At 69.1% G+C, this 55,801-nt stretch carries 58 protein-coding genes and 3 pseudogenes (1 of these 61 cut by a window edge); 33 read left to right on the plus strand and 28 right to left on the minus strand.

The features are described 5' to 3' along the window. A pseudogene (locus FHR84_RS18955) lies at positions 1-85 on the plus strand (IS5/IS1182 family transposase); the annotation flags it as partial. Between the two features lie 49 nt (positions 86-134). Here FHR84_RS18955 and FHR84_RS18960 read toward each other — a convergent pair. The 4 genes from FHR84_RS18960 to FHR84_RS18975 all read right to left on the minus strand — a co-directional run bounded on the left by FHR84_RS18960 (position 135) and on the right by FHR84_RS18975 (position 3,359). Beyond that, positions 135-917: an ESX secretion-associated protein EspG gene (locus FHR84_RS18960; protein WP_179536898.1), complete on the minus strand. Its 783-nt coding sequence runs from the start codon at positions 915-917 to the stop codon at positions 135-137. 86 nt (positions 918-1,003) lie between these two features. After that, positions 1,004-2,227, minus strand: a complete 1,224-nt coding sequence (locus FHR84_RS18965; RefSeq protein ID WP_179536899.1) for a hypothetical protein — start codon at positions 2,225-2,227, stop codon at positions 1,004-1,006. Positions 2,228-2,239: 12 nt separating this feature from the next. Continuing rightward, positions 2,240-2,827 (minus strand): DUF3558 family protein, encoded by a 588-nt coding sequence (locus FHR84_RS18970; protein WP_179536900.1) that lies wholly within the window; start codon positions 2,825-2,827, stop codon positions 2,240-2,242. Beyond that, positions 2,820-3,359 carry a hypothetical protein gene (locus FHR84_RS18975; protein ID WP_179536901.1) on the minus strand — a complete coding sequence of 180 codons (540 nt, stop codon included), beginning with the start codon at positions 3,357-3,359 and terminating at the stop codon, positions 2,820-2,822. Before FHR84_RS18975 ends, FHR84_RS18970 begins: the two co-directional genes overlap by 8 nt. A gap of 251 nt (positions 3,360-3,610) precedes the next feature. On the opposite strand from FHR84_RS18975, the gene fdh reads away from it, so the two are divergent. The 9 genes from fdh to FHR84_RS19025 all read left to right on the plus strand — a co-directional run bounded on the left by fdh (position 3,611) and on the right by FHR84_RS19025 (position 14,999). Then, the gene (gene fdh / locus FHR84_RS18985) at positions 3,611-6,955 is read left to right on the plus strand and encodes a formate dehydrogenase (RefSeq protein ID WP_281361421.1); all 3,345 of its coding nucleotides are present in this window, start codon (positions 3,611-3,613) and stop codon (positions 6,953-6,955) included. Then, positions 6,952-7,872 carry a 4Fe-4S dicluster domain-containing protein gene (locus tag FHR84_RS18990; RefSeq protein ID WP_179536903.1) on the plus strand — a complete coding sequence of 307 codons (921 nt, stop codon included), beginning with the start codon at positions 6,952-6,954 and terminating at the stop codon, positions 7,870-7,872. Before fdh ends, FHR84_RS18990 begins: the two co-directional genes overlap by 4 nt. Further along, positions 7,869-8,828 carry an NrfD/PsrC family molybdoenzyme membrane anchor subunit gene (gene nrfD, locus FHR84_RS18995; protein WP_179536904.1) on the plus strand — a complete coding sequence of 320 codons (960 nt, stop codon included), beginning with the start codon at positions 7,869-7,871 and terminating at the stop codon, positions 8,826-8,828. Before FHR84_RS18990 ends, nrfD begins: the two co-directional genes overlap by 4 nt. Positions 8,829-8,954: 126 nt before the next feature. Continuing rightward, entirely contained in the window at positions 8,955-9,566 is a 612-nt protein-coding gene (locus tag FHR84_RS19000; protein WP_179536905.1) for a GNAT family N-acetyltransferase, read from the plus strand. A 133-nt stretch (positions 9,567-9,699) separates the two neighbouring features. Further along, entirely contained in the window at positions 9,700-10,692 is a 993-nt protein-coding gene (locus tag FHR84_RS19005) for a ring-cleaving dioxygenase (RefSeq protein WP_179536906.1), read from the plus strand. A gap of 211 nt (positions 10,693-10,903) precedes the next feature. Further along, positions 10,904-11,842, plus strand: coding sequence for a DUF5996 family protein (locus FHR84_RS19010; RefSeq protein WP_179536907.1), 939 nt, complete (start codon positions 10,904-10,906; stop codon positions 11,840-11,842). A gap of 815 nt (positions 11,843-12,657) precedes the next feature. Then, a complete protein-coding gene (locus FHR84_RS19015) occupies positions 12,658-12,894 on the plus strand; it encodes a hypothetical protein (RefSeq protein WP_179536908.1) in 237 nt (78 codons plus the stop codon). Positions 12,895-12,909: 15 nt separating this feature from the next. After that, positions 12,910-14,271 carry a MurT ligase domain-containing protein gene (locus FHR84_RS19020; protein ID WP_179536909.1) on the plus strand — a complete coding sequence of 454 codons (1,362 nt, stop codon included), beginning with the start codon at positions 12,910-12,912 and terminating at the stop codon, positions 14,269-14,271. Next, positions 14,268-14,999 (plus strand): type 1 glutamine amidotransferase, encoded by a 732-nt coding sequence (locus tag FHR84_RS19025; RefSeq protein WP_179536910.1) that lies wholly within the window; start codon positions 14,268-14,270, stop codon positions 14,997-14,999. The genes FHR84_RS19020 and FHR84_RS19025 overlap by 4 nt, the downstream gene beginning before the upstream one ends. Before the next feature lie 60 nt (positions 15,000-15,059). Here the strand turns inward: FHR84_RS19025 and murJ are convergent, their stop codons facing one another. Next, positions 15,060-16,700 carry a lipid II flippase MurJ gene (gene murJ / locus FHR84_RS19030; protein WP_179536911.1) on the minus strand — a complete coding sequence of 547 codons (1,641 nt, stop codon included), beginning with the start codon at positions 16,698-16,700 and terminating at the stop codon, positions 15,060-15,062. Between the two features lie 196 nt (positions 16,701-16,896). Between murJ and FHR84_RS19035 the strand changes: the two genes are divergently transcribed. Further along, on the plus strand, positions 16,897-17,292 hold the full coding sequence (locus FHR84_RS19035; protein ID WP_179536912.1) for a hypothetical protein: 396 nt from the start codon (positions 16,897-16,899) through the stop codon (positions 17,290-17,292). Between the two features lie 99 nt (positions 17,293-17,391). Here FHR84_RS19035 and FHR84_RS19040 read toward each other — a convergent pair whose 3' ends face one another. After that, positions 17,392-18,546 carry an acyl-CoA dehydrogenase family protein gene (locus tag FHR84_RS19040; RefSeq protein WP_179536913.1) on the minus strand — a complete coding sequence of 385 codons (1,155 nt, stop codon included), beginning with the start codon at positions 18,544-18,546 and terminating at the stop codon, positions 17,392-17,394. A 159-nt stretch (positions 18,547-18,705) separates the two neighbouring features. Between FHR84_RS19040 and FHR84_RS19045 the strand changes: the two genes are divergently transcribed. After that, positions 18,706-19,458, plus strand: a complete 753-nt coding sequence (locus FHR84_RS19045; RefSeq protein ID WP_179536914.1) for a TetR family transcriptional regulator — start codon at positions 18,706-18,708, stop codon at positions 19,456-19,458. Positions 19,459-19,780: 322 nt separating this feature from the next. Here the strand turns inward: FHR84_RS19045 and FHR84_RS19050 are convergent, their stop codons facing one another. The 3 genes and pseudogenes from FHR84_RS19050 to FHR84_RS23540 form a co-directional block, all read right to left on the minus strand. Continuing rightward, a complete protein-coding gene (locus FHR84_RS19050) occupies positions 19,781-20,503 on the minus strand; it encodes a VOC family protein (RefSeq protein WP_179536915.1) in 723 nt (240 codons plus the stop codon). A 120-nt stretch (positions 20,504-20,623) separates the two neighbouring features. Then, a complete protein-coding gene (locus tag FHR84_RS19055) occupies positions 20,624-21,091 on the minus strand; it encodes a GNAT family N-acetyltransferase (RefSeq protein ID WP_218863400.1) in 468 nt (155 codons plus the stop codon). Positions 21,092-21,522: 431 nt separating this feature from the next. Next, positions 21,523-21,629 (minus strand): annotated as a pseudogene (locus FHR84_RS23540) (MerR family DNA-binding transcriptional regulator); the annotation flags it as partial. Between the two features lie 102 nt (positions 21,630-21,731). Here FHR84_RS23540 and FHR84_RS19065 point away from each other — a divergent pair. From FHR84_RS19065 to FHR84_RS19075, 3 genes are all read left to right on the plus strand, one after another. Then, the gene (locus tag FHR84_RS19065; protein WP_179536916.1) at positions 21,732-22,094 is read left to right on the plus strand and encodes a hypothetical protein; all 363 of its coding nucleotides are present in this window, start codon (positions 21,732-21,734) and stop codon (positions 22,092-22,094) included. Positions 22,095-22,253: 159 nt separating this feature from the next. After that, complete coding sequence (locus tag FHR84_RS19070; protein WP_343075347.1) at positions 22,254-22,820, plus strand: dihydrofolate reductase family protein; 567 nt, start codon at positions 22,254-22,256, stop codon at positions 22,818-22,820. A 163-nt stretch (positions 22,821-22,983) separates the two neighbouring features. Next, positions 22,984-23,877 (plus strand): LLM class F420-dependent oxidoreductase, encoded by an 894-nt coding sequence (locus FHR84_RS19075; RefSeq protein WP_179536918.1) that lies wholly within the window; start codon positions 22,984-22,986, stop codon positions 23,875-23,877. A gap of 221 nt (positions 23,878-24,098) precedes the next feature. On the opposite strand, the gene FHR84_RS19080 is transcribed toward FHR84_RS19075, so the two are convergent. Then, the gene (locus tag FHR84_RS19080) at positions 24,099-24,350 is read right to left on the minus strand and encodes a CPBP family glutamic-type intramembrane protease (protein ID WP_281361422.1); all 252 of its coding nucleotides are present in this window, start codon (positions 24,348-24,350) and stop codon (positions 24,099-24,101) included. Between the two features lie 160 nt (positions 24,351-24,510). Continuing rightward, complete coding sequence (locus FHR84_RS19085) at positions 24,511-25,455, minus strand: threonine ammonia-lyase (RefSeq protein ID WP_179536919.1); 945 nt, start codon at positions 25,453-25,455, stop codon at positions 24,511-24,513. Positions 25,456-25,552: 97 nt separating this feature from the next. Here FHR84_RS19085 and FHR84_RS19090 point away from each other — a divergent pair, with 97 nt between their 5' ends. Together FHR84_RS19090 and FHR84_RS19095 are read left to right on the plus strand one after the other, a co-directional pair. Beyond that, positions 25,553-26,026, plus strand: a complete 474-nt coding sequence (locus tag FHR84_RS19090; protein ID WP_218863404.1) for an AsnC family transcriptional regulator — start codon at positions 25,553-25,555, stop codon at positions 26,024-26,026. Positions 26,027-26,151: 125 nt separating this feature from the next. Further along, positions 26,152-26,574 (plus strand): SgcJ/EcaC family oxidoreductase, encoded by a 423-nt coding sequence (locus FHR84_RS19095; RefSeq protein WP_179536921.1) that lies wholly within the window; start codon positions 26,152-26,154, stop codon positions 26,572-26,574. Positions 26,575-26,635: 61 nt separating this feature from the next. On the opposite strand, the gene FHR84_RS19100 is transcribed toward FHR84_RS19095, so the two are convergent. Then, positions 26,636-27,535 carry a serine hydrolase gene (locus FHR84_RS19100; protein ID WP_179536922.1) on the minus strand — a complete coding sequence of 300 codons (900 nt, stop codon included), beginning with the start codon at positions 27,533-27,535 and terminating at the stop codon, positions 26,636-26,638. Between the two features lie 31 nt (positions 27,536-27,566). Continuing rightward, a complete protein-coding gene (locus tag FHR84_RS19105; RefSeq protein ID WP_179536923.1) occupies positions 27,567-28,445 on the minus strand; it encodes a LysR family transcriptional regulator in 879 nt (292 codons plus the stop codon). Between the two features lie 110 nt (positions 28,446-28,555). Between FHR84_RS19105 and bla the strand changes: the two genes are divergently transcribed. The 4 genes from bla (at position 28,556) to FHR84_RS19125 (ending at position 31,313) form a co-directional block, all read left to right on the plus strand. Continuing rightward, entirely contained in the window at positions 28,556-29,452 is an 897-nt protein-coding gene (bla, locus tag FHR84_RS19110; protein WP_179536924.1) for a class A beta-lactamase, read from the plus strand. A 96-nt stretch (positions 29,453-29,548) separates the two neighbouring features. Then, on the plus strand, positions 29,549-30,061 hold the full coding sequence (locus tag FHR84_RS19115) for a DinB family protein (RefSeq protein ID WP_179536925.1): 513 nt from the start codon (positions 29,549-29,551) through the stop codon (positions 30,059-30,061). A 116-nt stretch (positions 30,062-30,177) separates the two neighbouring features. Continuing rightward, positions 30,178-30,546 carry a Cd(II)/Pb(II)-sensing metalloregulatory transcriptional regulator CmtR gene (gene cmtR / locus FHR84_RS19120; protein WP_179536926.1) on the plus strand — a complete coding sequence of 123 codons (369 nt, stop codon included), beginning with the start codon at positions 30,178-30,180 and terminating at the stop codon, positions 30,544-30,546. Continuing rightward, entirely contained in the window at positions 30,543-31,313 is a 771-nt protein-coding gene (locus FHR84_RS19125; protein WP_179536927.1) for a cation efflux transmembrane domain-containing protein, read from the plus strand. The genes cmtR and FHR84_RS19125 overlap by 4 nt, the downstream gene beginning before the upstream one ends. A 241-nt stretch (positions 31,314-31,554) precedes the next feature. Here FHR84_RS19125 and FHR84_RS19130 read toward each other — a convergent pair whose 3' ends face one another. The 5 genes from FHR84_RS19130 to FHR84_RS23375 all read right to left on the minus strand — a co-directional run bounded on the left by FHR84_RS19130 (position 31,555) and on the right by FHR84_RS23375 (position 35,144). After that, the gene (locus tag FHR84_RS19130) at positions 31,555-31,809 is read right to left on the minus strand and encodes a hypothetical protein (protein WP_179536928.1); all 255 of its coding nucleotides are present in this window, start codon (positions 31,807-31,809) and stop codon (positions 31,555-31,557) included. A gap of 98 nt (positions 31,810-31,907) precedes the next feature. After that, on the minus strand, positions 31,908-32,651 hold the full coding sequence (locus FHR84_RS19135) for an ABC transporter ATP-binding protein (RefSeq protein WP_179536929.1): 744 nt from the start codon (positions 32,649-32,651) through the stop codon (positions 31,908-31,910). A 7-nt stretch (positions 32,652-32,658) separates the two neighbouring features. Beyond that, on the minus strand, positions 32,659-33,738 hold the full coding sequence (locus tag FHR84_RS19140) for a hypothetical protein (protein ID WP_179536930.1): 1,080 nt from the start codon (positions 33,736-33,738) through the stop codon (positions 32,659-32,661). Continuing rightward, positions 33,728-34,717, minus strand: a complete 990-nt coding sequence (locus tag FHR84_RS19145; protein WP_179536931.1) for a hypothetical protein — start codon at positions 34,715-34,717, stop codon at positions 33,728-33,730. The genes FHR84_RS19140 and FHR84_RS19145 overlap by 11 nt, the downstream gene beginning before the upstream one ends. Before the next feature lie 70 nt (positions 34,718-34,787). Then, positions 34,788-35,144, minus strand: a complete 357-nt coding sequence (locus FHR84_RS23375; RefSeq protein ID WP_343075335.1) for a class I SAM-dependent methyltransferase — start codon at positions 35,142-35,144, stop codon at positions 34,788-34,790. Positions 35,145-35,598: 454 nt separating this feature from the next. Between FHR84_RS23375 and FHR84_RS19150 the strand changes: the two genes are divergently transcribed. Continuing rightward, positions 35,599-37,038 (plus strand): sodium/glutamate symporter, encoded by a 1,440-nt coding sequence (locus FHR84_RS19150; RefSeq protein ID WP_179536932.1) that lies wholly within the window; start codon positions 35,599-35,601, stop codon positions 37,036-37,038. Positions 37,039-37,326: 288 nt separating this feature from the next. On the opposite strand, the gene FHR84_RS19155 is transcribed toward FHR84_RS19150, so the two are convergent. The 4 genes from FHR84_RS19155 to FHR84_RS19170 all read right to left on the minus strand — a co-directional run bounded on the left by FHR84_RS19155 (position 37,327) and on the right by FHR84_RS19170 (position 39,537). Next, positions 37,327-37,491, minus strand: coding sequence for a hypothetical protein (locus tag FHR84_RS19155; RefSeq protein WP_179536933.1), 165 nt, complete (start codon positions 37,489-37,491; stop codon positions 37,327-37,329). 158 nt (positions 37,492-37,649) lie between these two features. Further along, the gene (locus FHR84_RS19160) at positions 37,650-38,054 is read right to left on the minus strand and encodes an arsenate reductase/protein-tyrosine-phosphatase family protein (RefSeq protein WP_179536934.1); all 405 of its coding nucleotides are present in this window, start codon (positions 38,052-38,054) and stop codon (positions 37,650-37,652) included. A 23-nt stretch (positions 38,055-38,077) separates the two neighbouring features. Then, positions 38,078-39,124, minus strand: coding sequence for an ACR3 family arsenite efflux transporter (arsB, locus tag FHR84_RS19165; RefSeq protein ID WP_179537036.1), 1,047 nt, complete (start codon positions 39,122-39,124; stop codon positions 38,078-38,080). 47 nt (positions 39,125-39,171) lie between these two features. Beyond that, the gene (locus tag FHR84_RS19170; protein ID WP_179536935.1) at positions 39,172-39,537 is read right to left on the minus strand and encodes an ArsR/SmtB family transcription factor; all 366 of its coding nucleotides are present in this window, start codon (positions 39,535-39,537) and stop codon (positions 39,172-39,174) included. Between the two features lie 86 nt (positions 39,538-39,623). Between FHR84_RS19170 and FHR84_RS19175 the strand changes: the two genes are divergently transcribed. The 5 genes from FHR84_RS19175 (at position 39,624) to lplAB (ending at position 44,655) form a co-directional block, all read left to right on the plus strand. Beyond that, entirely contained in the window at positions 39,624-40,061 is a 438-nt protein-coding gene (locus FHR84_RS19175) for an ArsI/CadI family heavy metal resistance metalloenzyme (RefSeq protein WP_179536936.1), read from the plus strand. A gap of 181 nt (positions 40,062-40,242) precedes the next feature. Beyond that, positions 40,243-40,998 carry an SDR family oxidoreductase gene (locus FHR84_RS19180; RefSeq protein ID WP_179536937.1) on the plus strand — a complete coding sequence of 252 codons (756 nt, stop codon included), beginning with the start codon at positions 40,243-40,245 and terminating at the stop codon, positions 40,996-40,998. Positions 40,999-41,134: 136 nt separating this feature from the next. Then, positions 41,135-42,010: a LysR family transcriptional regulator gene (locus FHR84_RS19185; protein WP_179536938.1), complete on the plus strand. Its 876-nt coding sequence runs from the start codon at positions 41,135-41,137 to the stop codon at positions 42,008-42,010. A 423-nt stretch (positions 42,011-42,433) separates the two neighbouring features. Continuing rightward, positions 42,434-43,678 (plus strand): RNA-guided endonuclease TnpB family protein, encoded by a 1,245-nt coding sequence (locus FHR84_RS22590; protein WP_246300814.1) that lies wholly within the window; start codon positions 42,434-42,436, stop codon positions 43,676-43,678. Beyond that, positions 43,606-44,655 (plus strand): lipoate-protein ligase LplAB, encoded by a 1,050-nt coding sequence (gene lplAB / locus FHR84_RS19200; RefSeq protein WP_179537037.1) that lies wholly within the window; start codon positions 43,606-43,608, stop codon positions 44,653-44,655. The genes FHR84_RS22590 and lplAB overlap by 73 nt, the downstream gene beginning before the upstream one ends. 12 nt (positions 44,656-44,667) lie before the next feature. Here lplAB and FHR84_RS19205 read toward each other — a convergent pair whose 3' ends face one another. The 3 genes from FHR84_RS19205 to FHR84_RS19215 form a co-directional block, all read right to left on the minus strand. Next, positions 44,668-44,901, minus strand: coding sequence for a DUF5703 family protein (locus FHR84_RS19205; protein ID WP_179536939.1), 234 nt, complete (start codon positions 44,899-44,901; stop codon positions 44,668-44,670). Beyond that, complete coding sequence (locus FHR84_RS19210; RefSeq protein WP_179536940.1) at positions 44,898-45,899, minus strand: YncE family protein; 1,002 nt, start codon at positions 45,897-45,899, stop codon at positions 44,898-44,900. Before FHR84_RS19210 ends, FHR84_RS19205 begins: the two co-directional genes overlap by 4 nt. 108 nt (positions 45,900-46,007) lie before the next feature. After that, positions 46,008-46,928, minus strand: coding sequence for an aldo/keto reductase (locus FHR84_RS19215; protein ID WP_179536941.1), 921 nt, complete (start codon positions 46,926-46,928; stop codon positions 46,008-46,010). Positions 46,929-47,215: 287 nt separating this feature from the next. Between FHR84_RS19215 and FHR84_RS19220 the strand changes: the two genes are divergently transcribed. The 6 genes from FHR84_RS19220 to FHR84_RS19245 all read left to right on the plus strand — a co-directional run bounded on the left by FHR84_RS19220 (position 47,216) and on the right by FHR84_RS19245 (position 52,416). Next, the gene (locus FHR84_RS19220) at positions 47,216-48,064 is read left to right on the plus strand and encodes an undecaprenyl-diphosphate phosphatase (protein ID WP_343075336.1); all 849 of its coding nucleotides are present in this window, start codon (positions 47,216-47,218) and stop codon (positions 48,062-48,064) included. Positions 48,065-48,143: 79 nt separating this feature from the next. Next, positions 48,144-48,830, plus strand: coding sequence for an MSMEG_4193 family putative phosphomutase (locus FHR84_RS19225; protein ID WP_179536942.1), 687 nt, complete (start codon positions 48,144-48,146; stop codon positions 48,828-48,830). Continuing rightward, positions 48,827-49,297, plus strand: a complete 471-nt coding sequence (locus tag FHR84_RS19230) for a DUF6314 family protein (protein ID WP_218863406.1) — start codon at positions 48,827-48,829, stop codon at positions 49,295-49,297. The genes FHR84_RS19225 and FHR84_RS19230 overlap by 4 nt, the downstream gene beginning before the upstream one ends. Continuing rightward, positions 49,298-50,062 carry a M24 family metallopeptidase gene (locus FHR84_RS19235; protein ID WP_179536943.1) on the plus strand — a complete coding sequence of 255 codons (765 nt, stop codon included), beginning with the start codon at positions 49,298-49,300 and terminating at the stop codon, positions 50,060-50,062. 128 nt (positions 50,063-50,190) lie between these two features. Beyond that, positions 50,191-50,973, plus strand: coding sequence for an aminoglycoside adenylyltransferase family protein (locus FHR84_RS19240; RefSeq protein ID WP_179536944.1), 783 nt, complete (start codon positions 50,191-50,193; stop codon positions 50,971-50,973). Positions 50,974-51,231: 258 nt separating this feature from the next. Further along, positions 51,232-52,416, plus strand: a complete 1,185-nt coding sequence (locus FHR84_RS19245; RefSeq protein ID WP_179536945.1) for a macrolide family glycosyltransferase — start codon at positions 51,232-51,234, stop codon at positions 52,414-52,416. 16 nt (positions 52,417-52,432) lie between these two features. Here FHR84_RS19245 and feoB read toward each other — a convergent pair. The 3 genes and pseudogenes from feoB to FHR84_RS19265 all read right to left on the minus strand — a co-directional run. Next, positions 52,433-54,675: pseudogene (feoB, locus tag FHR84_RS23545) on the minus strand (ferrous iron transport protein B). Continuing rightward, positions 54,672-54,917: a FeoA family protein gene (locus tag FHR84_RS19260; RefSeq protein WP_179536948.1), complete on the minus strand. Its 246-nt coding sequence runs from the start codon at positions 54,915-54,917 to the stop codon at positions 54,672-54,674. Before FHR84_RS19260 ends, feoB begins: the two are co-directional and overlap by 4 nt. A gap of 356 nt (positions 54,918-55,273) precedes the next feature. Next, a protein-coding gene (locus FHR84_RS19265) for a glycosyltransferase family 39 protein (RefSeq protein ID WP_179536949.1) crosses the window boundary here: on the minus strand, positions 55,274-55,801 show its 3' portion. 1,032 nt of this gene lie beyond the right edge of the window; only the last 528 of its 1,560 coding nucleotides appear in the window; the start codon falls outside the window, past its right edge; it ends in the stop codon at positions 55,274-55,276.

The raw sequence follows: 55,801 nt of genomic DNA on the forward strand, positions 1-55,801 counted from the left end.
GTGGGAAACCCGCGACGACATGCACCAAGCCCTCCTCCAACTCGCCCACTGCATGATCCTCGCCCGCAAACACCCCGCATTCTGAAAGCACCCCTAAAACTGGGAGCACGCCCGGCAACGACTTCCCGGAAGGATCACTCGGGTACGATGGCCCTGGTCAGATCGCGCACGCGCTCGGTCATACGGCTGTGGTCGATCGGCGCGAAGGTGGTCCAGGCCTGGCCGCTGCGGCGGGTTTCCTCCATCAGGTACCAGCCCTCGGTGGTGGCGAAGCAGTTGCTGACCATGCCCGAGCGGAAGCGGTTTCCGCGCTGGTCCATCCGCGCCGCTCCGAACTGGGCGTAGCCCACGCGTTCGCCGCCGGCCATGCCGACCAGCGCGCTCGCGTCGTCCCGGCGCACCCCCCGGCGCAGCAGCGCCTCGCGCATCGCCCGGTCGGAGTCGCCCGCCTCGGCAGCGGCGCCGTCGAGCTGCTCGCTCGGCACCGACACCGCCTTGCCCGGTCCGGGGGTCAGCCCGGAGAGCACCCCCACGACGGCTCGGTGCGGTGCGTCGTCGGAACGCAGCTGGCGCATCCGCACCACACCGTCCTCCCGCACGGCCAGCGCGGCGCTGCCCGGGCCGACGGCGGCCAGCGCGGTCCGCCGGTGCTCGCCCTCCTCGGTCAGGTAGCGGTACACCAGGTCGAAGGAGTTCCGGTAGTGGTTCAGCGGGAAGAACACCCCGGAGATGTCGTCCTCGGCGTCCCGGTCGCCGAAGCCGAGCCGACGCAGCTCCTGTTCGGCCCGCTGCTCGGTGTCGCGCCGTTCTTGTTCGGTGATGCCCTCCGGGAGGACGTTCAGCAGGAGCGGCTTCGTGCCGAGCCGGAAGTGCTGCCAGGCGAGGTGGAAGGCCTGTTCGGAAAGTTCGATGTTCATGGTCTCCGCGGGATACGTGGCGCCGGGAGCGTTCCCGGCGCCGTGTTCGGCCGTGCGTGTGGAACGCGTTGGCTCGCCGGGGGCGATTACTCGCCGATCACCGGCGGGGCCACGCGCGGCAGATCACCGTCGAAGTAGCCGTAGTCGCCGACGAGGTAGCTCGGCGTCTCGTGCTCTTCGTCCTCCTCGCCCTGCTGACCACCGCCGCGTGGGGCGCCCGCCGCGCCACCGCGGCCGCCTCCGGATCCCGAAGCGGCAGCGCCGCCCGCGGAGGTGGTGGCTGTCGAGGGGCGACCGACACCGGACTGCCCACCGGGACCGAAGCCGCGACCGGCTCCCGAACCGGCACCGCGCCCGACACCGGAGCCCGCTCCACCGCCCGCGCCGGAGCCGAGGCCGCGCACCGGGATCCGGCTGCCGGGGGCGCGCCCGGTGCCACCCACGACACCGTTGCTGCCTGCGCCGCGCCCGGGCCCCTGGGAACCTCCGGGGGTGCCGCCCTGGCGGTAGCCGGGGGTCTCGTTCGCGGGCGGGCGCTGCCAGACGGAGTGACTGCCCGCCGGGGAAGTGGTGCCCGCGCCGGGCCTGCCCGCCGACTGTCCGGGTGAGCCGGAGCCCGAGCCGGTGCCGGTTCCGCTCGGATCGAGACTGCCGGACCAGGAACTGCGGGTGCCCGCGGCAGTGCCGGTTCCGCCCGAACCGGAGCCCGACCCCATGCCGCCGACCTCGGGGTTCGAGCCGGACCGCGTTCCGGTGTCGACACCACCGGCCGGGGGAGCGGTGAAAGTCGGGGTGGCGCTGATCGTGGTCTGCGAGGCGCCGTCATAGGACTTGAAGGCGGTGACCGCGTCCTGACGCAGCTTCTCGTTGTGCGTCAGCGCCTGCTCGTTGTCGGTTTTGCCGCCGGTGAGCCCGGCCCAGGCCTTGCCGAAGAAGTTCTCCTCCGGGACCGGCTTCTCCTCCGAGCCGGCGGGGACGGAGGACTGCACCCTGCTGAACGACTGGGCCTGCTCCTCCATCCGCTCCGCCTCGGCCAGGGCGTTGTCGGCCGCCACCTCGGTCCACAGCACCACCGGAGACATGGCGTTCTGCATGGCCTCGTCGCCCTTGGACTCGGTCACGGCCCCGGCCTTCTTCAGCCTGTCCTTGATCTGAGTGGCGAGGTCACGCATGTACTTCTCTGCAGAACGCCACAATTCCGCTTTTTCTTGGAGTGGACCGGACCCCGTTCCACCGTTGGTCCAGGAACGCATCTGATCCAGCTGTGCTCCATCGTAGTTGGACGGCGGCAGTGTGCGTCTGTCTCCCATCGTTCATTCCTCTCAGGCGTTGGGAAGGTTCTCGATTGCGCTTTTGGCGAACTTGCTAAAAAATTTACAGTGTGGATTATTTGCTTTATTTGTCAAGTCGCGCCCTGCTCCGTTTACAAACAGAGATCCTTTGTCCGACAAGTCGGCTGATATCACACAACCGTATGGCTTCTTTGTTTGAAATACTGGGTATCCGTCTATAGATTGGATATCTCCAGATCGTTTCGAGGCGAACTTTTTTGTCGTTGTGTCAGGATCTAGTCCGACAAAAACGGCCCACCCTGAACGGGTGCCTGGCTCGCCTTTTCTGTAGTGGCATCCTGTCCTGCCTTTGGATGAACTCTCTTCTGGGGGCTGATCAACTCCGAGTTTGCTTGCTTTTTGTTCGGTGATGATGGAGCAGTGATCCTCCATGGTGATGGATTTGGCGGGGGCGGTGCGTTTCGGAAAATCCGCCTCTGAGGTGCTATTTGTGTTGGTAGAGCTGATTGTTTCCGTGTTGGTGGTGTCCTGTGCCGATTGGTCGGTCTGGCCGCCGCAGCCTGCCAGCAGCAGGAGCCCCGCGAACAGGGAAATACCGGTGGTGACGGTCTTACGCATTCTGAGCTCCCCGGTTGAAACTGTCGGCGGCGTTCTCGTCATCGGTGCGGGTCTGCTTGGCGCTGGAGCGCAAGCTCTCAGCTGTGTCTTTGAATACCTGCGCGAGCTTCATATAGTTTGGAAAGAAAGACTGTTCCTCACCAGATGCGACCTGCCCATGAATCTTGGCAGCTCCGTTGCTGGTCGGATCAGTTCCTGGAGGGGGGACCAAGGCCAGATCTTGATAGCTAAGTGCTTTACTTTCTATTTCCTCTGCCTTCTCCTCGAAGAACTTCGCGAGGTCGTCGACCTCCTCGGGGTCGACGACCATGCGCGTGTTGCTGCTCAGCGACTGGGCCAGCTCGGCCTTGGTGTTCGCGCGGTCGCTGATGCGCGCGATGTCGGTCGCCACTTCGGCGAGTCCGCCCAGCACGGGCCCGTCCGGCATCTGCGTCGCGGCGTCCATTGCCGCCTGGTCCGCTGCGTCCAGCCCGCCCTGGCCGTCCGCGTTCGGTCCGTCCGAGCTGGACTGTCCGTTCTCCTCGTTCGCCACACTTCCCCCTGTGCTCACTCGATCGTGTCACGGTCTCGCCCGCGGGCGTGATCACGTGCCCGGCGGGCAACGTATCGCACCGCACACGTGCCGTGTGCGGGCTTCGAACAATCCACTGAACAGTGATCGCGGACACGCTCGACCGGGTGGCGGTGGCCGCGCGGCCCGAGGGGCAGAGCGTGTCGCGGTTGCACCGGCTGGCGCGGGCACGCAGCATTGCCCGTGAACGCGCCGACGGGGGTGAGCAGCGGATGCGGGAATGGCTGCGCTGGCCGGTGATACGTCAGCTCACGGGCGCGGACTCGCTCGGCCGCGGGCACGCGGCCCGCTCCGAGCGCACCGACTCCGAACGCGCGCGGACCTCCGAGGCCGACTCGGTGGTCGGCTCTATCTGCCCGTACTGCGCGGTCGGCTGCGCCCAGCGGATCTACGTCCGGGACGGCGCGGTCAGCCAGATCGAGGGCGACCCCGACTCCCCGGTCAGCCGGGGCAGGCTCTGCCCGAAGGGAGCGGCGAGCCGCTCCCTGGTCACTTCCCCGAGCAGGCAGGCCAGGGTGCGCTACCGGCGTCCCCACGGCACCGACTGGGAGGACCTCGACCTGGACACGGCGCTGGACATGATCGCCGAGCGGGTGATCCGCACCCGCGACGAGACCTGGGAGTCGTCGACCGAGGACGGCACCAGGCTGAACCGCACCACGGGAATCGCGAGCCTGGGCGGGGCGACGCTGGACAATGAGGAAAACTACCTCATGAAGAAGCTCTACACCGCCCTCGGCGCCATCCAGATCGAGAACCAGGCCCGCATTTGACACTCCTCCACGGTTCCCGGTCTGGGAACCTCCTTCGGCCGGGGAGGGGCCACAACCTTCCAGCAGGACCTGCGGAACTCCGACTGCATCGTGATCCAGGGATCCAACATGGCCGAGGCTCACCCGGTCGGGTTCCAGTGGGTGATGGAGGCCAAGCGCCGCGGTGCCAAGATCATCCACGTCGACCCCAGGTTCACCAGGACCTCGGCCATGGCCGACGCCTTCGTGCCGCTCCGCGCGGGTAGCGACGTCGCCTTCCTGGGCGGGCTGATCAACCACGTGCTGTCCGGCGAGCACTACTTCCGCGACTACGTGGTCAACTACACCAACGCGCCGATGATCGTCGGTGAGGAGTTCGTCGACACCGAGGACCTGGACGGGCTGTTCTCCGGCTTCGCGGAAGGCGGCTACGACACCACCAGCTGGCACTACGAGGGCTCGCGGGTCAACGCCTCGGCGGGCGAACGCGACCGGTGGGACGAGCTGTTCGGCGAGCAGGGCCCCGAACACCCCTCGGGGCGGGAGACCCCGACGGGAGGACCGGAACGGGCGGGATCCGGTGGTCCGGTCTACCGCGGCATCCCGGAAACCGACCCGACGCTGAACCACCCCCGCTGCGTGTTCCAGATCCTCAAGCGCCACTTCGCCCGCTACACACCGGAGTTCGTGGAGCAGGCCTGCGGGGTGGAGCCGGGTCGCTTCCGCGAGGTCGCCGAGGCCCTGGTGGCCAACTCCGGGCCCGAACGCACCTCGGCCTTCGCCTACGCCGTCGGCTGGACCCACCACACCCTGGGCGTGCAGTACATCCGTGCCGCCTCGATCCTGCAGCTGCTGCTCGGCAACATCGGCCGACCGGGCGGAGGCATCCTCGCGCTCCGGGGGCACGCCAGCATCCAGGGGTCGACCGACATCCCCACGCTGTTCGACCTGCTGCCCGGCTACATCCCGATGCCGCAGGCGCACCGGAACCTCAACCTGGACACCTTCGTCGCCGCCGACAGCGCGGCCAAGGGGTACTGGGGCAACATGCGCAGCTACCTGGTCAGCCTGCTCAAGGCCTGGTGGGGCGAACACGCCACTGCCGACAACGACTTCTGCTTCGACCGGCTGCCCAGGTTGACCGGCGATCACGGCAACTTCCGCACCGTGATGGACCAGATCGACGGGAAGGTGCGCGGCTACTTCGTCATCGGGGAGAACCCGGCCGTGGGCACGGCCAACTCCCACCAGCAGCGGATGGGACTGGCCAATCTGGACTGGCTGGTGGTGCGCGATCTGAACATGATCGAAACCGCCACCTTCTGGAAGGACGGCCCCGAGGTGGAGAACGGGGAGACGCGACCGGAGGACATCGGAACCGAGGTGTTCTTCCTGCCCGCCGCCGCCCACACCGAGAAGGACGGCACCTTCACCAACACCCAGCGCATGCTGCAGTGGCACCACAAGGCGGTGGAGCCGGAGCACGACCAGCGCAGCGACCTGTGGTTCTACTACCACCTCGGCATGCGGATCCGGAGCAAGCTCCGCGAACGGCAGGGTGAACGAACCGCCGAGCAGCGGGAGCGCGATCGTCAGCTCCTGGAGCTGACCTGGGACTATCCCACCGAGGGCGAGATCGTCGAACCCGACGCGGCAGCCGTGCTCCGCGAGATCAACGGCACCGACGCCGCGGACACCGCGCTGACCGCCTACACCCAGCTGCGCTCCGACGGGTCCACACGCTGCGGGTGCTGGATCTACTGCGGTGTGTACGCCGAGGAGGTCAACCAGGCCGCGCGGCGCAAACCCGGCGCGGAGCAGTCCTGGACCGCGCTGGAATGGGGCTGGGCGTGGCCGGCGAACCGGCGCATCATCTACAATCGGGCCTCGGCGGACCCGGAGGGCAACCCCTGGAGCGCGCGCAAGGCCTACGTGTGGTGGGACCCCGAACAGGGGTGCTGGACCGGGCACGACGTCCCCGACTTCGACGCGGGCAAGCCACCCGACCACGAACCGGACCCGGAGGCGTCGGGGCCGGAAGCGCTGCGCGGAAGCGAACCGTTCGTCATGCAGAGCGACGGCCGGGCCTGGCTGTACGCGCCGACGGGGCTGCTGGACGGGCCGCTTCCCGCGCACTACGAACCGCAGGAGTCCCCGCTGTCCAACGCCTTCTACGGTGTGCAGCGCAACCCGGCCCGGCAGGTCTACCCGCGTCCGGAGAACCCCTACCACCCGAGCGGGACCGAGACCGGTTCCGCGGTGTTCCCCTACGTGTTCACCACCTTCCGGCTCACCGAACACCACACCGCGGGCGGGATGAGCCGCTGGTTGCCGCACCTGAGCGAACTGGCCCCGGCGATGTTCGTGGAACTGTCCCCCGAGCTCGCAGCGGAGCGGCAGCTGCGGCACCTGGGGTGGGCGACCGTGATCACGGCGCGCGCCGCGATCGAGGCCAGAGTGCTGATCACCCAGCGCATGATGCCGCTGCGCGTCGGCGGCACCACCCTGCACCAGATCGGCATCCCGTGGCACTGGGGACCGAACGGGCTGACCACGGGCGACGCGGCCAACGAGCTGCTCGGCGTGGCGCTGGACCCGAACGTGCACATCATGGAGACCAAGGCGGGCACGTGCGACGTCCGACCGGGCAGGCGTCCCCACGGCGCGGATCTTCGCCGACTGATCGACGACTACCGGAGCAGAGCGGGGATCACCGAGCGAACAGGGGTGGACCCCGTCGAGGGCACGCCGCATCCGCGGTCGGACGCGGACGGGCACGGCGAAGGGAGAGCGAACGACGAATGAGTCCTGACACCGGGAACCGGCTCAGCGGCCCGCTGCCCGACCCCAGCCAGGAGGCGGGATATCCTCCCGAACACCCGCAGCGGTCCGGTTTCTTCACCGACACCAGCGTGTGCATCGGGTGCAAGGCCTGCGAGGTGGCCTGCAAGGAGTGGAACCTCCTTCCGGAGGACGGCCTCAACCTGACCGGGATGTCCTACGACAACACCGGCGACCTCGGCGCCGACACCTGGCGGCACGTGGCCTTCGTCGAGCAGCGCATCGACCCCAGCACCCGCTCCAGGGTGGACATCGGCATGCCCGGCATGGGGGCGCCCGAGCCCGCCCCGCAGCAGGAGGCGGGTGACGCCACCGAGGTGCGCTGGCTGATGTCCTCCGACGTGTGCAAGCACTGCACCCACGCGGCCTGCCTGGACGTGTGCCCGACCGGGGCGCTGTTCCGCAGCGAGCACGGCACCGTGGTGGTGCAGGACGATGTGTGCAACGGGTGCGGCTACTGCGTTCCCGCCTGCCCCTACGGGGTGATCGACATGCGCCCCGACACCGGTGGCGCGTCCAAGTGCACCCTGTGCCAGGACCGGCTGGGGGAGGGGATGACACCGGCCTGCGCCAAGGCCTGCCCGACCGAGTCCATCCAGTACGGACCCCTGGACGAGCTGCGGGAACGTGCCGAGCAGCGGGTCGAGCAGCTACACGAGCAGGGCGTCACCGAGGCCAGGCTCTACGGTCACGATCCGCGGGACGGGGTCGGCGGGGACGGGGCCTTCTTCCTGCTGCTGGACGATCCGGAGGTCTACGGCCTGCCTCCGGACCCCGTGGTGACGACCAGGGACCTGCCCGCGATGGCCAAGTACGCGGCCGCGGCCGCCGGGGCCGTCGCGGCGACCATAGCGGGCTGTTTTCTGGGAGGTGGCAGGTGAGCGCCGACGGGAACCGCGCGGAGTCCGCGAACACGGGCCGGCGGGACGAACCGTCCGGGAACGACTCGGGCAGGGAACCCTTCCGGTCCTACTACGGCAACCCCGTCATCAAGGAGCCGACCTGGAAGGTGCCGGACGTGCCCGCCTATCTCTACCTCGGCGGCATGTCCGGGGCCTCTGCGATCATGGGTGTGCTGGCCGACGCGAGCGGGAACGGGAAGCTGCGGCGCGTGGGGCGCCTGTGCGCGGCGGTCGGTTCGACCGCGAGCGTGGCGGCGCTCATCCACGATCTCGGACGCCCCGCCCGTTTCCTGAACATGCTGCGCGTGTTCAAACCGACCTCCCCGCTGAGCGTGGGCTCGTGGATCCTCGCGCCGTTCTCCGGGCTGACCGGTGCCGTCGCCGTCGCGGAGATCGGCGGGATAGCCCAGCTGCCCGCGCGGCTGGCCGCGGGGGGCTCGGCCGTGCTGGCGCCGGGGATGACCACCTACACCGCGGTGCTGCTCGCGGACACGGCCGTGCCCGGTTGGCACGAGGTGTATCGCGAGCTGCCGTTCGTGTTCGCCTCCAGCGCGATGCTCGGCGCGGGAGCACTGGGCACGGCGCTGGTGCCGCGGTCCCAGGCGGCGCCCGCGCGACGCATGGCCGTGATCGGGGCGGCGGGGGAGCTGGTTCTCGGCCGGTTGATGGAACGGCGGGCCGGCAGGATCGCCGAGGCCTACCGCACGGGCAGGCCGGGGAAGGTGCTGCGGGCGGCTCGTGCGCTGTCGGCCGTCTGCCCCGGTGCCGCGCTGTTCGCCGGGCGCAGCCGAGTGGCCGCCTGGATGGCCGGGCTGAGCGGAACCGCCGCCTCGGTGGCGACCCGCTACGGTGTCTTCGAAGCCGGGCGCGAAACGGCCCGCGACCCGTACTACACGGTCGTGCCGCAGCGCGAACGCGAGCCCGTGCGGCAGTGACTCCCGGCCGCGCGTTTCCCCGCGGGCGGCGGACGGTTCCGCGGAGCGGGCCGGCTCGGTGCCGCGGGAAGCCGTGTCCGGATAGTCTCGGGGTCGTCGTTGTCGCTCGCCCCCGGGAGGTCCGCATTGCCCGAGCCCGCCGCGTCGGCCCGCCCCGCGACCGCGGAGGACGTCGAACCCGCCGTGCGCACGCTGCGCCGCGCGTTCGTGGACTACCCCTGGACGAGGCACGTGATCGCGGCCGATGCCCACGAGGAGCGGCTGGCCGAGTTCCAGCGCCTGTTCGTCTCCCGCATCGGTCTGGAGTGCGGGCGGGTATGGGTCACACCGGGCCGTGAGGCGGTTTCCGTGTGGACCACCCCGGACAGCACCGGCATCGGCGAGGTCTTCGTCGAGCTGGCGCCGCGGTTCGCCGAACTGTCCGGGGACCGGCTGGCGCAGTCCGAGCGGGCCGAAGCCGCCCTGAACCCGCACCGGCCGGAGGAACCCGTGTGGTTCCTCGGCACGGTGGGGGTCGACCCCGGCAGCCAGGGCGCCGGGCTGGCAGGGGCCGTGATCCGTCCCGGCGTCGCGGAGGCCGAGCACGCCGGGGTGCCCGTTTATCTGGAGACCTCGCGGGAACGCAACGTGCGGATCTACCGCCGGTTCGGTTTCGAGGTCGTCGCGGATGTGGAGATCCCCGACGACGGTCCGCGAACCTGGGGCATGATGCGCCGTCCCGGAGCGGGCGGGCTGTGAGGCAGGTGCCTCCCCGACCGCCCGGTCGTGAACTGCGAAACGACCGCGGATGTCGGACGATGGTTCCGGCAGCCAGTCGTCCCGCCGGTTGGTCGACGGCCGTGACGGGCGGCCAGCGAGGGAGGCCGAAAGCATGCCGAGCACGCCCACCGGTTTGCACCACGTGACGGCGATCGCCACGGACCCGCAGCGCAACGCGGATTTCTACCGCACGGCTCTCGGGCTCCGGTTGGTCAAGCGGACCGTCAACTTCGACGCCCCGGACACCTACCACCTGTACTTCGGGGGCGAGTCGGGACAACCCGGCACGCTGATCACGTTCTTCCCCTGGCCGGGGGCGCCCAGCGGGCGTCGCGGAGCCGGACAGACCACGGCGGTGGCCTTCTCGGTGCCGCAGAACTCGTTGGGGTGGTGGCACCGGCACCTGGACGGGCTGGAGGTCAACGTCGGGACACCGGCCACCCGCGCCAGCGAGGAAACGCTGCGGGTGGCCGATCCGGACGGCCTGCTGATCGAGCTGGTCGGACATCCGATGGCCGATCCGCGCGGACCCTGGGAGGAGGGGGCCATACCGCCCGAGTACGCGATCCGGGGGTTGCACTCCGTCACGGTCACCGAGATCGGGCACGAGCACACGGCCGAACTGTTGACCGAAACGCTCGGTTTCCGGCTCGTCGAGGAGTCCGGGGCCCGTTTCCGCTTCGCCGCGGGGACCGAGGGGTCGGGGGCGCTGGTGGACGTGCTGTGCAGCCCGGAAGCCCCGCTGGGGATGGTCGCGGCCGGTACGGTGCACCACATCGCGTGGCGCACTCCCGACGAGTCCGAACAGGTCGACTGGCGCAACACCCTGCTCGATCGGGGACTGGATGTGACCCCCGTGCTGGACAGGCGCTACTTCCACTCGATCTACTTCCGCGAGCCCGGTGGGGTGCTGTTCGAGATCGCCACCGATCCCCCCGGGTTCACGGTCGACGAACCGCTGATGGAGCTGGGCAGGGCGCTGAAACTGCCGCCGTGGCTGGAGCCCTCCCGCGCGGAGATCGAGCAGACCCTGCCCACCCTCAGGGTTCCCGGACCGGAGGAGGAGATCACCTTCACCCCACCGCCCACGGGAGAACCCTCGTGACGAGCTTTCGGTTCCGCCCTCCGACCTCCTGCGCGGGCAAGCGACCGCCGGGAGTTCTCAGGCGCGGGTCTCGCGAGGACGGCCCCGACGTTGTGCAGGTGGCTACCCGATGTCGGGGATCCCGCAGCGAGACACCCCGGCTGAGGTTCCCCCGCGGAACACCCAAGCGAACCAAGCTCCGCGAACGCTCGCTCATCGGGGGAGGTAGTCGATGACGACCGGATCCGAGCTCCGGGTCGAGCAGTGGCCCGCTCTTCGGGTGTCCGACTGGGCGGACACCCGCGACACCCTGCACATGTGGTTGCAGCTGGTGGGCAAGATGAAACTGGCCCTGAACCCGATGATCAACCACTGGTGGCAGGTCCCGCTGTACGTCTCGGCCCGCGGGCTGACCACGGCGGCCATGTCGCACAGCGGTCGGACGCTGGACATGGAGTTCGACTTCACCGACCACCGGTTGGCGATCCGTTCCAGCAGCGGTGAGCAGCGCGCGGTGAAGCTCGAACCGAAACCGGTGGCCGAGTTCCACCGCGAGACGATGCTGCTGTTGGACCAGCTGGGGCTGCCGGTCACGATCCGGACCAAACCCACCGAGGTCACCAGGGCGATCCCGTTCGAGCAGGACGAGGAGCACTCCTGCTACGAACCCGAGCACGCCCGGCTGTTCTGGGAGCAGCTGTGCTGTGTCCAGCGCGTTTTCGAGGAGTTCCGTTCGGGGTTCATCGGCAAGGTCAGCCCGGTTCACCTGTTCTGGGGGGCGATGGATCTGGCCGTGACCCGCTTCTCCGGCAGGACCGCCCCGCGCCACCCCGGAGGGGTGCCCAACTGCGGCGACTGGGTGATGGTCGAGGGGTACTCGCACGAACTCAGCAGCTGCGGGTTCTGGCCGGGAGGCGGTGCCGAGGGCGCGTTCTACTCCTACGCCTATCCGCAGCCCGAGGGATTCGCCGAGTACCCGGTGCTTCCGGACGCGGCGTACTTCGAGAACGGCGAGTTCCTGCTGCCGTACGACGGTGTGCGCCGGGCGCGGGACCCGGAGGCCGTGCTGCTCGGTTTTCTGCGGGCCACCTACGAGGCGGCTGCCGAGTGCGGGAACTGGGACCGTGCCGCGTTGGAGGACGATCCCGTCCGGCGGGCGGCCCCGCGTTGAACACGGGTCTGTTCGCCCGTTCTCCCACCGGGGAGGGAACCAGGGGAACTCGTCCGATTTCCGCGCCGCTGTCCCGGAGCGCCGGGAGCCGGACGGATGGCCGGTGCATCGGAAGGAGTGCCGGCCGGCGGAAGCCGGAGTGACACCACGTGCGTTCTCCCGAACGCGTCCGACTTCCGTCGCGTGGTCCCCGGCTTTTCTTCCGCGCGGCTCGTCTCACTGTCTGCGTCGTCTTCGCCGGTCGATGTGGAGATCCCACGCCGTCCACAGGATTCCGAGAACGACGAAGCTGGACAGCAGAATCAACACGACACTTTCCATTCCGTTCCCCTCCTCGCGAGAGGGTGCGGCGAGCGGGCGAGGAAACCCCTTGCCTTCGTTTTCCGCTTCCGGCAGCCGGATGTCTCAGCGTGTGGCAGCGGTGTCCGCACGTCAAGTGAGGTCCGGGTGGCGGACTCGATCGAGCTCTTGACCGCTGTACCAGCGATTTCACTGAGTGTGGTTGTGGTTTTACTCGAAAGTGTGTTGACTTTCCACGTCAAGTCGAGAACAACTGTGGTTCCCTGAATTCGGTACACATTCGCGTGACGCACAGTGGTAAATGATTTGCGGCTCGTTCTTTCGGGCGATACAAGTTTTTTCGTGTTCGGTTTCACATGGCAGACGCTGATTCCGGGTAGTCCTGTGGGGTGGAAATCGGAGCGGGGCGGTGTCGTGATCGAAAACCCCGTGGCTCCGATGTGAAAATTTTGCGGATTCGTTCGTGTCCGGCGAAAAAACATCGCATCCATTACACTGAAACGACGCGAGGAATCATGGTCGCAGAACATTTGATCTCCGTTGCCGACACAGCGCAACTGATCACCACACCGAGGGAATGGGTCGGAACGGCCGCCGTCGTGGCCGGCACGACGCTGGCGGGAGTCCTGGGAGTGCGGCGCCTGCTGATCCGGTCGGCGGCGAACCGCCCCGACGGGGACGGCCCGAGGAAAGCCTCCGGGCAGTCGCCGCCCGACTCGTTCCGGGGGGTCGCACAACGCCCGCTTCGCTGAGGAGGGGACCGGACGATGACGGACACGACCCGGCAGGGTGCGCGCGGGGGGCAGCACCACGGCGGCGAGTCGTGTTCAAGGCCCTCCGGACAGCGTTGGCGAATCGTGCCACCGCGCGGTCCGGAAACCGGCCGGGCCACGCTCCACCGGCTGCGTACCGGTCTGGCCCTGTTCGCGGGCAGGCTGGCCACGAACACCTCCAAAAGACTGGGCCTGGGCAGTGGAGGCATCATCGGCGGCAGGGTGGCCCTGGCACTGCAGCCGGAGCTACTGGGCGAACTCGTCTCCGACAAGCGCGTCGTGGTGATCACCGGGACCAACGGGAAGACGACGACCACGCACATGGTGGCCGAGACGCTGCGCGCGGCGGGGGAGGCGGTCAGCAACGCCACGGGGGCCAACATGCTCGACGGCCACGTGGCGGCGTTGATGACGCGCCCCCGCGCGGACTTCGCGGCCCTGGAGGTCGACGAGCTGCACCTGGCCCAGCTGACCGAACGGTTCCAGCCCGCGGTGCTGCTGCTGCTGAACCTCAGCAGGGACCAACTCGACCGGGTGGGCGAGATACGCAGCGTCGAGGCCAGCATTCGGCAGGCACTCGCGAAGGCCCCCCGCAGCCGGGTGATCGCCAATGCCGACGACCCGAACATCGTCTCAGCGGCTTTCGACCACCCGGACGTCGTCTGGGTGTCCGGGGGCTGCCGCTGGAAGCACGACGCGCTCAACTGCCCCCGCTGCGGGGCCTTCCTCGAGGAGGTCGACGGCGAGTGGAAGTGCGTGTGCGGGCTGCGCCGCCCCCGCCCCGACTGGACGGTGGACGACACGGGACTGATCGCTCCGGACGGGTCTCACGAGGAGCTCTCCCTGCCGCTGCCCGGTCAGATAAACCGGGTCAACGCCACCTTCGCGCTGGCGGCGAGCACGGCTCTCGACGTAGCGCCCCGGGCGGCGCTGGAACGTGTCCGCGCCGTGCAGGAGGCCAACGGCCGCTACGAGCACACGGTGCTCGCCGGACGCACGGTGCGGCTGCTGCTGGCGAAGAACCCGGCCAGCTGGCTCGAGATGCTCGACCTGGTCGCGGACAACACCCGTCCACTGGTGCTGGTCGTCAACAGCAGGGAAGCCGACGGGCACGACGTCTCCTGGCTGTGGGACATCGACTTCGAACGACTGGCCGGGCGAACCGTTCTGGTCACCGGGGAACGCGCGCTGGACCTCGCCGTGCGGCTGCGCTACGCCGAAGTGCCCTGCGAGGTCACCTCCGACGTGCAGCAGGCGCTGCACAGCGCGTCGATCACCGGATCGGACCAGCCCGCCGAGGTCATCGCCAACTACACCGCATTCCGTGACCTGTTCGCGAAAAGGCAGCGCCAATGACCGAAGCGCCACTGACCGACGAGTCGACAGTCCGCATCGCGCTCGTGGTGCCCGATCTGCTCGGCACCTACGGGGACAGGGGCAACGCCCTCGTGCTCGCGCAGCGGCTGCGCTGGCGTGGTTATCGCGCGGAGATCGTGACCGTGCTCTCCTCGGCGGAGTCCCTTCCCGAGTCGTGCGACATCTACCTGCTGGGCGGGGGAGAGGACGTCGCGCAACAAGCCGCCGTCAGCTTCCTGAGACGTGGGAACGGGTTGCGGCGTGCCGTCGACTCGGGGACCGCCGTGCTGGGGGTGTGCGGCGGGCTGCAGGTGCTGGGAACCAGGTTCACCACGGGGGACGGGAAGCACCACGCGGGACTCGGCCTCGTCGACATCGAAACCCGGCCGGGCGCGGACAGGGCGATCGGCGAGCTGGGAACTCGTTCCGAGCTGCCCGGGATCGGAGTGCTCACGGGCTTCGAGAACCACCTGGGGCGCAGCGAAGTGGGCGACGACGCGCGGCCACTGGGCCGGGTGCTGCACGGCACCGGCAACGGCGCCGACGGCGTGGAGGGCGGAGTCACCGGCAGGGTGGTGTGCACCTACCTGCACGGGCCGGTGCTGGCGCGGAACCCCGCCCTGGCGGACACCGTGCTCTCCTGGGCCGTGGGCGCCCCGTTGGACGGGCTTCCGGACTTTCCCGAACTCGAACGACTGCGTGCGGAACGGACGCGGGTCCGGGGGTGATCCCGGCCCGCGACCGGACCGGCCGGACGCCCGGGGGCGGGAAGCCGTCGACCTCCGTCCTCACGTCCCGCGGAGTCGGTCCAGCACCCGCCGCAGCCGGGTCCGGGCCATCGCCATCTCGGGGATCGGCAGCAGCAGCATCAGGCCGAAACCGATGCCGAGCACCAGCGCGGCGCGGATCGTGAGATCCCCCCAGGCCCCCGCGATCTCGCCGAGCCCGGCCAGCACGCCTGCCGCGGGACGGAGCGCCAGGGCCGCGCCGAGGCATCCCGCCGCCGTGGCCAGCAGTGCCCAGCCGATCCCGACGAGGGTCTCGCGGGTCTGCGCACTGCCCAGCCGCGCGTGCAACCAGACCTGCCCCACCACGGCGCCGACGAGAAAGCTCAAGGACATGGCCAGCGTCACCCCGATGACCAGGTCCCGGGGGTCGAGCACCATCAGCAGCGCGTAGCACAGGACGGCGCGGAAGGCGACCATGCCCACGTTGATCAGCATCGGGGTGCGGGCGTCCTTCATCGCGTAGAAGGCCCGCAGCTGCAGCATGGTGATCGCGAAGGGCACGATTCCCGCCGCGGCCACCCCCAGGGTCACCCCCAGCCTGTCGGCGGCCCCGATGGTGCCCTGGCCGAGCGAGAAGAAGGCCACGCCGATGGCCGAACCTCCGGTGAGCATGAGCGCGCTCACGGGCATCAGCAGCATCGCGCTCAGCCGTGCCCCCAGACCGACGTCGTGGACGAAGGACTCGGTGTCGCCCTGGTCGGCGGACCTGCTGATCCTGGGCATGAGCGCTTGCAGCAGGGAAACGCCCAGCACCCCGTAGGGCACCTGCGAGAGCAGCCACGCGTAGTGGAAGGTCGCCACGCTGCCCGGGGTGCCCTGCCCCGCGACGCGGATGGTCACGATCATGCCGATCTGGCTGACCAGCGTGTAGAGCACCACCCAGCCCGCGAGGGCGCCGAACTCGGACAGCCGCCGGTCCCAGCCCCAGCGCCAGCGGAAGCGGAAACCGGTGCGGCGCAGCGAGAGCATCATGACCGCGCTCTGCGCGGCGATTCCGAGCATCGTCCCCAGCCCGAGCACGAGGAGCTTCGGCTGGCTCATGCGCACCGGGTCCAGCGTGATCTGCCCCGGAACAGCGGTGTACAGCAGCACCGCGGCCGTGATGACCACGTTGTTCATGACCGGTGCCCAGGCGGGCGGGCCGAAAACCTGGCGGACGTTGAGGATCGCCATCAGCATGGCCGACATCCCGTAGAAGACGATTCCGGGAAGCAGCAGGAAGGCGAACGCGGTGGTCAGCTCGCGGTTGGCCCGGGTGTGCGGGCCGAGGTAGAGCTCGGTGAGCAGCGGAGCGGCGAGCACGGCCAACACCGTCGCGACCCCCAGCAGCACCACGCCCATGGTGATCATCCACTGGGCGTAGGCCTCCCCCTCCTCCTCGCTGTTGCGCCGCGCGCTGACGAGCAGGGGAACCGCCACACTGGTGAGAACCCCACCGAGCAGCAGCTCGTTGACGACGGTCGGCAGCGTGTTGGCCACGGTGTAGGAGTCGTTGATCACTCCCAGTCCCAGCACCCACACCAGCAGCAGTTTCGCGAACAGCCCGCTGATCCTGCTCACCATCGTGGCCAGGGCCATGGCGCCGCTGGCTCTGCTCAGCGAGGTTGCCCGTCCGCGCGGTGGATCCCGTTGCTCGACCACGGAGCTCCCGTCCGATGTGTGGTGCGACCGATGAGTGAGTCCGGTGGTTCGACGGTAACGAAACACCGCAGCGGATGCGTTCCCGAAAAGTTCCCACCGGACCGCTCGCGGGGCGGCGAGAACGGCAGTGCGAGCCGCTCTCGCCGGGCGCATACTCGGATCCTGCACTGTCGTCGCAGCGCACGCGGGAGATGTGATGGGCGGTTTCGGACCTGCCTCCGGCGGTTTGCCGACCGAGGTGCTGATACTCGATCGTTGGCGACACGCCGGTGTGGACTGCGCCGTGGGGGAGCTGCGTGGGCTGCTGTACGGTTTCGCGCTGCTGCCCGGGGCGCGAAGCGGGTGGAGCCGTTACCGGCCCACGGGCAGGGATTTGCGCGGAGCCGGTGAACAGCTGCCGCCGGAGAGGCTGGGGGACTGGGTCGTTCTGGAGTTCGGCGCGCTGGAGCGGTTCTGGTCCCAGGAGGTGCGCGCCAGGTTCACCACCTCCACTGGGGAGTTCTCCTGCTGGGACCGGTGGGGGTGGGGATGGGCGCTGCGCCGCGGCTACGACGGGGTCAACGACTTCGTCGACGTCCAGTGCGGACAGTGACGTCGAGCCCGGGAGCGCCGCCCGGCAGGAGCGGATCCGGCTTCCGGGATCCGGAAGGGACCGGCGCGGACGCGGCGGTCCCCTCCGGATCCGCGGACCTCACTTGAGCAGGGAGCGGGCCATGACCATGCGTTGGATCTGGTTGGTTCCCTCGTAGATCTGGGTGATCTTGGCGTCCCGCATCATCCGCTCCACGGGGAAGTCGCGGGTGTAGCCCGCGCCGCCGAACAGCTGCACGGCGTTGGTGGTGACCTCCATGGCCACGTCCGAGGCGTAGCACTTGGCCGCGGCCGAGATGAAGCCCAGATTGCCCTCCTCGCGTTCGGCACGAGCCGCCGACACGTAGATCATGTGCCGCGCCGCCTCGATCTTCATCGCCATGTCGGCGAGCATGAACTGCACGCCCTGGAAATCGGCGACCGCCTGGCCGAACTGCTTGCGTTCCTTGACGTAGCTCACCGCGGAGTCGAGCGCGCCCTGGGCGATTCCCAGGGCCTGGGCCCCGATGGTCGGACGAGTGTGATCGAGCGTGCGCAGGGCCGTCTTGAAGCCAGTGCCCGGCTCACCGATGATCCGGTCGGCGGGGATGGTGCAGTCGTTGAAGTGGATCTCGGCCGTGGGGGAGCCCTTGATGCCGAGCTTCTTCTCCTTGCCGCCGACCTCGAATCCCGGGTCGTCGGCGTGCACCACGAACGCGCTGATCCCGTTGGGGCCCTTCTCGGGATCGGTCACGGCCATGACCGTGTACCAGCTGGACTCGCCGCCGTTGGTGATCCAGCACTTGGTTCCGTTGAGCACCCAGGTGTCGCCGTCGCGGTGTGCCCTGGTCTTCATCGAGGCAGCGTCCGAGCCGGCCTCACGTTCCGACAGCGCGTAGGAGGCCGTGCACTCCCCGGCCGCGATGGAGGGCAGCACCTTGTTCTTCAGGTCCTCCGAGGCGGACAGCAGGATCGGCACCGTGCCGAGCTTGTTCACCGCGGGGATCAGCGAGGAGGAGGCGCACACCCGTGCCACTTCCTCGATGACGATGCACGTGGCTACCGAGTCGGCCCCCTGCCCGCCGTAGGCCTCCGGTACGTGCACTCCCGCGAACCCGGACTTCGCCAGGGCCTCGAACGCTTCTCGTGGGTAGCGTTCCTGCTCGTCGCACTCGGCCGCGTGAGGTGCGATCTCCTTCTCCGCGAGGGAGCGCACCGCGTCCCGGAGCGCTTCGTGCTCCTCGGAGAGCTGGTAGGTGTCGAAGCTCGATTCCACGAGATTTCCTCCTGAGTCGCGGAGTGGTCCGCGGGGTGTCCGGGCCCGCGGAATGGTTCCCAAGACGCGCTTTGGCATTCGGTGCCATTTGGCGCAATATGAAGTGATGCTAACGGCACTGCGTGCCAACAGCAATCGTGGCCTGTTACATTGCGGGCCATGCCCGAGGGAAACTCCAACGGATCCAGGTCACGGGCCGGGCGCACCGAGGGAGGGCGGCGCAGGCTGCGCAGCGCCCTGGCCGTGGCGGCTCTGGATCTGTTCGCGAGCAAGGGCTACGACGCCACCACCGTGGAGGACATCGTCGAGGGCGTGGGAGTCGGGCGGCGCACCTTCTTCCGGTACTTCCGCTCCAAGGAAGAAGTGGTGTTTCCCGATCACGACGAACGCCTCGCCGAAGTGGTCGAGGAACTCGAACGGTCCGACGCGGACGCGTCCCCGATGCGGGTGGTGTGCCGCGCGGCGGAGACCGTGCTGGAAACCTACCTGGCCGAACCGGAGATCTCGCTCAAACGCTTCGAACTGACACGGCAGGTGTCCTCACTCCGGGACCGCGAGATCGTCAGCATCGACCGCTATCAGCGGGTTTTCGCGCGGTACCTGCGGCGGTGCTACGCGGACGGGCCGAACGCCGATCTGCGGGCGTCGGTCACGGCGGCGACCGTCGTCGCCACCCACAACCACGTGCTGCGTCGCTGGTTGAAAAGCGGGGGAGAGATCGACGCGCACGGCGCGTTGCGCGCGGCTCTCGACGACGCCGGGATCGTGGACCGCGAACCGAGCGGGGCCTCCGGGGGAGCGGGGGAGTCGGAGAACGACGTCGTGATCGGTGTGCTGCGTACCTCCGCCCCGGCTGAGACCGTCCGGCGCCGGATCGAATCGGCGCTGCGGGAGTTCCCGGGCAGCGGCTGAGCCCGCGACGGGGCTCCTCCGGCCGACGGAGCAAGGACCACACGGCCTCGGGGCGAGTCGTGGACCACCGTGCCGCCGCTGGATCCGCTGCCCGAACCGCGCACGCTGCGAGCGCTCGAGGACGAGATCACCCGCCGGCGGGGCCCGTGGACCCGCGGTCTCAGCCCCAGGGCAGTGGCCAGTCGCTTCCGTCCACTCCGTGACTCGGGACAGCTTCGGGAGCACAGGTCCCTGAAGGAGTGCCGCGGGGCGCTCGCCCTCCTCAGCCGTGGTACGGCCGGTGCCGGGGTGGAAGCCACAGTTGAACGTGCACGACCGGGTCTCACGAGCGGGCCGGCAGCACGCACAGCTCGTTGCCCGACGGATCGGTATAGACCCGCCACGGCAGCTCGCCCCAGTCGGGGTGGAGCTCGCGTCCGCCGCGCTCGGCGATGCCTGCCGCGACCTCGTCGGGATCGTCTCCGGTCTCAAGTCGGATGTCGAGGTGCATCCGGTTCTTGGCCGTGCCCGCGGATGCCGACGCAGGGCACAGTTCGAGGAAGGGGCCTCGCAGCGAGGGGTGCCGCAACGTCCGGGGCGCGACCCCGGGCACGTCGGTCCAGCCGGAAAGCCAGGACCAGAACTTCCCGTCGCGGTCCGGGTCGGCGGAGGCGAGCGGGAACGCCGCGATCGGGCCGGTGTCGACGTGCGCTGCCCGTTCCTCCAGCACGCAGCAGGGATTGCCCTCCGGATCGGCGAGCACCACCCAGGGCACCTCTCCCTGGCCGATGTCCAGGTGCCGCGCGCCCAGCCCGAGCAGCCGATCGACCTCGTCGGCCTGGTCGGCTCCGCCGAGGAGGTCGATGTGGAGCCGCGGCGACTCGGAGGGTGGTTCGGAAGCCACCCCCGGGAAGCACAAGTCCAGCACCGGCCCTCCCTCGATGGTGAGCCGGGTCTCGAAGATATCCGGCTCGTCGGTGAGCCGCTCACCACCGACCACCGCTTCCCAGAACTGGCCCAGCCGCTGTGGCTCGACGGTGTCGATGATCAGGTTCTCCAGATACATGAAACCACTTTAAGCCCCAGTGGGCGATGACGATCACACGCCCTCGTTGCTTCGCGGCCGTTCGCAGTAACCGGCGAACCAAGCCTTCCGGGGGCTGCGGGGAGGTTCTCCGGCAGCTGATCAGAGCACCAGCGTCATGTACACGCTGTTCGGATCCTGCGCGTAGTCCCCGAAGGGGGCGCAGTGCTCGAAGCCGTGCTTGAGGTACAACGCCCGTGCGGGGCGGAAGAACTCCGCCGATCCGGTTTCGAGGCTGAGCCGGTGGTAGCCGCGCTCCCGTGCCGTGTCGATGAGGTGTCGCAGGAGACGGGTTGCCACTCCCGTGCGAGCGTGCCGCTGTGAGCTGCGCATCGACTTGATCTCACCGTGCCGGTGGTCGAGCTCTTTGAGTGCTCCGCAGCCGAGCAGCTCAGCACCGGCCCGCGCGGTCCAGAAGGTGATGTCGGGGCGCAGCAGCCCCGCGATGTCGAGGGCGTGCCTGCTGTCGGGTGGGGAGGTGCGTTCCACGTCGGCGAGGTGTTCTTCGAGGAAGCCCGCGACTTCCGGATCGGACGGATCGTCCAGGAGGATCCGCACTGTGCGCCGCATTCCGACATGCTAGCCGATCCTCCCCGGAGGCAGGAGATCACTGCTGGGGTGCCTCGGGGCGGGAGAGGTCGGACACGTACTTATTATTTCGTAAATACTGTGTTTTCAGTATTGAATGAAATAAAACATCAACAAAACATCGAAGGTAACGACTCGACGAACACACCCGACCAGCAAAGAAGAGAGAATCTGACCAGGAACGGAACCGTCCCTTTTCGGTGTGGAGCGTGCGAGGGGGCCGTTGTCCTCGCGGTGCCACGCTCTTCGGCGTCGGAGCTATTGGTCACGGTGACGGATCCGGATGCGGACAGACGCTGCCCCGCCTGCGAGTTCCGGTGGTCCCGGGATCAGGGGCGACGCCTTGTCACCGGGTGCTCACGGTGGGTGAGCACATCGGAGACCACGCACGAGACGTTGTCCGGTGCTCCGGCCTCGACGTGCGCGGGCGGCAGCAGCCCCAGCTCGTCGTACAGGCGCAACGCCTTCGGGGGCAGGCCCGACACTCCCGCGCGAACTCACCGACGCTCAGCCTGGCCACGAACTCCTCCTCGTCGTTCTCGGGCCCGTTGCCCGACGAGTCGACACTGCGCCCTGTCCCGAGGGGAAGGTCAAATCCTGCCTGGCGCTTAGCCATCGCACCGTGCGCATCGCGGGCGCGGCGGACGAACGCGACAACGGTTGGGAGCAGCACCAACCGAGGTTCCGCGTCTGCTTCTTCGCAGGTGGCGACGCGCCGTCGGCGTCGTGGTCCACCGACACGTACGACGCCGCGGGAGCCGACGTGCTCGAGGTCGTCCAGTGGGCTCAGGATCACGCCGGTTCCGAGCGGTTGTACGCGATCGCCCTGGTCGACGAAGACCACACGCTGCCTGCCGATCAGTGCCGCGGCTCGACCTGGCTGGTGGGAATGGACGCGAACGAGTTCCAGGTGGACGAGGACGAACGGCGCTGTTTCGCGGCGATGCTGGCTCGGCGCGGCAAGCGCGTGCTCGGTCTCCGCTGACGACTCCGGAGAATCACCTGCGCTCGATGGGGCGTTCGTCCTTCCGGTTCCCGGAAACAGCAGTCATGATCGACCACGGGCGGACCGCGACGGGCGCGGCACCGGCGAGCACCGGGAGGCAGGAATGAGCAGGGGGTCACTACGGGGAGATCACGTCGCATCGTCGCTTGGGCAGGGGTGAGCCTCGACGGCTACACCAGCGGCCCGAACTGTCCGGTCGGCGACACCTGGCTGCACGAGCAAGCGACGCATCCGCAGACCGCCGAGCACTTCGAAGGGATCTGGCGCGGTGCTGACACGCTCCTGCTCGGACGTACCGATTACGAGGGCTTCCACTCCGTCTGGCCCGGCATCACCCGCTACGAGAACACCGACCCGCGCACTCGCGAGCTGGGCCGCTGGCTCGACGTCACCGAGAAAGTGGTGGTCTCGCGCACCCTGACCGAGGCGCCGTGGGAGAACTCGCGCATCGCTCGCGATCTCGCCGCCGAGGTCGAGACGCTGCGCGAGCTACAGGGACGCGACGTGTTGGTGGCCAACAGCGCCAGCGTCATCGCCGAGCTGCTGCGCCTGGACCTCCTCGACGATCTGCGGCTGTTCATGGTCCCCGTGCTGGTCGGCGGCGGGCTGCGCCTGTTCCCCGACGGGGTGGACGCCCGTTTCACGACGGCCGGTGTCACCGCGCTGGCGAACGGTGTGGTCGGCCTGCACTTCACCCGTGCGTGACCATCGACGGGATCATCGTCAGTGGAGTACTACGGCGTCTTCGTCATGAGCGCGAGCAGGTGATTCACCGGCCGGGGACCGGAGCGCAGCGAACATGCATCCACGGGAGGCCGTGTCGTGTTGCTCGGATGGATGTCCGTCATGTGCAGGTAGCCTCGGAGACATGGCCACAATCGACTTCAGCTCCCGTTTCGGTGTCTGGTGGACCAGCGACCAGTGGTCGATCGGCGATGTGATCACCCGTGCCCGTGAGGTCGAGCGGCTCGGCTACGCTTCGCTGTTCTACGGCGAAGCCGGCGGCAAGGAGACCTTCACCCAGGCCGCCGCGCTGTTGGACGGCACCGAACGGTTGGTGGTCGGCACCGGCATCGCCAACATCCACGCCCGCAGCGCCCCGGCCAGCGAGTCCGGTTCCCGCACGCTCGCCGCGCTGCACCCGGGCCGTTTCGTGCTCGGGCTGGGTGTCAGTCATGCCCCGCTGGTGGAGCGCAGCTACGCCGGGTCCTACTCCCGGCCGCTGAGCACCATGCGGCGGTATCTGGAGACCATGGACGCGGTACCGGCCGAGATCGAACCGGGCGCTGCGCGCCCGGCTCGGCTGCTGGCCGCGCTCGGACCGAAGATGATCGAGCTGTCCGGTACCGCCGCCGACGGGGCGCACCCGTACCTGGTGACCCCGGAGCACACCGCGCACACCCGGGAGCGGCTCGGTCCCGACAAGTGGGTGGTCAGTGAGCAGGCCGTAGCGCTGACCACGGACCGGGAGACCGGTCTGCGGCGTGCGCACCAGCACCTGCACATGTACTCGCAGCTGCCGAACTACCAGAACTCATGGCTGCGGCAGGGGTTCGACGAGTCCGACCTGGTCGTCGGCGGCTCGGACAAGCTGGCCGAAGGCATGGTCGCCATGGGTGACGCCGAGAAGGTCGCCGCGCAGGTGAAGCAGCACCTGGAGGCCGGAGCCGACCACGTGGTGATCCAGGTCCTCGGCGAGAATCCCGCTGCCGACCCGCTCCCCGCGCTGCACGAACTCGCCCCGGCCCTCGGACTGAGCTGAACACGCCCGAACCGGTGATGTCGCCCCGCGTTTGCCTACCGCGGCCGGGGCGAGCGCCGGTGCTCGATAGGCGAGATCGTCGTCCTGGTGTGCCCGTTCGTGGAGGTGGACCCGGCAGCGTTGGTCCGGCTCGGCGGAGCTGCGCGCTTGTACGGTGCCGAATACCTGCGCGTGTGGACGATCTCCGTTGGTTCGGAGCTTCGGCTGCGGTCGAGGACAACTCATCTTGTTCTGCCGGTTCCCGGAAACATCCCGGAAACGGCCGCCAGGACCAGCCACGGCTCGATCACGATGTTGACGAGCGTGTGCGCCACGATCGCGGGAAGCACGTTGTGCCCCGCCACGACGTAGACGACCGCCAGCAGTCCTCCCAGGACGGTCGTGGAGACGACCACCGGAACCGCGATCCTGACCTCGCCCGACATCAGAATCCAGGAGGCGTGGGTGATGCCGAAAACCGCAGCTGAGACCAGGACCTGCTACCCACGGTATGTGCGCTGTGCCGGGGCGACAAGGAGTGCGTGCCTCCGTGTCGCCGACGCCGATCACCAGGACCGTGTTCATTTCGGCTGTCTTCTCCGCTGTCGGGGCCGGAACGGTCGCGGGTGCATCGGTTGTGGATATCGCGAGCGCTCATCCGGTGGTCAGCACGGTGTCGAACAGGGCCGGGGAGACGTTGGCCCCGGTGATGGCGGTGGCCAGGACGTCGCCCGGTAGGTCGTGGGTGGCGATGGCGGCGATACCGGCCGCGCCTGCGGGTTCCGGCAGCACCCCGAGGGTTTCCAGTGCGGTGCGCATCGCCGCGAGCATGTCGGCGTCGTCGACGACCACCATGTCGTCGACCAGCAGGCGCATGCGGTCGAGCGATTCCGGGACGGGTGAGTTGATCGCGACGCCCTCCGCGAAGGTGTCCGCGCGTTCGGTCGGCAGCACTCGGCCGGCTCGCCAGCTGTCGGCCATACTCGCCGCGCCTTCGGCGCACACTCCGATGACTCGGGTGCGTGGGGCGTGCTCCTTGATCCACCGGGCGACGCCGGTGATCAGCGCGCCGTCACCGACCGGCAGCACCACAGTGTCGATCGCCTCGGCGAGCAGCTCCACGCCGATGGTGCCCGCACCCTCCGAGATGCGCGGATGCTGACCGTCCTCGACGAAGACGCTATTGGTGTGGGTGGCGGCGTACTCGCGGGCGGCTTGCTCGGCGCGGCCGTCACCGACCTCGTGAACACGCACGCCGAGGGAGGTCATTCTGTCCAGTTTCACCGGGCTGGTGTCCGCAGGGACGAACACCTCCGCGCTGAGGCCGTGCCTGGCCGCCGCGTAGCCGACGGCCTGCCCGAAGTTGCCGGTGGACTCGCACACCAGGTGGGTGCCCGGTTCGAACTCGCGGGCAAGCAGGTCCACGCCGCGTCCCTTGAAGCTGCGCAGCGGGTTCAGGGTTTCGATCTTGACGAGCACTCGTCTGCCGAGCGCGGCGCGGAGTTGCTCGTCGAAGTACTGCGGTGTGTCGCGGAAGACGGGGTCGATCAGGTTCGTGGCTTCCGCGATCCGGGCGTGGTCGAGGTCCGTGTCGTGCATGTGCGTGCCTTCCGGATTGGGTGCAGTGAAGCCCACGGTAGAGCGAGGACCGGTGATCGCGATTGAAAATCTTGTCGCTGACACGCAAAATTTTTGCGTGTCTTTCGTGCCGGACTCCATCGATCACCTGTTGTTGCGACTCCTCCAGGAGGACGCCGGGCGCACGTTGCGCGAGCTTGGTGATCAGGTCGGTCTGTCGCCCAGCGCGGTTCAGCGACGTATCCGCAGCTACCGCGCTGCCGGTGTCATCGCCCGCCAGGTCGCCGTGCTCGATCCGACGACGCTCGGTCCCACCACGCTCGCCGTGGTCCTGGTCACGCTCGATCGCGAGTCGGCCGAGCACCACGCCGTTTTCCGGGAGCGCATGTCGGCCGAGCCTCGTGTGCAGCAGTGCTACGACCTGGCCGGGCAATGGGACTACGTCGTCGTGCTGGTAGCTGAGGGGCTCGTCGAGTGCCGTGCGCTGTCGGACCGGTTGTTCATGGACGACGAGAACGTGCGCCGCTACGACACCCTGCCCGTGCTCGATGCGGTCAAGGTCGGTTTGGCCGTTCCGCTGCCCGAGTCGTAGTGGTGGTTCGCCGGAATCCGGTCTCGCGGTCTCGGGGGTTCGCGTGGTGCGGTGCTGATCGCGGATTGACTTCTAGTTCGGTTGAACTCCTAGTGTTGGTGCGACCCCGGAAGAGGAGGCAGGGAATGACCACAGAGGTGCGGCCACGGTTGAACGACCCGGCGGCCCAGGCGGCTGCCGAAGCAGCGGTGGAACGGTTCGCCGCCGAGCTTCAGGAGGGGCTCGATACCGGCGATGCCGAAACCTACGACCGTTCCTTCGCCGCCGACGTGATGTGGGGAAGTCCCTACGGGAAAGTCCTGGGCGACGTCGAGGAGCTGTTGGACACGCACCGTCGGCTCATGGCGGCCGCGGTGGCACCGTCGTCACGGTTCGGGGTCGTCCGGGTGCTCGCGCCTGCGCCCGGTGTGGCGATCGCACACATCCGAAGGCAGGCCGTCGGGGAGGGCGGGTTCTCCGAGATGGCGTTGTACACGTTGATCGAGCGGGACGGGCGGTGGTGGCTGGCCGCCGCACAGAACACCCCGATCGCCGAGGGCGCGACGTGACCTCCTCGGTCCGCTCGGCAGGGGAGCGGTCGGGTTCGCAGCGGGACCGGGCGCGGCGGGATCAGCGGCGCAGGTGGTCCCGCAGTGTGCGCGCGACCCGCGCCATCAGTATTTCGGCTTCAGGCTGGGTCGCGGCCGGTACCCGCGATTCGGTGAGCGCGGCGATGGCGAAGCACCGCCCGTCGGAGTGCTCGACGACTCCGACCTCGTGGCGCAGGTTCAGCAGCGTGCCGGTCTTGGACGACCACGTCGAGGCGTCGGAGCTGAAGTCGGGGGCCAGCCGCTGCCGCAGCAGGTTGCTGCCCATGAGTTCGCGTACCCGCGCGGCGACGTCGCGGTCGATGTTCGACGGTGTCCACAGTGCGTGCAGCAGGTCGACGAAGGAACGGGCCGATCCGGAATTCGCCCGGGTGACGTCGAGTTGGGCGATCTCGTGGCCGCGTCCGGCGGTTCCGGCACCGATGGCCAGCGAGTGGGCGAGGTGGGCCTGGTCCGGTTCGAGCCGTTCCGCGGGGGTGTCGGCGAGATCGCCGATTCGGTGCCTGGCGGTGATGCCGTTCAGTCCCCACTCCCGCATCGCGCGGGTGACCGCGGTGGGTGGTGTGAGTTCGAACAACGCGTCTGCGGCCACGTTGTCGCTGATCGCCATGCTCAGGTAAAGCAGGTCGTCGACTGCCACCTGCGCGGGGTGCTGGAACCTGGTCAGCCCGGTCGGTCCGGGTGTGGTGACGCGGCCGGGTTGTACTTCCAACCTCCGGGACCCGTCGAGTTCGCCGCGGTGGATCCGGTCGACCGTGGTGGTGGCCAGCGGCACTTTGATCAGCGAGGCGACGGGGAAAGCCAGGTCCGGCTCGATGCCGATCTCGTGCCCGGAGCACAGCTCGCGCACCAGGAACGATCCGCGCAGCCCGCCGTCCTCGAGTTCGGCGACGAGTCCGCTGATCAGCTTTTCGGCGTGCACGTGTTCTCCCGTTTCCGCGCGGGGGTTTCGGTCATTCGTCCGCGTCACCGCCGAGGCAGCGTGCGATGCCCGACCACAGCAGGGTGCGGAGGCGTTCGGCGTCGTCGCCGACTTCGGCAGCGACGTCGAAGCCGCGGGTGAGCCGGAGTTCGGCGACGGGGCGCCACTGTAGTCCGAACTCCCCGGCCTGGGCCGCCGAGCACAGCAGCAGGTCGGCGGACCCGAACACTTCGCCGACGGCCGAGGTCAGCGAATCGGCGACGGAGACTTGGGAGGGACGCAGCCCCACGGAGTCCCGCAGGCGGGTCAACCGGTCCCGGATGTGGGGGACGTCGTCCTCCGGCTGGATCCACACCCGGCGGCGCGGCATCACCGCGGAACGGCCGATGCGCAGTGTTTCCAGGTGAACGGGTCCGGGACGCAGGTTCACCGCGCTGCCCACGCCCAGCGGAACCGTCCAGTGTGCTTCGTCGGACGGCACCGCGGTGAGGGCGGCGCGCACGTCGTTGGTGTGCAGCAGGTCGAGACGTTCGCCCGGTTCGGCGGGGCGGAACTCGAGGACGAGCTCGCACGCGCGGGCCTCGGCGTCGAGTTCGGCGAGGTCCCTGGTGGTGCAGAACGCGGGCACCGCCACTCGCAGCGGGCGCAGCCGGGCGCGCTGGGCGGCGTGGTCCATCGCGTCGGCGAGCCGCACCATCCGCCGTGCCCACGGCAGCATGTCCCGCCCGAAGGGGGTGAGGTGCGCCCGCCGGGTCGAGCGGTCGAACAGTCGTTCACCGAGGTGTTGTTCCAGCGCGGCGATCCGCCGGCTGGCCACCGGCTGTGCGATGCCGGCCGCGGCGGATCCGCGGGTGAAGCTGCCGAGTTCGCTGACGCTGACGAACGCCCTGCAACCACCGACCAGATCCACCGCACCATTCTATGCGTTCTCGGCATGGAAGCGTTCGTTTCCGTCTTGGACAGCATGAGCGCCGGGCACAAGACTGTGCTGCGTAATTCCGACGAGGAAGGGGAATCTCCGTGCTCATACGTCGTTTCCAGCGGGTGGGGATCGCACTGCTGGCTCTGTTCGCGCTCGTGGGCTGCGCCGGGGTCGAGCCGTCTGCTCCGAAGGCGGCGGCCCGCACCTCGTCCGCCGAGCTCAAGGATCGGTTCGACGGGCTGGAGCAGCGGTTCGACGCCCGGCTCGGGGTGTACGCGGTGGACACCGCCACGGGGGAGGAGGTGACTCACCGGGCTGACGAGCGCTTCGCCTACGCCTCCACGTACAAGGCCCTGTCGGCGGGTGTGGTGCTGCGGCGCAACACGATCGGCGGTCTGAACCGGCGGATCCACTACAGCGCGAGCGATCTGGTGACTTATTCGCCGGTCACGAAGAAGCACGTCGATACCGGCATGACGCTGCGCGAGGTGATGGACGCCGCCATCCGCTACAGCGACAACACCGCCGCGAACCTGCTGTTCCGCGAGATCGGCGGTCCTGCCGCTCTGCAGGCCGCGTTGCGCGGGATCGGGGACACCACCGTTCACGTCGACCGCACCGAGCCAGAGCTCAACCGGACCAGCCCGGGCGACCTCCGCGACACCAGCACTCCTCGCGCCATGGCCGGGAGCCTGCGGAAGTTCACCACGGGCGACGTGCTCTCCCCGGACAAGCGCGCGATCCTCAACGAGATGCTGCGCACCGCCCAGCTGACGGAGGACCTGATCCGGGCCGGTGTCCCCTCAGATTGGGAGGTCGGGGACAAGTCCGGGGCCGCCGACTACGGGACCCGCGACGACATCGCCGTCATCAGGCCGCCGGGGCGGGCTCCGATCGTGCTCGCGATCATGTCGGACCGGCAGGACGAGGACGCCGACTACGACAACGCGCTCATCGCGCAGGCGGCCCGGCAAGTCGTGGACGTCCTGCGCTGATCCGCGGCGGTGACGGGGGGCGGGGCGTCGGTCACCGGGCACCGAGCCCCGTGCGTTCGATGCGGCCCGTTGTCGAGCGTGTGTGAGGATTCGTGAATGAATAGCATCGAACGCCCGCTGCCGCCCATGAACGCCGACGAGCGTGCCGTGCTCGAAGGCTGGCTCGACTTCCACCGGGCCACCCTCGAGACGAAGTGCGCGGGGGTGGACGAGACGCAGGCCGCCACCGCCTCCGTGCCGCCGTCCGGGATCACGCTGACCGGCCTCGTCCGGCACGTGGCGGAGGTGGAGCGCAACTGGTTCCGCCGGGTCCTGGCCGGAGAGCAGGCACCGCCCATTCACGATCCGCGGGCCGACCCCCACGGTCCCGAGGGGGGTTTCGAATTGGCCGAGGGCGCGAGCCTGCACGAGGCGCTGGCCACCTGGAAGGCGGAGGTCGCCCGTGCTCGTGAGTGCTGCGCCGGCCGTTCCCTGGATGAGACCGGCCATTTCGCGGGTGGGGAAGTCAGCCTGCGCTGGATCTATGTCCACATGGTCGAGGAGTACGCGCGGCACAACGGCCACGCGGATCTGGTCCGGGAGCGCATCGACGGCACGACCGGTGTCTAGCTGTGCTCCACCGGGCGTTCGTGTCGGACAACCGGTGCCGGGAGTCGTCGCCCGCCACCGCCCCGATAACTGTTCAGGATTTACTGTAATACAGCGAACGCTGTATCGTTGGTGTCGTGTTCAAGTGTGAAACTCAGGAGCAGGCGCTGGGCAGGCTGGGGCGGGCGTTGGCCGATCCGACGCGTTGCCGCATCCTGACCGCGTTGCTGGACGGGACGAACTATCCGGGGCAGCTGGCCGAGCGGCTCGGGCTGTCCCGCTCGAAGGTGTCCAACCACCTGGCCTGCCTGCGGGGCTGCGGACTGGTGGTGGCCGTGTGCGAGGGGCGTCGGGTGCGCTACGAGATCGCGGACACGCACCTGGCCGAGGCGTTGCGGGAACTGGTCAAAGTGGTGCTGGCCGTCGAGCCGGAACCGGCCTGCGCCGATGACGACCGGAACTCCGAGGCGTCCCCGGACGTCACGTGGGAGGTGGTCTCCTCATGAGCGAGCCCGTGGGGTCCCGGCAGGACTCACGACCCGAGGAGCACTGCGCGGACCCGTGCTGCGCTCCGTCCGGGTCCGCGACGCGCTCCCGGCCGGAGGAGCCGGGGCAGCGGCGCCGGAGGGTTCTGATCCGCCGGGTGCGGCTGCTGGTGGCGGCCACGATCTCCTACAACGTGATCGAGGCGATCGTGGCGATCAGCGCCGGTGTGGCGGCCTCCTCGGCGGCGCTGATCGGTTTCGGGCTGGACTCGGTGGTCGAGGTGGCCTCGGCCGCGGCTGTGGCCTGGCAGTTCTCGGCCCGTCAGGAAGAGGTGCGCCGGCTCAGGGAGCGGCGGGCCCTGCGCATCATCGCGGTCTCGTTCTTCGTGCTGGCCGCCTACGTGACGGTCGAGGCGGTCCGCACCCTGGTGGGGTCCGGGGATCCCGCACCGTCGTTGGTGGGGATCGTGCTGGCCGCGCTGTCGCTGGTCATCATGCCGGCGCTGTCGCTGTCCCAGCGCTACACCGGCCGCCTGCTGGGGTCGGCCAGCGCCGTGGCCGATTCCAAGCAGACCCTGCTGTGCACCTACCTCTCCGGGGTGCTGCTGCTGGGACTGCTGCTCAACGGTCTGTTCGGCTGGTCCTGGGCCGACCCGGTGGTGGCTCTGGTCATCGCGGCCGTGGCCGTGAAGGAGGGGCGCGAGGCCTGGCGCGGTGACAACTGCTGCGCTCCGGGCGGTCTGTCCCTGGCCACGTCGGGAGGCGAGCGGGACGACTGCTGCGACTGAGGTGAGGAGTTCGCCGGGCGGGGTGGCGAGGCGGTGTCGCTTCCGCCCGCCCCCGCCCGGGTGCCGCGCGGGGCGTCGTGCCCCGGTCCGGTTGTTGCACACCGCCGGGGCCGTCCCGGCGAGTGCTCTACTCGGGCGAGGTGGGGTCGCGTTCGAGGGTGACGGAACCGACGGCGAGGTGGAACGGTGCGGGCACGGGTGGCCGGTGCAGGCGGGCCATGCGCCGCAGGGCCAGCCACGGTCACCGCGGGGCCCGGCGAGTCGCGGTGAACAGGATCGTCGACCGTGCGGAGGACGGGTCGGGGAACGTGAGTTCCGGCCCGTGGGGTCCTCGGGCGAACCAGTCGGGCGTGTCCGCGACGCCGGCGTCGAGCAGCCGCCGGGGTGGCGACCACGCGGAGCGGTCGGCGCTGGGCCGGTCGGCGGTCATCCACCGCAGGCCTTGGGCGGGGTAGTCCGGGGTGCCGTGGAGGTTCGAACCGCGGGCCAGCAGCATGAGTCACCGGCCGTTCCGGTAGGCGATGGCGTCGTCGAAGAAGCCCTCGGACTCGTCGGCGAACACCCGTGGGGCGGACCAGGCGGGACCTTCCGATCTCAACCGATGGAAGGACCAGATGGTTCTCGGGTCGGTCCGAGCCCGGTCTCCGTCAGGGACATCTCGGCGTCGTCCGGGGCCAGGTGGCCGTCCTCCATGCCGATGAGGCGGTCACACCGGTCGGCCACCCGGGGGTCGTGGGTGGCCATCAGAATGGAGGTGCCCTGCTCGCGCATCGACAGCAGCAAGGTCACGATCTCTCGGGCGGTTGCGACGTCCAGGGCCGCGGTGGGTTCGTCGGCGATCACCACGTGGGGCTCGTTGGTCAGTGCTCGTGCGATGGCCACCCGTTGCCGCTCGCCGCCGGAGAGTTCGGAGGCTTTTCGGTGCAGTGCCCACTCGAGGCCGACGTCGTTGAGTGCCCGACGGGCGCGTTCGCGTCGTTGCCGCCGGGATATGCGGGGACGGGCGTATTCCAGCGGGATCGTGACGTTGTTCGCGACGCTGTCGTCCTCGACGATGGCGAACTCCTGGTGGAGATAACCGAAGAACGCGTTGCGCAGCCGTGCCCGGTGCCGCTCCCGAGCGGGGGCCAGCGCACCGTTGACGACCAGTTCACCGCTGGTGGCCGGGAGGGTGAGCCCGAGCAGACTCAGCAGTGTGGACTTGCCGCAGCCGGAGGGACCCATCAGGGCCACCGCCTCGCCGGACTCGATGGACAGGGACACCTCGTGCAGCGCTTCGACGCGCAGCCGCCCCTGTCCGTAGGTCTTGGACAGCCCGGAGGCCTGTAGCAGGGTCATGGTGTGCTCACCGGCCTTTCAGCTCGTGCCCACTCTGCTGTTTCATCGCCCAGGCCCACAGACCCGCGAAGATCACCACAATGAATGCCATGACCCACACGGCACCGGAGGAGAGCGGGCCGCCGACCAGCCGTACCCCGGCCAGCAGCGGCAACGGTGGGACGAGGACCACGATGCCGACGAATCCGGCGAGCCTGACGGCGATGTGGCTGCGTCCGGCACCGTGGGTGCGCCGGATCGCGAAGACGGCCCGTTGTCGGTGCAGCGTCTGGCGCACCGTGGCGGCGAAGGCCACCAGCACCAGCCCGAGGAAGGCCATCAATCCGACAACGTACATCGCCGACATGACCATGATCCCGGAAAGCCGCTGCGGCTGATCGACCGCGACGTGCCCCGGGACGAGATAGAGTCCCCCGGCGGCACTGCTCGCGACGTAGGAGTCCAGTTCGGAGTCGCTCGCCTCCACCAGCACGGCCCGTGACATGGCCTCCTCCCGCTCCATCGAGTTGAGCCGCGGCAGGCTGCTCGGGGGCAGGTTCAGCACCAGACGCTCGTCCAGCGGCACCGCCCCAAAATTGGCGTCGAAGTAGGTGGCCGAGCCGGGTAGTCGCTCGGTTGAGCCGAAGGTGTGTCCGGCCAACTCGACCTTCCCCACCGGTTGAGCGACCTCGGCGCCGCGCATCGCGCAGGGAGCCGGATCACACAGCTCGAGGCCGGGCACCGTCTTCTCCAGCTCCGAGCCGCTGAAGAGCACCGTCGGCACGCCACCGGCGAACCCCGGCTCGTCGACCCGCACGTTGTTGAGCACGGCGGTATAGGCACGCTCGTCCCGGACCATACCGACGAGATCGGACACAGCCTGCTCGGGCGCGGCCGCGGGGCCGGTGCCGCCGTAGTAGGGCTTGAAGACCACCGCCCCGCGCTCGCGCAGCTCGTGGCCACCGCGCAACGCCTTGAACTGGACGAGCACATCGGCGAGCACGAAGGCCAGCACCACGCAGACCAGCGCGATCACCGCGGCCAACGAGAGCATCGTGGGCCAGCGCCGCAGCGCCATGCGGATACCGCCCCAGAGATCACCCAGCACGATCCACCTCGTTTCGTGTCCGTGTTCCGAGGGCGGTCGCCAGCAGCCACGCCACCGCCGCGAGCAGCAGACCGCCTGCCGCGCCCGCGCCCAGCACCAGGCACTCGATTCGGGTTAGCGGTTGCAGCCCCACCAGTGCGATCAGCACACCCGACAGCGCGACCCCGCTCACGACACCCAGGACCTGGAACGGGAGACCGCGCGGCCACACCTGCCGCACCAATCGGGCGTGGGTGGCGCCGTGGCGAGCCCGGACCACGAACTCGGCCGCCCGGTCACGCACACCCAGCGTCCAGCACAACACCGCCGCCAGGAGTCCTGCGCCCAGTAACCCACCGGTTACCCCCACCAGCGGATCGGTGGTGAGGTACTGGCCCAGCGGCATACTTTTCGCCGAATGGTCGCCGAATCCGGCCCGATTCACGATGCCGCGAAGCTCAGCGAGCTCACCCGGATCATCGGTGTTGACGACGTACTCGCCCGGGGGAAGCCGGTAATTCCCCAGCGGACGCGCGAACTGCAGGTCACCGGCTCCCTCCGGCGAGGGCATCGCGCCGACGACCTCAACTCCCTCGGGGACCAGGGCGGGGGACTCTCCCCGCTGCCACTGTTGCTGTGAGTAGGTGCCCTCGAACACATAGGCACCCCGGTTTTCCTCCGGGGGCTCGCCGTCGTTCGAGTGGGCCGGGCTGTACCAGGGCACCACTCCTTCCGGATCGGCCACGAGGAACTGCGGAGCCCTTTCACCGTCCGAGGCGATGACCAGCGCCAGCGAATGCTCGGTGACAAAATCCCGCAGCTCGTCGGCCACCACAGCCGGATCCTCCGCCTCGTCACCTCGAGGGCCGATACCGAATGTCAACGTCGTCACCGTGCCCGGCATCTGGTAGGTGACCTCCTGGTAGGAGCTGACCGCCCAGTACATCGCCCATCCGAAAAACGCACTCAACACCCCCAGCAGGGCACTACTGACAACCAACCTCACCCGCATGCACAATCCCGTCCCGACATCCCGGCACCACTTCCGGTTGGTAGCTCACTCCTGCTCCTCAGTGCTTGAGGGGACGAGCATGCGCTGCGACCGGTTCGGCGTGGTTCGTGGTGCGGCGGATTCGGTGACGGGCGAGGTCAACCGGATCGGGTGGCCCACACCTCCACGAACACGTCCGCGGTGGTCCCGTCGAAGGTCTCGGCGTCGAACAGGGCCCCGAGCTCGCGGAGGTCACCGAGCAGCGTGGGGCGCGGGCGTTGGCCATGGACACGAACTCCGGGTTCAGGTCGATCCCCCGGGCGGTGTCTCCCCTGGCGGTGAACCGGGCGAGATCACGTCCCGGTCCGCAGCCCGCGTCGAGGATCGTCGAACTCTCGGGCAGGGCGGTCGTGAAGTGTTCGACGCGGTCGAGCATTTTGCCCGCGTGTTGGTCCGCGTAGTCCGCGGCGTGCTCGCTGTAGCGTGCCAGGACAGCGCGACCGGATCGACCGGGTGTTGTCCGTCGCCGGGATCGGCGGTCGAGGACATGTTCGACTCCGGAGAAGGTGAGTCTCGGTGGTCGGCGAGTTTACGGGAATCCCGCCCCGCTCGGCAGACGGTGCCGTGTTCGGCCAGCGGCTGTTCGTGGTCGCGAGTGCGCTGGGCACGGTCGTGCGGACCGCTTCGGCCGGTCAGATGAGCCCTCGTGGAGTGAGCGCGGCGTTTTCGCTGGGCATCCGCTGTCTCCTCGGGAAAGCCCCTGCTGTGTGCAGGTCCGTCCGACCGGGGAAATAGGATTGCGCCGCCGATGAACACAGCTCGGCTCTTGTCCGGACACCCCGGAAAACTCCGGGAGGGTGTCGTCCAACCCCGGTTGCCGAAAGGTGATCATGTCTTCCGAAACCATCGGTTTCGCACTCCTGCTGTTGGGGGTGCTGTTGCTCGTGGCCAAGCTCGTGCGGGTGAAGTGGCGATTGGCCCAGAAGTTGTTCCTCCCCGGATCGATCATCGGCGGGGGGATCGCGCTGCTTCTGGGCCCCGATGTATTCGGCAATATCGCCGCGGCATCGGGGACCGACAGGTTCACCGAGGGCGGGCTGTTCGGCAGCGAGATCCAACAGGTCTGGTCCGCGCTGCCGGGGCTGCTCATCTCGGTGGTGTTCGCGGGGTTGTTCCTGGGAAGACGTATGCCGAAGGCCCGTGAGGCGGGGAGGCTGGCCGGCCCGCAGATCGCTTTCGGGCTGACGCTGAGCAGTGGGCAGTACGTGCTGGGGCTGCTGCTGGCCCTGCTGGTCCTGTCGCCGGTCTTCGGGCTGCCGCCGTTGACGGGGGCGTTGATCGAGATCGGTTTCGAGGGCGGTCACGGCACCGCCGGCGGTCTGGGCGGCACGTTCGAGGAGTTCGGGTTCGCCCAAGGCCAGGACCTGGCGCTGGGCATGGCCACCATCGGTCTCCTGTCCGGGATCGTCATCGGAATCGTGCTGATCAACTGGGGAGCGCGCAAAGGTCACGCCAAGGAGCTGAGTGCGGACTCCACCCCTACGGTGTCCGAACGCATGGGGCTGGTGGAGAAGGAGAACCGCCGGTCGGCGGCCACACTGACCGTGCACCCCTCGTCGATCGAGCCGCTGACGCTGCACTTCGGTTTCCTGGCGCTGGCGATCATCATCGGCCAGCTGCTGCTGTGGGGGCTGCAGGCGCTGGAGAACATGCTGTGGGTGGACACCATCGAGATCTTCGGTTATGTCCCCCTCTTCCCGCTGGCGATGCTCGGAGGCATCCTGCTCCAGTTCGTCATCAACCGCTTCGACCGGGCCCAGGTGGTCGACAGGATGATGATCGAGCGTATCCAGGGATTCGCCCTGGACATGCTGATCATCGCGGCGATGGGGACACTGTCGCTGGAGGTCATCGCCGACAACATCGTCCCGTTCGTGCTGCTCGCCGGGTGCGGAATCGTCTGGTCGGTGGGAGCATTCCTGCTGCTGGCGCCGCGGATGCTGCCGGACTACTGGTTCGAACGCGGCGTGGGTGACTTCGGGCAGTCGATGGGTGTCACGGCCACCGGGCTGATCCTCATGCGCATCGCCGACCCCGAGCTGCGCACCCCGGCCTACCCGGCTTTCGGGTACAAACAGCTCGTTCTGGAACCGTTCTTCGGGGGAGGACTGGTCACCGCGGCGGCGATCCCGCTGATCGTCCAGTTCGGCGCGATCCCCATGCTCGTGGTGATGACGGCGCTGCTGCTGGTGGCCCTGCTGTCCGGTCTGTTCTACTTCGGCCGCCGCGGGCAGCCCGCCCCCGCTGAAGCGGAGTCGGCGCGGGAGTAGTTCGGTTCCGCGGTCTGCCGGTTCGTCGGCGTGGGCCGCGTGGCCCACGCCGCGTTCCGACGTTCCCCGCGGGCTGTTCGGCGGCGTCGCGTGCGCTGGAACCGTGACCGAGACAGCGGTTTCAGCACACGACGTCGCACCGCAGGCCGACCACGCCGTTGCCGTTGCGGTGCTGGGTGGCCGGCCGCAGGTCGACCCGAGCGTCGTCGGGGCGTGTCGCCAGGCCACCGCCGACGAGGACCGGGCTGCCCCGAGTCGCCTGGGCGGCAGTCCTCCGTGGCGGGCGAATCAGTCGTAGCCGCGCACCAGGTGGGTGTCCTCCTGCTCGTCCACGTGCCACATGGTGCTGGTGTCGTTGGAGTGGTGCCCGGTCTGGCGTGGTATCCGCCGCGTCGGCGCGGTGGTGTGCTCGACCGCCGACGGCGGGGAAGGGGTGTCGTTCTCGGGATGCACGGCCTGCACTCCTCACTCGTTCTCGTGAAGTGTGTATCCGGCCATGCTGCACCCGGCGGGGTTTTCCCGCACGGTGATCGCGGGTCGGACGATCCCGCTGCGGCGGAGTCGCCGCGGGACCGTCCGACCGCGAACCGTCGGTTGTCCGCGCTGCCGTCTCAGCCCTCGGGGAGCAGCTCGGTCAGCAGCTTCCGCACCCGCTCGTCGATGGCGTCACGGATCGGGCGGATCTCGTCGAGCGTCTTGCCTGCCGGGTCGTCGAGCTCCCAGTCGAGGTAGCGCTTACCGGGGAAGACCGGGCACGCGTCGCCGCACCCCATGGTGATCACCACGTCGGAGGCCTCCACGGTTTCCGCGTCGAGCTTCTTGGGGAATCGCCGGGAGACGTCGACGCCCAGTTCGGCCATGGCGTCGACGACGACCGGGTTGACCTCCTCGGCCGGGGTGGATCCGGCCGAACGAACACCGACCTTCCCCGGGGCGTGGTGGTGCAGCAGCGCCGCGGCCATCTGCGAGCGGCCCGCGTTGTGCACGCAGACGAACAGTACTTCCGGGACGGGCACGTCGTCCTCCTCGCGGGACGTTTTCACGGACGCCGGACTGGCGCGGGCGCGGGGGCGAACCGTTTCCGGGCGGCCAGGCTGACGTAGACCAGCGCGACCAGGACGGGAACTTCGATCAGGGGGCCGACGACGCCGGCCAGGGCCTGCCCGCTGGTGACTCCGAAGGTGGCGATGGCCACGGCGATGGCCAGTTCGAAGTTGTTGCCTGCTGCGGTGAACGCCAGCGTGGTCGAGCGTTCGTAACCCAGTCCGATGCCTTTGCCCAGGGCGAACGAACCCGCCCACATGGCGGCGAAGTAGATCAGCAGTGGCAGCGCGATGCGGACCACGTTCCACGGGTTCGAGGTGATGGCCTCGCCCTGCAGGGCGAACAGCACGACGATGGTGAACAGCAGCCCGTACAGCGTGAACGGACCCACCCTGGGCAGGAAGCGGTTCTCGTACCAGGACCTTCCCCTGGCGCGTTCCCCGAGCCGGCGGGACAGGTACCCGGCCACCAGCGGTATGCCCAAAAAGATCAGCACCGAGCGGGCGATGGACCAGGCGGAGACGTCCAGCCCGGCGGTGTCCAGGCCGAGCCAGCCGGGCAGCACGGCCAGGTAGAACCAGCCGAGCCCGGCGAAGGCCAGCACCTGGAACACCGAGTTCAGCGCCACCAGCACCGCGGCGGCCTCGCGGTCGCCGCAGGCGAGGTCGTTCCAGACTATGACCATGGCGATGCAGCGGGCCAGGCCGACGATGATCAACCCGGTGCGGTACTCGGGCAGGTCGGGGAGGAAGGTCCAGGCCAGGGCGAACATCACCGCCGGTCCTGCGATCCAGTTCAGCAGCAGCGAGGACACCAGCAGCCGCTTGTCCGAGGTGACGGTGTCCAGCCGGTCGTAGCGGACCTTGGCCAGCACCGGGTACATCATCACCAGCAGGCCGACGAATATCGGCAGCGAGATCCCCGAGGTCACGTGCAGCGAGTTCAGCGCCGTGTTCAGTCCGGGCACGAACCGGCCCGCCAGCAGACCGAGGATCATGGCCGCGCCGATCCACACCGGCAGGAACCGGTCCAGCACCGACATGCGCGCCGCGACGGCCCTTTCGGCCGGTGCCGTGGTTTCCGTCGAGGTCACGCCGGCATCACCTCGCTGTCGGCGGGCAGCAGTACCTCGGACAGCACGGCCAGCATCTCGGTGCGCACCCGGTAGTAGACCCACGTGCCCCGGCGCTGCCCGTCGATGATGCCCGCTTCGCGCAGCACCTTGAGGTGATGCGAGATCGTCGGCCCCGACAGGTCGAACGCCCCTGTCAGGTCGCACACGCATGCCTCGCCGCCCGCGTGGGAGGCGATCAGGGACAGCAGGCGCAGTCGGGCCGGTTCGCCGATGGCCTTGAACACCCGCGCCAGGTTCGTGGACTGCTGCTCGTCCAACGGTTGGCGCATCAGCGGCGAACAGCACAGCTCCTGTTCGCCCTCCGCCTCTTGTTTCGACATAACTCTATATTGACATCTGTCAAATCCGAGGGGCAAACTCGGTCGCGCTCGTTGTTTCGACAAACATCTATACAGGAGGTCGGGAAATGTCCCGCGCTCAACTGGCCCTGCGCGTCGGCGACCTGCAGGGGTCGATCGATTTCTACACCAAGCTGCTCGGGGGAGAACCGGCCAAGCTGCGCCCCGGCTACGCCAACTTCGTCGTCGACGAACCACCGCTGAAGCTCGTCCTCCTGGAAGGCGAGCCGGGGCAGGAGACCGTCATGGACCACCTCGGAGTCGAGGTCGCCGACACCGCCACCGTGCACGCCGCCACCCGGCGGTTGTCCGAGCTCGGTCTGTTCACCGAGTCCGAGCAGGACAGCACCTGCTGCTACGCGACCCAGGACAAGGTCTGGGTCCACGGTCCTGGTCGGGAGCCCTGGGAGGTCTACACCGTCAAGAACGACTCACCGGACTTCGGCGAGTCCGCCCCGGCGGAACAGGGCGAGTGCTGTGCGAACGACCACGACGTGAAAACCTGACCGCGCCGGAGCGCGTTCCCCGCCGCGCGCGGGCAGCGCCCCGCCTGTCACCCGGATATATCGGCCGCGTTTGTACGGCCACCGGAAGTTCGTGTTTCCCGGACCCCGCGACGGCTCCCTAACGTCGACGGTGCGGCCGTTGCCGGGTCGCCCGGCGGCATCGACATCGAAGGGGGAGAACATGTCCGGGAAGAAACTGCAGGACAAGGTCGTGGTGATCGGCGGTGGGGCCAAGAACCTGGGTGGGCTGCTGGCCACCGGCTTCGCCGCGGACGGGGCGAAGATCGTGGTGCACCACCACAGCGACTCCTCGGCCGACGACGCCGCCAAGACCGTCGAAGCGGTCCGCGAGGCCGGCTCGCAGGCGGTGGCGGTGCAGGGGGACCTGACCCGGGAGGCCGAGGTGCGGCAGTTGTTCGACGCCGCCGTGGACACCTTCGGCGGGGCCGACATCGCGGTGAACACCACCGGGATGGTGCTGCGCAGACCGATCCTGGAAACGACCGAGGAGGACTACGACCGCATGTTCGCCGTCAACTCCAAGGCGGCGTACTTCTTCATCCAGGAAGCCGGTCGCAGGCTCAACGACAACGGCAAGATCATCAGTTTGGGGACGTCGTTGCTGGCGGCGTTCACCGACGGGTACTCGACCTACGCCGGAGGCAAGGCTCCGCTGGAGCACTTCACCCGCGCGGCGGCCAAGGAGTTCGCCGACAGGGGCATCTCGGTCAACACCGTGGCCCCGGGTCCGATGGACACCCCGTTCTTCTACCCGCAGGAAACACCGGAGCGGGTGGAGTTCCACAAGTCGCAGGCCCTGGGCAACCAGCTCACCCAGATCGAGGACATCGCCCCGGTCATCGAGTTCCTGGCCACCGACGGCTGGTGGTTCACCGGACAGACCATGTTCCCCAACGGTGGCTACACCACCCGGTGAGACCGGGCAGGCGGTGCGGGCGGCCCGAAGCCCGCCGCCCGCACCGCGCGCCGGGGCCCGGCACGGTGCGAACGGGGCAGCACCCCGGCCACCGGGCCTGCCGGCAACTCGACGAGCAGCGAAAACAGGACACTACATGGCACTGGACCCGCACAAGCTCGAACACCTCGTGGCGGTCGCCGAGGTGGGCAGCTTCACCCGCGCGGCCGCGCGGCTGCACTTGTCCCAGCAGGCCCTGTCCACCTCGATCCGCGCGCTGGAACGCGAAGTCGGCGTCGACCTGCTCGACCGCGGCGGCAACACGCTGACCGTGCTGCCCGCGGGCAACGCGCTGGTCGCCGACGCACGGGTGCTGCACGGCGTGTCCCGCTCCGCGGTGCTGCGCGCCCGCCGCATCGGACGCGGACAGCACGAAACCCTGCGCATCGGGCACACCCCCGCCGTGACCGGGGACGAGGTCACCACGTTGCTGCGCCGGGTCCACCGGGACCACCCCGACCTCAGCCCGCAGGTCAACCAGCGCTACCCGGGCGAGCTGACCGAGCAGCTGCTCGCCGGCGACCTCGATCTGGGACTGTGCCGGGCGATGACCCCCGCCCACGGTTTGACCCGCGGCACGGTGACCCACCAGCGCCTGCGGCTGGCCGTGTCCCGCGAACACCGTCTGGCCGACCGCGACAGCGTCGAGATCGGCGAGCTGGAGGACGAGTCCATCATGGTCTGGGGGCACCCCGGCCGCTCCGGCTACACCGATCTGCTCGTCGACCACTGCCGCAGGGCCGGGTTCGAACCCAGGGTGCATCGCAATCCGATCCAGGGAACCCCGCCGGTGACCGCGGTGCTCGACACCGACTACGTCGCCTTCGTCACCGCGGTTCCCGGCTCCGCGGCCAACGGGCACGTCAGCGTGCTCGAACTGCGGCCGCCGCTGTTCGTGCCGCTGCACGCCCTCTGGTCCCGGTATGCCACCAGCCCGTCGCGGGACGCTTTCCTGGAGACGGCGATCGACTGAGGCACCCGCGCTCGGGAAGCGCCGCGGCGGAGCCACAGGGGGCGGTTCCGCACCGGCACGCGAGTTCGGCGCTGTACGATCCCGCCCGCACGGTCGGCAATCACGTGGTGGAGGGGAACTCCTCCGCCTCGTGGTCTTTTCGGTGGTGGTTTCCCGGGGTACCGGAAACCACCGTGTCGTTTCCACGGGGGCGGATCTTCGTTGACTCCCACACCACCTGAGGGCCCGCCCGCACCGGCCCGTCGGCTGGGGACCTTCGACGCCGTGGTGCTCGGGATGGGCTCCATGCTCGGCGCCGGGGTGTTCGCCGCGTTCGGCCCGGCCGCCGCGGCGGCAGGCTCCGGGCTGCTGATCGCGCTGGCGGTGGCGGCGGTGGCGGCGGCGGTGGCCTACTGCTCTGAAAGCGGCGGAGGTACCGCCGCGATGACCACGGTGTTGCAGGCGTACCGATTCGCGCTCGACCCGACCGAGCAGCAGCGGGCCATGTTGTCCTCCCACTGCGGTGGGGCACGGTTCGCGTTCAACTGGGGGCTGGCTCGGGTGGAGGCCGTGCTGGATCAGCGCAGCGCGGAACGGTCCTACGGTCTCGACGAGGACCAGCTCACCCCGGCGATGAACTGGTCGGCCCACTCCCTGCGCAAGTCCTGGAACGCGGTCAAGGGCGAGGTGTCCCCGTGGTGGGCCGAGAACTCGAAGGAAGCCTACGCCTCCGGGCTGGCCAATCTGGCTGACGCGCTGGGTAACTGGCACAAGTCCCGCATCGGCAAGCGTGCCGGGAAGCGGGTGGGGGTCCCCCGGTTCAAGTCGAAACGTGGTCGATGGTCGTTCTGCATTTCCACCGGGCAGTTCGGGCTGGTCAAGCAGGACCGGCGGCACGTCACGCTGCCCCGCATCGGGTCGGTGCGCACCCACGAGTCCACCCGCAAACTGGCCCGGCATGTGGAGCGGGGCACTGCCCGCATCCGGTCGGCCACGGTGTCGTTCCGGCGGGGCCGGTGGCACGTGTCGTTCTCCGTGGAGATCACCAAAGCTGACCCCAACCCGGCTCCCCGCGACGGACCGGTCGGTGTGGACCTCGGGGTGAAGCACCTGGCGGTGCTCTCGACCGGCGAAACCATCGACAACCCGAAACATCTCGACCGTGCGCAGCGGAAACTGCGCCGACTGCAACGCCAAGCGTCCCGTCGTCGTGCTGGTGCTGCTCGTCGATCTGCGCGGCGCGATCGGATTCTCCAGCTTCGCTGTGCTGCTGTACTACACGCTGGCCAACGCCGCGGCGTTCACGCTGCCCGGGCCGCGACGGCGCGGGCAGCGCCCGCTGGCCGCGCTCGGCGGGGGAGGATGCCTGCTGCTGGCGGCCACCCTGCCCGTGCGGGCGGTGCTGGGTGGGATCGCTCCGATGCTGTGCGGGCTGGTGTTCCGCGCCGCCGGTGCCCGGTGGCGACGCGGGCGAGGTTCCGCCCGGCGCTGAGCCCGCCACCGGTGGGACCTCGCGCCGGTCCGGTTCCGTGCGGGTTGACGTCGGCCCGGCCTCGCGGAGGCCTAGAGTTGTCAGCGGCCGATTCGAAGCCGCTACAGGTGCGAGGTGCGTCGTGTTGCACGGGGAGTACAAGGTTCCGGGCGGGAAACTGGTGGCCGCCGACGTGGAGGTCGCCGACGGCAGGCTGAGCAGTGTGCGCATCAGCGGAGACTTCTTCCTCGAACCCGACGAGGCCCTCGACGAGATCAACCGGTCGGTGCGGGGGGCCGCGGTGGACGCGGACGTGGACACGCTCACCGCTCTGGTCCGGGACGGGACGGACCCGCAGGCGCGGATGGTCGGTTTCGGGCCGGAGTCGGTGGCCGTGGCGGTCCGGCGCGCCGTGACCGGATCCACCGGCTGGCGCGACCACGAGTGGAGGGTGATCCGGGAACAGCCCAGGTCGCCGTTGATGCACATGGCCCTGGACCAGGTGCTGGCCGAGGAGGTGGCCGCGGGGCGCCGGTCGCCGACGTTGCGGTTCTGGGAGTGGGCCGACCCGTCGGTGATCATCGGCAGTTTCCAGTCGGTCCGCAACGAGGTGGACATGGCCACCGCCGAGCACCACGGGATCGAGGTGGTGCGGCGGATCACCGGGGGCGGTGCGATGTTCGTCGAACCGGGCAACACGGTGACCTACTCGCTGTACGCACCGAAGTCACTGGTCGCGGGAATGTCGTTCGCCGACTCGTACGCGTTCCTGGACGACTGGGTGCTGGAAGTGCTGCGTGAGCTGGGGCTGAACGTGTGGTACCAGCCGCTGAACGACATCACCTCGGACGGGGGCAAGATCGGGGGCGCCGCGCAGAAGCGGGTCGCGTCCGGGTCCGTGCTGCACCACGTAACGATGTCCTACGACGTGGACGTGGAAAAGCTCGGTCAGGTGCTGCGCGTGGGCGGGGTGAAACTGTCCGACAAGGGGGTCGGCAGCGTGGTCAAACGCGTCGACCCGCTGCGGCGTCAGACCGGTCTGGAACGGCAGACGATCATCGACCGGCTGGAGTCCGGTTTCCGTGGCCGCTACGGGCTGGTCGAGGACCGGATCGGCGCGGACGAGCAGCGGCGTGCCGAGGAACTGATCGAGACGAAGTTCGCCACCTCGGAGTGGTTCCAGCGCGTGCCCTGAGCGGGGCCGTGCTCACGGCAGCGGAAGCGGCTCCGGAATCCCGGCGGCCGCGCGGGTGCGTTTGCGGCGCAGCCACACCTTGCGTGACCCATCGGAGTAAAGCAGCACCCGGGACAGCTCCCAACCGGCGAACTCCGCGTGGATGCTGAGTCTGGTCGCCGCGCTCAACCGGGACACCCCGGGAGGCAGGCGCAGGGGGTAGTACTCCCAGCCGGGATCGGACTCCACCGTGCTGGTCGCGCTCAATTCCTCACCACCTGTAGTCCTTCACCGGCTGCCGAAGCGATGTAGCGGGTGCCGGTTTCCGGGTTCACCGCGACCGATTCGGGTTGGCGGACCGTGGGTACGCGGTGGGTCTCCTTCGCTTGTCCCGTGGCCGTGTCGTAGCCGACGAGCTCGTTGCGAGCGGTCAGAGTGACCCAGGCCAGATCCTGGCCGGGATCGTAGGCGAGGCCGTAGGGGGACCCGGCCGCGGGGGAACGCTGTTTCATGATCAGCGGTTCGGTCGCGAACGCCATGAGCTCCTCGCCTCTGGTGTCGACGACCAGCACGCGCCCGAACCCGTCGGTCACGGCGCGGGTGGCTCCCTCGCCCGCGCGCAGCGCGGGCTGCTTGTCCCCGGTGTCGATGTCGAGTGGCGTCAGGGAGGTGGTCAGCCGGTCCAGCACGAGCACGGTCTCCCCCCGGCGGAGCAGTTCGCTGGCCCCGGGGAAGCCGCCGACGCGGCGCTGGATCTCGCCGTCGCGGAGGATGGCCACGTCCTTGGCCGCCGGGCGGGCGACGAAGAGTTCCTCGCCGACGGGCAGAGCATCGGCAGGGCCACCGGCCACGGGGGTGCGGTTCAACCGCCCGGTTTCGAGGTCGATCTCGGCGACCGTGTCGGCCTCGGGCAGCGCGGCGAGCAGCGCCTCTCCGTCCCGGAGGGGGCGCAGCGACGCCGCGGGTGCGGGCAGGTCGACGGTGCGGGGCGGCTCGTCGAGGGCGCGGGTGTCGAACAGGGTGAGGCTCGCGCGGCCCGCCCCGGCCAGGGCGAGGGTGTGCTGTTCGGGCAGAACGACCGCGTGGTCGGCGGGCGGGGCCTGCACGATCCGGCCCGCCGGTTCGGTATCCGTGGGCGGGGCGGTGGCCGGCGTCGCGGCGGTGAGCTCGTCGGTGACCTGCAGGGGGCGTGATCCGCTGTCGTTGCCGGCGCAGCCGGCCAGCAGCGCCGAGGCGGCCAGGCACGCGGCGATGAGGCGTCGCAACGGCGACCTCCCTGGGGAAGACGAGCTTGCGCGTCGGTGTCGACGTGTCCCCCAGGATCCCGCATCGGTTCGTTCCCGTTGTGACCGGGTTTGTCCGCTCAGCAGGGGTCACGAGGCGCTGACGTCGTCGAGGGCGGCTTGGATGGCCGGGGGCAGGGTCACCTCCTCGCACTCGAGACAGCTTTTGAGCTGTTCGGCGGTGCGGGCCCCGATGACGGGAGCGCCGACACCGGGGCGGTCGCGTATCCAGGCCAGGGCCACCGCGGCGGGGGAGGTGCCGAGTCCGTCGGCGGCGGTGGTCAGCGCGTGCACGATACGTCCGGCCCGGTTGGTGCGGTGGTGATCGAGGTAGTCGGCCAGCTCGGGGTCGGCGGCTCGGGAGTCGGCGGGGGGCTCGTTCTGGTATTTGCCGGTCAGCACGCCACGTCCGAGTGGTGCCCAGGCGAGCAGGGAGAGGTTGTGGTGACGCGCGGCGGGCAGGATCTCGGCTTCGGGGTGGCGCTGCAGCAACGAGTACTCGGTCTGGGCGCAGGCCAGGGGGATGCGCCCCGGCACGGCGCCCTGCAGGGCGGCCGCTGTGGCCATCTGCCACCCGCGATGGTTGGAAACCCCTATGTAGCGGACTTTTCCGCTGGTGACCGCCGTGTCGAGCGTGTCGAGGGCCTCTTCGACGGGCACGGTCGGGTCCCAGCCGTGCAGTTGCCACAGGTCGATGTGGTCGATGCCCATGCGGCGCAGCGAGCCGTGCAGCGAGTCGAGCAGTGCCGCTCTGGAGGGGTGCGGGCCCGTGGTGGTGGCGATGAGCAGCTGTTCGCGCGCGACCTCGTTGTCCAGCAGCTCGCCGAGCATCGTCTCGCTGCGCCCGCGCTGGTACTCGGGGGAGGAGTCGACCAGGGTCCCGCCGGCCTGGTGGAAGGTGGCCAGCTGGGCGGACGCCTCGGTGCTGTCGGTGCCGTGCCCCCAGTTCATGGTCCCCAACGCGAGTCGTGACACGCGCAGACCGGTGTTTCCGAGTTGTCGATAGCGCACGGTCGCACAGCGTATTCGTTCCCGGAACGTTCCGCCGAGTTTCGGGGTGAACACACTCGGTTCGCAATTTTTGTGTCATGAATCACTCATTGCCCTGTTGAGTGAGTCGAGCTTGCCCTCGAGTGGCGCAACGTGTCCGCAAGAACGGAGATTCGTCCACTGACCTGCCCAGTTGGGTTCGCGTTCACCGCGGGCGGCCCGCTACCACACCTGTTCGGGGCATGCTGCAAGATTTCCGGCCGAGAAAGGCCGTACGTGGTGCTCCGGACGGAGCGCGATATTCGACTGTGCTGGAGTGGATTCCGTTGACGTGGTTGCAGGCCGTGGTGCTTGCCGTGGTGCAGGGTTTGACCGAGTTCTTGCCCGTTTCGTCCTCGGGGCACTTGCGGGTCGTCTCGCAGCTGCTGTTCAACGCCGACGCGGGCGCGTCGTTCACGGCGGTCACCCAGATCGGCACGGAACTCGCCGTGGTGATCTATTTCTTCGCCGACATCGCACGCCTGATCGCGACGTGGTTCCGCGGCATGGTCAATCCCGAGGTGCGGCGCACCCAGGATTACCGACTGGCGTGGTACGTGATCGTGGGCAGCATCCCCATCGGGATCCTCGGGTTCTTCTTCCAGGACCTGATCCGGGGAGCGCTGCGCAGCCTGTGGATCACCGCGACCACGCTGATCGTGTTCGGCCTGCTGCTCGGGCTGGCCGAGCGTTACGGGCCCCAGCTGCGCAAGCAGGCCGAGCTGCGGCTCAGTGACGGTGTGCTCATGGGGCTGGCCCAGTCCCTCGCCCTGGTGCCCGGGGTGTCCCGCTCCGGCGGAACGATCACGGCCGGCCTGGCGCTGGGGCTGAACCGCCCCACCGCAGTGCGGTTCTCGTTCCTGCTGGCGATCCCGGCCGTGTTCGCGGCGGGGTTGTTGGAGCTGGGGCACGTGTTCGATCCGGGCGGGGCGGGTCTGCAACCGAGCGGTCCGCAGATGCTCGTGGCCACTGTGCTGGCCGGGCTGGTGGGCTATGCCTGCATCGCCTGGCTGTTGAGGTACGTGGAAAAGCACAGCGTCTACCTGTTCGTCTGGTGGCGTGTGTTGGTCGGCCTCGCCGTGTACGTGCTGCTCGGTTTCGGTGTGCTGCAGGCATGACCGTGTGACGACCAAGTGGACGACGAAAGGTGCCGCACCGGATGTCCGGTGCGGCACCTTTCGTACGTATGCTCGAGGCGTGGCGACGGTGATTTTGCTGCGACACGCGCGTTCGGCGGCCAACGGCGCGGGAACGCTGGCAGGCCGCACTCCCGGTGTCGGTTTGGACGAGACGGGCCGGACCCAGGCTTCCGGGCTGGTCGATCGGCTCCGCCCCGTCCCGCTGCGGGCCGTGCTGGCCTCCCCGCTGCAACGATGCGTCGACACGGTCGCCGACCTGGCCGGTCGGCGTGCCCTGCCGGTGGAAACCGACGAGGGGCTCTACGAGGTCGACTACGGCGACTGGACGGGCCGTTCGCTGAAGGAGCTGTCCGAACAACCCCAGTGGCGTGTGGTCCAGCAGCACCCTTCCGCCGCGGTGTTTCCCGGCGGCGAGGGCCTGGCCCAGATGCAGGCGCGGGCGGTGGCCGCCGTGCGTGCCCAGGACGCGCGGGTGGCCGAGGAACACGGTTCGCAGGCGGTGTGGCTGGCCTGCACGCACGGTGACGTGATCAAGGGGCTCCTGGCCGACGCGCTGGGACTGCACCTGGACGGTTTCCAGCGGATCGTGGTCGAACCGTGCTCGTTCAGCGTGATCCGCTACACCGAGACCAGACCGTTCGTGCTGCGGACCAACGACACCGGCACCGACCTGTCGGGACTGGTCCCCGCGGAGAGCGAGGACTCGAACGACGAGGCCGTGGTGGGAGGTGCCAGGGGAAGTTGAACGCATCGTGTGGTCGTGCCGTGCACGACCTGCCCGCCTTCTTCGGCGGGGACTGGTCGCTGCGGCGGGTGATCTCGGACCCGGACGGGGGCAGGCTGGGCGAGTTCGAGGGCTCGGCCCGTTTCGTCCCGGACGAGGACGTGCTGCACTACGAGGAACGGGGGTCCCTGCGGCTGGGCGAGCACCGGGGGCCCGCGTTCCGCGCGCTGCGTTACCACGTGACCGGACCGGGCCGGGCCCACGTGCATTTCGACTACGGGGACTTCTTCCACGCCCTGGACCTGCGGGAAGGCTACTGCCGAGCCGAACATCCCTGCCGGGACGATCTGTACCGGGGTGAGTTCGGCGTGGTCGACGACGACACGTGGTGGCAGCGCTGGGTGGTCTCCGGTCCGACGAAGAACCACGTGCTGTGCACCGAGTTCTCCCGCGGGCGAACCCCGCCGGGCCCGGAAGGGACCACGTGAGTGCCGCGGGGGTCGGTCGAACTCAGATCCGCCGCCGAGATCGGGGCCATGCGTGATGCGGGCCGTGCCGTGGCCGCGGCGCTGAACACCGTCACCGCGCGGATCACCCGGGGAACCACCGGCGCCGAGCTGGAAGCCACCGCCTGTTCGGTGCTGGCCGCCCACGACGCGAGGCCCGCCTTCGACGCGACGCGACACTCCGCCTCGCGCAGGCGGGCACTGACCGTGTCCCGCGAGGAGGTGATCCGCGGCCGCGCGCCGGACGGGAACGGGTTCGTCCCGGGCGAGCTGGTCACCGTGGAGTGCGCGGGCAGCGTGGGAGGCTGGTGTGCCTGGTCAGCGGCCACGGAGACCGTCGGCGCCGAGGACGAGCCCGCGCGGCGTTCGGCCGGCACGGCCCGGGAGGCGCTGCGCGGTGCCGCGTCCGCGGCCACGGCGGGCAACCGGCTGGGAGACCTCTCCCACGCGCTCGGTCTGGTGGTGCGCGGAGCGGGCTACGGGATGCCCCTCTCCTGTGGACACGGCATCGGACGCGCCCTCCGGGAACCTCCCGCGCTTCCGCGGCCCGGAAAGCGAGGCGAAGGGCTGCCGCTGCGCCCGGGCATGGTGGTGACGATCGTGGCGGCGCTGGCCGACGGAGGATCCGACGGGGTCCGGCACGGGCCCGACGGTTCGGTGGAGACCGAGGACGGAAGCCGCTGCCTCCTGCTCGGGGAGACGGTCGCCGTGACCGCCCGGGGCCCGCGGGTCCTGACGGTGCCGTGACCACGGACCAGCGGCCCCGACCGCGTGAGTTCCGGGGAGATCTGTCCACCACGCTCGGTCGGGATGCCGTTGTGGACGGTGTGACCGGCGCGGGGAAACGGCCGGGACCGAATGGAGGGAGCAGGTCGATGTCGCAGGAGGAGGACACCGCGCGCCTGGTCCACGACGTGCTCGGCGCGGACGTCGTCGGGATCTACCGCCACGGCTCCGCTGTGCTCGACGGGCTGCGCCCGCACAGTGATCTCGACCTGCTCGTCGTGTCCCGGCGGCGCATGACGTGGCGGCAGCGGCGGGCGCTCGTCGACGGCCTGCTGCGGGGGTCCGGTGCCGTCGGGCCACCCGGTTCGGCCCGGCCGGTGGAGTTGACGGTCGCAGTCGATACCGATCTGAGGCCGTGGCACTACCCGCCGCGCTGCGAGTTCCAGTACGGGGAGTGGTCGCGCGCGGAGTTCGAGAGCGGTGAGCTGCCGTCACCGGTGAGCAGCCCCGACCTGGCCCCGCTGGTGACGATGGTGCTGCTCGGCGACGCCGCGGTGTACGGTCCTCCGCCGGGGCGGGTGCTCGATCCCGTACCGCACGAGGATCTCGTCCGCGCGTTCGCCGCCGCCGTTCCGGAACTGCTCGACGAGCTGTGGTCCGACACGCGCAACGTGGTGCTGACGCTGGCACGCATCTGGTCCAGCCTCGTCACGGGAGTGATCAGCTCCAAGGACGCCGCGGCCGACTGGGCGCTCCACCGGCTCCCGGAGGGGCACCGCCCCGTGCTCGTGCACGCGCGAGCCGTCTACCTCGCCCAGCAGGAAGAGGACTGGGAGAACACGGCGCAGCGGGTCCGTGCCTGTGCCGAGTACGTCGTCGGAGAGATCCGGCGGTTGCTCGCACGAGGAAGCGTCCCGCGCCTCGGGCGTTGAGCACCGATTCGGGACCGCGCAGGTCCGCCTCGGTGACGGTGACCCGGTGTTCGTGTTCGCCCGGCAGGGGCGCTCCGGACGCGACCGCGGCGGTGCTCCCGCGAGCTCTGCCCGTTTTGGTTCTTTCGTGGTGCTGGCGATGTTGATGACGTCACTTTTGCGTGCGGGCGCGGGCGTTCGCCGTGTGCGGGGCGGAACAATCGAAACGAAAGTGGCGACAAATGCCAAAATTTTTCTCGAACGACGCTGCGAGGAAGTATGTCCCGCCATTTCGCGTTCATGGCACCACCCTTCGACGGGCATGTGAACCCGAACCTCCCGCTGGTGGAAGAGCTGAGGAAGCGCGGCCACCGCGTCAGCTACGCCACCGGGAACCGCAAGTTGGAAACCGTGCGGTCCAGCGGTGCTCAAGGCGTCGACACCAACATGGATTTCTCCCCGCCCACGCAATCATTCGACCGGATGACCCCGGAGATGTTGGCGGAGATGATGGGCTATCTCCTCGAGCACGTGCGTGTGTCCTTTCCCGTGCTGCGCCGGCACTTCACCGAGGACCCGCCCGACGTGGTGTGCTACGACATGATGATGATGGCCGGCCCGATGCTGGCCGAGGTCCTCGGAGTTCCCGGAGCGGCCCTGGTGCCCAACTTCGCAGCGAACGAGCACTTCTCGCTGCTGCGGACCTTCCTGCCCGAGGACTTCGACACCGAGCACCCCGCGCTGCGCGAAGTGGAGCGAAACCGCGCTGAGCTGGCCGAGGAACTCGGAGTCTCCCCGCCGGAGTCCGTGTTCTCCGCGAAACCCGCCGATTTGAACCTGGTGTCCATTCCGCGCCAGTTCCAGCCCGAAGCCGAGACCTTCGACGACCGTTTCCGGTTCCTGGGGCCTTCACTCGGCAGCAGGGCCACGCGGGAGTCGTTCACCCCGCGGGCCCCTGAGGCGCCACTGCTGTTCATCTCCCTGGGCACCGCGTTCAACAACCGCCCGGATTTCTACCGCCAGTGCCTGGACGCCTTCTCCGACGGGCCGTGGCAGGTGGCGATGTCGATCGGCGAACGGCTCGACCCGGACGAGCTGGGACCTGTGCCGGACAACTTCGACGTGCGCACCCGGTTCCCGCAGCCGGCCGTGCTCGAGCACGCGGACGTGTTCCTGTCGCACACGGGCATGAACTCCACGATGGAGTCGCTGTATCACGGTGTCCCTCTGGTGGCCTATCCGCAGATGCCGGAACAGCGGGCCAATGCCGAACGTGCCGAGCAGCTCGGGCTGGCCCGGGTCCTCCCCGCCGAGGTGACCCCGGAGATCCTGCGCAAGACGGTCGATGCCGTGTCCGGGGACGAGCGGATGCGGGCCGTGGCCTCGGCGACGAGTTTCGGCGTGCGCAGCGGTGGTGGCGCGGTGGCCGGTGCCGACGCGCTGGAGGCGCACCTGGCGACCTGAAGCGCTCTCGCCCCGGTCACACCCACCCGGCCGAACGGGCCACGGCGGCGGTCAGGCTCGTGACCACGATCCCGAGCCCGACCGGCAGCAGCGTGGCCACGGTCGTCCATTTCAGGCTCCGAGTTTCGTGCCAGATGGTGAGGATGGTGGTGCCGCACGGGTTGTGCAGCAGGCTGAACAGCATCAGGTTGACGGCTGTGAGCAAGGTCCAGCCTCCCGCCTGCACGAGCACGGTCCGGGTCTCGGCGGTCCCCAGCTCGAGCAGGACCCCGCTGTCGGCGCCGAGCAGATCGGGGCCGAGGGTCAGCGTCAGCATCAGGATGGTGGGAACGATGATCTCGTTGGCGGGGATGGCCACGACGTAGGCCAGCAGGATGAGGCCGTTGAGCCCCATCAGCCATCCCAACGGGGCGAGCAGCGCGGCGAGATGACCGGCCAGGCTCGCCTCGGCGATGGTGACGTTGCTGATCAGCCAGATGGCCGCCCCCGCGGGGGCGGCCATGGTCACCGCTCTGCGCAGTACTTTCAGGGTGCGATCGATGAGGCTGGTGTAGAGGGTCCGCCAGATCCTGGGCGGCCGGTACGGGGGAAGCTCCAGCGAGTACACCGAGGTCTCCCCGCGCAGCACCGTTTTCGACAGCCCCCAGGACACCAGCAGTGTGACCAGCACGCCGAGGAAGGCCACGGTCACGACACTGCCCGCGGCGACCACGCCCGCGAAGGCGGGCGGGACCAGTTTTCCGAGGAAGACGGTGCCCATCAGGATGAGCACGGGCCAGCGTCCGTTGCAGATGCTGAAATTGTTGGTGATGATGGCGATCAGCCGTTCGCGCCGGCTGTCGATGATCCTGGTGGAGGTCACTCCGGCCGCGTTGCAGCCGTACCCCATCATCATGGACAGCGCCTGCTTGCCGTGCGCTCCGGACCTCGCGAAGAGTCTGTCCAGGTTGAACGCGACCCTGGGCAGGTACCCGAAGTCCTCGAGGATCGTGAACAGCGGGAAGAAGATCGCCATGGGCGGCAGCATCACGGCCACGACCCAGGCGGTGGACAGGTACACCCCGTCGACCAGCAGCCCCGTCAGCCACTCGGGGACGTGCAGCGGAGCCACGAGCCGTGTCAGCCAACCGTGACCGTGTTCGACGAGCAGCGTGGACAGCAGCCCGGAGGGTGCCGCCGCGCCGGCGATGGTGAACCAGAAAACCCCGAACAGCAGTGCCCCCATGACCACGAATCCCCACACGCGGTGGGTCAGCGCCCTGTCGAGCAGTTTGTCCCAGGTCGTCCGGGCGGGGGATTCCCGGCGGGAGAGGGTGGTGGAGGTGATGCGGGAGGCTTCGGTGTAGAGGGATTCGACGATTCCGTCCCGGAAGTCGTCGTCCAGCTCGGCACGCAGGCGTGCGGCCTCGTCGAGGATCGCCGAGCGGTTCATGTCGTGTTCCCGTCCGAAGACGCCGCGATCACGGCGGCGGTGGACAGTTCACCCAGCGTGCCGTCGGCGACGGCACGCTCGACGCTGGGGTCGCCTTCGAGCAGCCGCAGGGCGATCCACCTGGTGTTGACCACCCCGGGGAACTTCCCTTCGATCCGTTCGGCGAGGCGGCTCACCGCCTGTTCGACCCGGTTGTCGCGGTGCTGGACCCGCTTGCCTCTGGTGGTGATCGCGCCCGAGGTCACCTGTTCCACCGCTTCCAGCAGTTCCGTCATTCCGGTGCCGCGGCGTGCCGTCATCGGGACCACGGGCACCCCCAGTTCCCGGGTCAGGTGCCTGGAGTCCACTGTCAGCCCGTTGCGCTCGGCTTCGTCGACGAGGTTGAGGGCGCACACCACTCGGTCGGTGATCTGCAGGATCTGCAGGACGAGGTTGAGGTTGCGTTCCAGCCGTGTCGCGTCGACGACCACCACGGTCACGTCGGGACGTCCGAACAGCAGGAAGTCGCGGGCGATGTCCTCGTCGTGGCTGGTGGACAGCAGCGAGTACGTGCCGGGCAGATCGACGAGCTTGTAGCGGCGCCGACGGTACTCGAAACTTCCCTCCGCCCTGTCCACGGTTTTGCCCGACCAGTTGCCGACATGCCGGCGTAGCCCCGTCAGCGCGTTGAACACGGTGCTCTTGCCGGTGTTGGGATTTCCGGCCACCGCGGTGACGATGTCGTGCCCCGCGGGATCCACGCCCAGTTTGCGCAGGTTGGAGGCGTTGTTGAGCACGCAGTCCCCGCAGGCGGGGGAGGTGTTGCTCGAAGAGTCCGCCGCGGTCACGTCGGATCTCCCTCGGGGAGGTCGACGTGGACCAGGTGGGCTTGTCCGCGGCGCAGCACGAGCAGACCGTCCCGCACCCGGTAGGCCGTGGGATCGCCGAGCGGGCTGACGCGGTCGACCGAGACCGTGGTGCCGACGAGCAACCCCATGTCCATCAGGCGCCGCCGTTCGGCGCCCTCGAGTTCCAGCGCGGTCACGGTGGCCGTTTGGCCCCGGTGAAGCCGGTCCAGGGTCGTCGACATCTTCCGAACCCCCGCGACACCAATCTTACGTCTTGCACAACTGGCTTTTTAGGGTACCCGAAAAATTTTGTTTCGGCACGCCGCAAAATGGGGTCGGGTGCTCCGGAGGGACCTCTGCTCCGCTCCGGAGGCGCCTGCTGCCGTGGGCAGTGCTACCGGCGCGGACCTGCAGGCACGTGCGTAGGACGTCGGAGCCTGCTGTGAACGCGCAGGCCGAGCGGGAGCCGGTGATCGCCCCCGGCGTCGTGGTGTTCACCGGGGGAGGACCGACGCGGCGTTCGCGCGGGCCGGTCAGCAGTTCGGCGCGGAGTTTCGCCCAGCTCGAGCAGCGGGGCGGTCGCCGTCGCGAGCAGTGGTCACCACAGGCTCATGTGGTGCAACCGCGGCCACAGCTGCGACCACGGTTCCTTCGGGGCTCCTGCCACCCAGATGCGCATGTCCTCGTAGTAGGTGGCGGCGTCGAGATCGGTCTCGACGGTACCGACCTTGCGGACGTCGCCGAACCACTTCTCCAGCTGCTCGCGGTCGGAGCCGAGGTAGACGACGCGCTCGACGTCCTCGCCGGGGCGGTCGAAGTACCAGAAACCCCGGCTCGGGCTGTATACATCGGACAGACCGTGTTCGGGGCCGAAGTGGTGCAGCGCACTAGCCGACCAGTAGTCGTGGGTGATCACGGCCGTGGGGACCTCGCCCGGCAGCGAGTGGTACTGCTCGGCGATCTGGGCGGTGATCGGCTCCCAGCCCAGACTGGCCGTGGCCACGACGTTGCCCGGCCGGATCTCCGAGACCGGGGCGATCGGCAGCGTGTTGATCGCCCCCTGGGAGGCCCAGGCGTAGCTCAGAGCCACCGCGGCCGTCCAACCGCGGAACAGCCAGCGGTAGGT

This window comes from Actinopolyspora biskrensis (assembly GCF_013408175.1).
GTDB classification, from domain to species: domain Bacteria; phylum Actinomycetota; class Actinomycetes; order Mycobacteriales; family Pseudonocardiaceae; genus Actinopolyspora; species Actinopolyspora biskrensis.

Excerpts from the sequence above, each read along its gene's own strand:
- FHR84_RS18960 (WP_179536898.1), bottom strand. The coding sequence starts at position 917 with ATGAACATCGAACTTTCCGAACAGGCCTTCCACCTCGCCTGGCAGCAC.
- FHR84_RS18965 (WP_179536899.1), bottom strand. The coding sequence starts at position 2,227 with ATGGGAGACAGACGCACACTGCCGCCGTCCAACTACGATGGAGCACAG.
- FHR84_RS18970 (WP_179536900.1), bottom strand. The coding sequence starts at position 2,827 with ATGCGTAAGACCGTCACCACCGGTATTTCCCTGTTCGCGGGGCTCCTG.
- FHR84_RS18990 (WP_179536903.1), top strand. The coding sequence starts at position 6,952 with ATGAGTCCTGACACCGGGAACCGGCTCAGCGGCCCGCTGCCCGACCCC.
- FHR84_RS19005 (WP_179536906.1), top strand. The coding sequence starts at position 9,700 with ATGCCGAGCACGCCCACCGGTTTGCACCACGTGACGGCGATCGCCACG.
- FHR84_RS19010 (WP_179536907.1), top strand. The coding sequence starts at position 10,904 with ATGACGACCGGATCCGAGCTCCGGGTCGAGCAGTGGCCCGCTCTTCGG.
- FHR84_RS19015 (WP_179536908.1), top strand. The coding sequence starts at position 12,658 with ATGGTCGCAGAACATTTGATCTCCGTTGCCGACACAGCGCAACTGATC.
- FHR84_RS19020 (WP_179536909.1), top strand. The coding sequence starts at position 12,910 with ATGACGGACACGACCCGGCAGGGTGCGCGCGGGGGGCAGCACCACGGC.
- FHR84_RS19025 (WP_179536910.1), top strand. The coding sequence starts at position 14,268 with ATGACCGAAGCGCCACTGACCGACGAGTCGACAGTCCGCATCGCGCTC.
- FHR84_RS19035 (WP_179536912.1), top strand. The coding sequence starts at position 16,897 with ATGGGCGGTTTCGGACCTGCCTCCGGCGGTTTGCCGACCGAGGTGCTG.
- FHR84_RS19045 (WP_179536914.1), top strand. The coding sequence starts at position 18,706 with ATGCCCGAGGGAAACTCCAACGGATCCAGGTCACGGGCCGGGCGCACC.
- FHR84_RS19050 (WP_179536915.1), bottom strand. The coding sequence starts at position 20,503 with ATGTATCTGGAGAACCTGATCATCGACACCGTCGAGCCACAGCGGCTG.
- FHR84_RS19055 (WP_218863400.1), bottom strand. The coding sequence starts at position 21,091 with ATGCGGCGCACAGTGCGGATCCTCCTGGACGATCCGTCCGATCCGGAA.
- FHR84_RS19075 (WP_179536918.1), top strand. The coding sequence starts at position 22,984 with ATGGCCACAATCGACTTCAGCTCCCGTTTCGGTGTCTGGTGGACCAGC.
- FHR84_RS19085 (WP_179536919.1), bottom strand. The coding sequence starts at position 25,455 with ATGCACGACACGGACCTCGACCACGCCCGGATCGCGGAAGCCACGAAC.
- FHR84_RS19095 (WP_179536921.1), top strand. The coding sequence starts at position 26,152 with ATGACCACAGAGGTGCGGCCACGGTTGAACGACCCGGCGGCCCAGGCG.
- FHR84_RS19115 (WP_179536925.1), top strand. The coding sequence starts at position 29,549 with ATGAATAGCATCGAACGCCCGCTGCCGCCCATGAACGCCGACGAGCGT.
- FHR84_RS19125 (WP_179536927.1), top strand. The coding sequence starts at position 30,543 with ATGAGCGAGCCCGTGGGGTCCCGGCAGGACTCACGACCCGAGGAGCAC.
- FHR84_RS19130 (WP_179536928.1), bottom strand. The coding sequence starts at position 31,809 with ATGCTGCTGGCCCGCGGTTCGAACCTCCACGGCACCCCGGACTACCCC.
- FHR84_RS19135 (WP_179536929.1), bottom strand. The coding sequence starts at position 32,651 with ATGACCCTGCTACAGGCCTCCGGGCTGTCCAAGACCTACGGACAGGGG.
- FHR84_RS23375 (WP_343075335.1), bottom strand. The coding sequence starts at position 35,144 with ATGCTCGACCGCGTCGAACACTTCACGACCGCCCTGCCCGAGAGTTCG.
- FHR84_RS19150 (WP_179536932.1), top strand. The coding sequence starts at position 35,599 with ATGTCTTCCGAAACCATCGGTTTCGCACTCCTGCTGTTGGGGGTGCTG.
- arsB (WP_179537036.1), bottom strand. The coding sequence starts at position 39,124 with ATGTCGGTGCTGGACCGGTTCCTGCCGGTGTGGATCGGCGCGGCCATG.
- FHR84_RS19170 (WP_179536935.1), bottom strand. The coding sequence starts at position 39,537 with ATGTCGAAACAAGAGGCGGAGGGCGAACAGGAGCTGTGCTGTTCGCCG.
- FHR84_RS19175 (WP_179536936.1), top strand. The coding sequence starts at position 39,624 with ATGTCCCGCGCTCAACTGGCCCTGCGCGTCGGCGACCTGCAGGGGTCG.
- FHR84_RS19180 (WP_179536937.1), top strand. The coding sequence starts at position 40,243 with ATGTCCGGGAAGAAACTGCAGGACAAGGTCGTGGTGATCGGCGGTGGG.
- FHR84_RS19185 (WP_179536938.1), top strand. The coding sequence starts at position 41,135 with ATGGCACTGGACCCGCACAAGCTCGAACACCTCGTGGCGGTCGCCGAG.
- FHR84_RS22590 (WP_246300814.1), top strand. The coding sequence starts at position 42,434 with ATGACCACGGTGTTGCAGGCGTACCGATTCGCGCTCGACCCGACCGAG.
- FHR84_RS19240 (WP_179536944.1), top strand. The coding sequence starts at position 50,191 with ATGTCGCAGGAGGAGGACACCGCGCGCCTGGTCCACGACGTGCTCGGC.
- FHR84_RS19245 (WP_179536945.1), top strand. The coding sequence starts at position 51,232 with ATGTCCCGCCATTTCGCGTTCATGGCACCACCCTTCGACGGGCATGTG.
- FHR84_RS19260 (WP_179536948.1), bottom strand. The coding sequence starts at position 54,917 with ATGTCGACGACCCTGGACCGGCTTCACCGGGGCCAAACGGCCACCGTG.